The following is a 53,190-nucleotide window of genomic DNA, read 5'->3' as shown; positions in this document are numbered from 1 at the left end:
CCGTCCAGCTCGCCTTCGTCGCCGCGATCCAGGATCTGCCGCCCAGGCAGCGCGCCGCGCTGCTGCTTGCCGACGTCCTGGGATGGTCGGCTGTTGAGACGGCGCGTTTGCTGGGTGGATCGACGGCTTCGATCAACAGTGCGTTGCAGCGGGCCCGTGCAACGCTGGCGGCGCGCTATCCTCAGGGACGGCCGGCCAGCCGATCACGACCCAGCCCCGAAGAAGGCCTGCTGCTCGAACGCTACATGCAGGCCTGGCAGGCCGCCAATCTCGACAGCTTGATCGAGCTGCTGCGTGAGGACGCCATCTATACAATGCCGCCTTGGCGCGAATGGTATCAAGGCCGCGAAGCGATCCGCGGTTTCTTCGAGACCGTCTGGCCGAGGTTTGGCGGCTTCCGCACGCTGGCCACCCGGGCCAATGCCCAGCCGGCGGTCGGGGTTTATTCCCGCAGCCACGATGGCCCTGAATGGCGGGCCCATTCCCTGCACGTGTTCGACGCAGCCGAGGGCGGGATCGCTTCCTTGACGATCTTCATAGGACCGCTCGGGCCATCTCTGTTCCCGGCCTTCGGCCTGCCACCAGCCTAACCTGCCCCTGGGCTAGCCTTATCGGTCGAGTTCCGGGAAATATGGGTCCGAGAAAAACCGCCGGTCGCGCTCGCCTTGCAGGCAGTCGATCGGTGTGTCGATGCGGATCGTCCTCGGATCCACCTTGGGATACTCGATGCCGCTGACCTCGAGGATCAGTTTGCGGCGAGTGGCGGTGGCGAATTCGGAAGCAGCATAGATCGGTAGCACGAACGAGCCAGGCCCGCCGGTGACGCATTCGGCATAATACCGGTCGAGATGGCTGAAGGTGGGTGACGGGCTGATCAGGATCGGCAGCCCGTTGATGACGATGCCCTTCGCCAGCGCCGCATCGCGTGCCGTCGTGACCGGCAAGCCGGTGTTGTTTGGGCCGTCGCCCGAGACGTCGATGACGCGACGTTTGCCGGTGAAGGCCGTGCCGTTGAAAAGCTCGACGCCGAAAGCCACTGCGCCGGAAATCGAGGTGCCGCGAAAGCTTCTGAACGGGCGGGCCGCGATCTTGTCGGCGAAAGCGTTGGCGCTCTCCTTGCTGTCGACGACCTGCCAGGCAATGACCGCATCGTCGCGGATGGTGCCGGCCCATTCGAAATAGGCGATGGCGATGCGGCCGGAGGTGCCGGCACGCACGGCGTTGATGAAGTCGGGATGGCGCAGCGCCGCGACATAGCCGGCGCGCTGCAGGGCAAACTCCCTTTCATCCATCGACTGCGAGATGTCGACGGCCAGCACCAGCTCGACATCGACGGCAAGTGCATTGGCCGGCGCGGCCACGGGTGCCGCCGGGGCGCAGGCAAGGCAGGCGAGCAGGGCGAAAGCGTCAAGCATGGCCGATCGGAACGTTCCCATCTGAACGATCGCGACAGTTTTTCGCCGCGATCGCGGCGAAATAAAGCTTGGTTTCTATTTCTTTCGGCCAGCCGAGGCGATGGCCGGGGGCGGTTCGATGGCCCCTGCCCTGATACGGGCCGGCTTGAGGGCCGGTTGGCCGGCATCCTTGACGATGGTCAACGCCCGCCGGAAGAAGCGGCCATTGTGCTGGCCGCGGCCGATATTGAGGATCGCGGCGTCGGGAATGCGCTTCTCCAGCATCGACAGCACTTGCCTCAGCGTCGGGCCGTCGAACGCGTCCAGCGCCTCGTCGATAATCACCCATTTCGGCCGTCGCAAGGCGAGCCTGGCAAAGGCCAGCAGACGCTGCTCGTCGTCGCTGAGCTCACGCTCCCAGCGCGCCGACCGATCGAGCGAGGACGACAGGCGCTGCAGCCCGACATCGGCCAGCACCTCCGAGATCTCGGCATCGGCCGCCTCCGCCGCGCCGTCTGCATGGTTGAGCACCTCGCGCAGCCTGCCGAGCGGGAAATAGGGGGTGCGCGGAACAAAGATCGGCGCTTCTCCGGCCGGCATGCCGATCCGTCCGCTGCCCCACGGCCACAGACCGGCAATGGCCCGGAAGAACAGCGTCTTGCCGGCGCCCGGATCTCCGGTGATCATGACCCGGTCGCCGGCGCGGATTTCGACATGCGGCTCGGCAAGCTTGGTGCATCCCTCGGGCGAGGCGATCTCGAGTTTCTCGAAGGTCAGGCTGCCGTCCGGGTTTTCGCCGAACGAAATGCGCCTTTCCGTATCGTGCAGCGCGTCGGTGTCGCCAAGCGCGATGCGGAAGTCGGCGACCCGCATCAGCGTGGCGCGCCAATCGGCGATGCCGCCGATATTGTTGATGAACCAGCGCAGCGAGGAATGAACCTGGTTGAAAGCGCCGACTGCCATCATCAAGCCGCCAAAGCTGATATCGCCGGCGAAATAGACCGGTGAGGCGACCAGGATCGGTGCAACGACTGTGATCCAGCCGTAGGTGTCGGTAACCCAGGAAAGATTGATCTGGGCGCTGTAGATGCGCCGCATGGCGCCCAGCACCATGCCGAGATCGAATTCGAGCCGGCGTCTGGCATCGGCCTCGCCATGCGCCAGCGCGATGGCATCGACATTCTCGTTGACGCGAACCACCGAGGAGCGCAGCTCCGCTTCACGCGTATAGCGATCGTTGTTGAAGCGGATCAGCGGCCGCCCGACCAACCAGCTCAACCAGGAGGCGGTGCCGGCATAAAGGATCGCCGCCCAGACCATGTAACCGGGTATGGCCAGCGAATGGCTGCCTATGTGGAAGACGAAGCCGGAAGACAGCGACCACAAGACGCCGACGAATGAGGCAAGCAGGATGCAGGACTGCAGCAGGCCGATGCCGAGGCCGGTGGAAAGATCCGAGAGATGCGCGACATCCTGCTGCAGGCGCTGGTCGGGATTGACGCCGATGGCGCCGGCATGGGCCAGCCGGAAGGCGCGCGCCGGCCGCATCCACTCGCCGATCAGATCGAGCGTCAGCGCCTCGCGCAGCTTCAGGCGGATCATCTGGTCGAGCCAGGTCTGGCCCACGTTAAACAGAAGCAGCCCGCCGGCTATTGCCGCAAAGACCAGAAGCTGATGCAGGAAGGCCTGCATGTCGCGCCGCGCCAGCGCGTCGAAGAACGGTTGGTTCCAGCGGTTGAGCAGAACCTGCCCGACGGAGGTTGCGACAATGACGGCGACGATGCCGATTGCGGCCCAAAACAATTGTTTTCGCACTGGCGAGGTGGTCAGCGCTATCTTGATTGTTGCCAGCTGCTCACGCAGGCTGCTGGCTTCGATCGACGCGGCAAGCTTCTGGGCGCTGGCCTCGACATCCGGATGATCAGCCATGAGTGAATCCTTGCATTCGGAAGCGGTGCTGAAGCCCGGTCATAGAAATCGCCGGTCATAGAACCGATTGCGTATGCCTTCAATCGGGCAGCGAACCCGTCCGCGACAGATAGGTGAGAAAAAGCCTGCGTCGGATCACGAACGCGTCATCTTGGCGGCGCCGGACGTTTGGCCCGCGACAGTCCGGCCAAGCGTCGGCGCGCCATGCGGCGAGAGAACCGGCACGAAGACGCGGCGGGACGCGCGCTGGGCAACCGGCACGCCTTGATAAAGCCGCTTCTGCGCCTCGACGACGATAACGCCCGAAAAGATCGGCCAGAAGCGCCGGCCGGCGCGTTCCAGCACATTGTGAAACTGCATCATGAAACGTCGCGGCGACGGCGGGAAGAACAGCGCATCGGACCATGCCGCCGGCGTGAAATTCGCTTCGCGCAGCAATTCAGTGAGCTGGCCGCGCGAGAACGGCCGGCCATTGCCGAAAGGCGTATGCTCGAAGCGCGCCCAGACGCCGCGCCGGTTGGGCACAACGATGACGACACGGCCGGCCGGCGACAGCACCCGCCAGATCTCGTTCAGCGTCTCGCGCGGGTTCTCGACATGTTCGAGCGAATGGACGAGCAGCATGCGGTCGATGCAGGAATCGACCAGCGGCAGTTCCTCGTCGAACACCAGCGCGGTCGCCGTCGGCCCCGTCGCCGGCCAGACCACCGCGCCCTGTGTTGCCGGCATGAAGGCAAAGACACGCTCGGCATCGCTGCCGAAGCGTTCCAGCCACGGCAAGGTATAGCCGAGACCGACCAGCCGCTCGTTGGGCACTACGGCCCATATCGAGGACAGCGCCATGGTGATCGAGCGTTCGGCCAGGCGGCCGAGCGTGGTCGAATAAAAAGAACGGAGATCGACAATGTCTGAATGCATGCGCGGAACGGTAGCTTCGAAGCAGTCCAAGTTCAACAAAGGCAGATGACATCGGCTGGCAGGCGCCCTATGTCTGCGGCAATAAAGGGAGAGATGCGATGCCGGTCGAGATCGAACAATTCATGTGCCGCAGCGACAATTTCGGCGTGCTGGTGCACGACCCGAAAAGCGGCCAGACGGCGCTCATCGATGCGCCCGAGGAGGCGCCCATCCTGGCGGCGATCAAGCGCACCGGCTGGACCCCGACGATGATCCTGACCACCCACCACCATCTCGACCATGTCGAGGCCAATCTGGCGCTGAAGGAGCGTTTCAAGCTGCGCATTGTCGGTCCGGAAGCCGAAAAGGCAAAGATTCCCGGCATCGACGAAACCGTCGAACAGGGCTCGGTTGTCCGCCTCGGCGACGAGCGGATCGAGGTCATCGCCACGCCCGGCCACACTGCGGGCCATGTCACCTATCATCTGCCGGCGTCGAAAGTGGCATTCGCCGCCGACACGCTGTTTGCGCTCGGCTGCGGGCGGCTGCTCGAATGCAAGCCGCCGGTGATGTACGAATCCCTGAAGAAGCTCGCGGCGCTGCCGGCCGACACGGTCGTCTATTGCGGCCATGAGTATACGCTGGCCAATGCCCGTTTCGCGCTCACCGTCGACCCGACCAATTCGGCGCTGAAAGAGCGTGCCGCCAAGGTCGAGGCGCTGCGCGCCGACGGCAAGCCGACGCTGCCGACGACGATCGGCGAGGAACTGTCGACCAATCCGTTCCTGCGCTGGCACGATCCGGCGATCCGCAGGCATCTCGGCCTGGAGAACGCCTCGGATGCCGAAGTGTTCGCCGAGATCCGCAAGCGCAAGGACAATTTCTGAGCGGCGCCAGGAGCTAGAGTCATGACCAGTTCCGCCGAAATCATCGCTCTGCTCGGCCTGAAGCCGCATCCGGAAGGCGGCTGGTATGCCGAGACCTTTCGCGACGGCGCGGCAGGCACGCGCGGCCATTCGACGGCGATCTATTTCCTCCTCGAGAAGGACCAATTGTCGGCCTGGCACCGGGTCAAGGACGCGGCCGAGGTCTGGCATTTCTATGACGGTGCGCCGCTGGCGCTATCGATACATCGAGAAGGCGGTCCCGGCATCGAGGAGATCCTCGGTACCGGGCTCGCTGCAGGCGAGCGGCCGCAGATCGTCGTGCCGGCAGGCTGGTGGCAGTCGGCACGCAGCCTCGGCGAATGGACCTTGGTCGGCTGCACTGTGGCGCCGGGTTTCGATTTCGCCGCCTTCGAACTTGCCGAACCAGGCTGGCTGCCGGGAACCCCATAGGCACCTAGCCCAGCAGGAAACCCAGCGTGATCGCCAGCTGGCCGACGTAATACAGCGCCCATGCCGCATGGCGCACCCAAATGCGGTGCGGCGAGATGGCGGGCAGCAGGAACTTTTCCGCGGCATGCAGCCCGTCGGACAGGATGAGCAGGACGATGCCGCCAACGACCCCGACGCTGTTCAGGGTGAGCGCCGCAATGCCCATGGCAAGCAGTGCCGCGGCATGCACGCCAATCGGCAAACGCAAGGCGGGGCCGACGCGGCGCCGGAGCGCGAAAACCATCGCCAACACCAACACGGCCATCGCCAGCACGATCGCTGCTCGCCACGGCTCGGCCAAAAGCAGCCCGAGGCCGCCGCCGGCACGCAGGAACAGCACGACGTAAAGCACGTGCGCGGCAAGAAAACTGGTTGCGCCGCCAAGAAATGCCTTCTCGCCGTCGCGCGACAGGAGGGCGTCGCCGACGGCGCTGACGCCGAGTGCGGCGACGAGCAGCCATGGACCGCCCTGCTGCACGACCAGCACCGCAAGCATCGCCACCGCCAACGTCCTTGCCGCCGACCGCGAAAGGCGCGGCGGCATGCCGAGGCTGAACGCGTAAATCACCGCCGCCGCCAGCGAAAACACCAGCGTCGCATTGGCATTGGCATCGATGCCGCCGGGAAACGGCATCAAGCGTTTGCCTCGCTCGTAGCCCTCTTGCGCAGGAACAGCGATTTCGCCGCGAGTGCCGCGCCGCCGGTGATCAGCACGCAGGCGGCGAGGATGCGCCATGACGGCTGGGCGAAGCCGGCGGCGATCAGCACCAGGGTGGACAGCAGCGGCGCGGCATAGCTCGCCGCCCCCAGCACCTGGATGTTGCCGCGCTTGACGCCGATGTCCCAGGCATAGAACGCCGCCCCCACCGGCATCAGACCGAGGCCGAGCACGGCCAGCCACTGGCCGGCGCCGGCGGGCAGCACCGTCTGTTCAAGCAATAGGTGGCAGACCAGCGAAAGGACCGCGGTGGCGGCGCAGAACCAGGTAACGATGCTGGTCGGCACCGACGGGAAGCGCCGCGACAACAGCGAATAGGACGACCACAGCACCGCACAGACGCCGGCCATGGCGTAGCCGAAGGCATAACGCGCGTCGAAGGCAAGCCCGCCACCTTTGGTGACGATCAGGACCGTGCCGGCAAGGCCGAGCAGCGCGCCGGCGACGTGATTCCAGGCCAGCCGCTCGCCCGGCATCAGCGCCGACCCCAGCACGATCAGCAGCGGCCACAGATAGGCGATCAGGCTGGCCTCGACGGCCGGCGCATTGCGCAGCGCGGTGAAGTAGAAGAAGTGGTAGCCGAACAGGCCGGCAATGCCGATCACCCAGACTTTGCGTGGTATTTCGACCTGGCGCGGTATCTTCGCGGCCCCGTCGGCTGCCGGCATGAACAGCCGGGCAAACAGCCCGACGCAAGTGCCGATCGTAAAGGTGATTGCCGAAAGCAGGAACGGCGGCACGGCGCCCGAAGCATCCGTAAGCAGCGCCAGCAGCGCCCACATGGCGACCGCGGAGAAGCCGATCAGTGTTGCGCGCGCCATACCCGTCGCCCCGTGCCCCGTTGGCGGCGCACCATCACGCCTATTCGTTTGCTTCGAACCGCTCCGCGCTGATCGTCAACGGACCGATTTGCGTGCTGACCGTGGCGCGGATCGGCGCATATACGCCGCTTTGGCCGACTGGTGCAAACGTCACCATGATGCGGCTGCGTTTCTTCAGGTAGTTCAGCGCTTTGCGGTTCTTGCGGTAACCGGCCACCGGCTCGAAGCCCAGCCTGCAAGTGACCGTATCGCCCTTGTAGCCGGCCACCGAAATCGACCCTTTGGACTCGTAGGTCAATTTGAGATCGGCCCGCATTTCGCCGTCATAGAGCTTCACCGTGCGCCCGCAGACCTGGTCGAGGCTGTCGGCATGGATGACGGTCGCGGCCATGGGGTCGAGGACCGATACGAGATCGCTGCCGGCCAGCGGTATCCAGTTGTTGGGATTGCGCTTCTTCGGCTCAGGCACGACCTTGGTCGAGGTGACGACGCCGTTGGCAAACCGGATGTCGATCATCGATGCCTTCTTGCCGGAGGTGTAGTCGGCGTGGAACGCTTGCGGCTGCAACCGCTTGCCCGAAATCTTGCCCTTCGACGAGATCGTACCTCGCGTATCGTCGAACAAAGTGGCGAGGCCGGCAGCGGAGACGCTGCCCTCGATCGAATAGGTGTCGCCCTCGTAATGGCTGGAGAATTTCGCTTTGGCCACGGAAAGGCCGAGGAACGATACCGAATACTCGCCCGTGAAGGATTGCGGCTCAGCGGCCGAAACCGTCGTCGACAGCGCGACGGCCATCAGCACGACCAGGGCATGGAGGAAAGAACGAGGCATGGCGGGTCCTTGGTTGTCGACCGGACGGGCGGCTCCGGTCTGGCATGTCCCTGTGCGACCGCTTATAGGCTGAATTCCGGCCTTAATGTGAAAGGCGGCGTCGGCAGGGAACGCTGGGGAGGGTCCAGGGCCAGAAAAAAACCCGCCTCGGCGGGCGGGTCGTCGGTGCGAATCAGCACCATACCTAAATTAGTAGCATAGCTGCCGGCACAAAGCAAGAACAAAATGCGGCCATCGACGAATTTGCGGATCTGCCTCGGCCCGGATGAGGGAAAGGGTTGCGGCTTCACTCCGGCTTGGGCTCCTCGCCCCACGAAAGTGGGGAGAGCGCAACCATCATGCGGTGGGCGAGGAACCCAGGTCTTGAGAGAACTGCGGGACAGCAATATCTCCTCCAGAAGAGGGCGATCAGCAGCTTCACTGACGACACCTACTCCGAAAGTGCGATTCCCCATCCCCGAAGCAACCCCCAAGCTTGACGCCTCGGCGAAATGCAACTATGGAACGCCAACTTTTTCCATGAGGCCGCCTGACCGAAACCGCGCGCCACCCGGCGCGGGTCGAATGTTTGGCCAGGACCGAGAACCGAAGGTTAGTATCATGTCCCGCACTTGCGAACTCACTGCCAAGGCAGTCATGTCCGGCAACAATGTGAGCCACGCCAACAACAAGACCAAGCGTCGCTTCCTGCCCAATCTCGTCAATGTGACGCTGATCTCGGAAGCGCTGAACCAGAATGTGCGCCTGCGCATTTCGGCCAACGCGCTGCGTTCGGTCGAGCATCGCGGCGGTCTCGATGCCTTCCTGGCCAAGGCCGATGCCAAGGAATTGTCGCAGCGCGCCCGCCTGTTGAAGAAGCAGATCGCCAAGAAGCTCGCCGAACAGCCGGCCGCCTGAGTTTTTCGGCGGCAGCCGCCTTCCAGGGCGTGACCCGGGTTCCGGATCGCGTTCCGCTGGTTCCATTACCCAGGATAAAAAAATGATCTTCCTCTCGCGGTACCTGCCCTTCGTGGCGGCCATGGCGCTCGTCGTCGTGGCCTCGAACATCCTCGTGCAGTTCCCGATGCAGGGTGCTATCGGCGGATTGTCGTTGGCCGACATCCTGACCTGGGGCGCCTTCACCTATCCGTTCTCATTCCTGGTCACCGATCTCGCCAATCGCCGTTATGGGCCGGCGGTGGCGCGCAGGATCGTCTTTATCGGCTTCATGACAGCGGTGATCTGCTCGATCGTCATCCCGCCGCTGCTGTTTCGCCACGGCCTGATCGAATTCGAGACCGCCGCCGACCGGCTGGTGCGCATTGCCGCGGCCTCGGGCGCCGCCTTCCTCACCGCGCAGTTGCTCGACGTCACCGTGTTCAACCGGTTGCGCCGGCAGAGTTGGTGGCGCGCGCCGATTGTCGGCACGCTGGTCGGCTCTGTCTTCGACACGGTGGTGTTTTTCACCGTCGCCTTTGCGGCGGCTTTCGCCTTCGCCGGACCGAACGACGGCTTTGCGTTGGAAACCGCGCCGCTGATGGGTGTGTTGCCGGTCGAGACGATGCGCTGGGTATCCTGGGCGCTCGGCGATCTCAGCGTCAAGCTGGTCATAGCGGTGGTGGCGCTGATCCCCTACCGGCTGCTTGCCGCCCGCTGGAGCCAGCCGGCACTGGCAGCATGATCCCGAAAAGTGGGAACCGGTTTTCGGACAAGATCATGCTCAAAGACTATCGAGCATGATCCCCTGGCTTCAACTGGACTCGGCAAAAACGCCTGACGGCGGACAGGAACTCCGCCTGAAGCGGCGCGGCGGCGAATTCTCGATCATGCTTGGCCCGAACGAGCTGATGAACAGCCGGCTCAGCGGTTCCGAAGAGGCGCTTGCGAAACTGTCCTGCCAAAGGATTGCCGGCCGCCGGACCCCAAACATCCTGATCGGCGGCCTCGGCATGGGCTTTACCTTGCGCGCGGCGCTGGCCGAGCTCGGCGACGGTGCGCAGGTCGCCGTTGCCGAACTGGTGCCGGCAGTCGTGATTTGGGCGCGCGGCCCGATGGCCGAGGTTTTCGACGGCTGCCTTGATGACCGGCGCGTCAGCATTCGCGAGGCCGATGTCGGTCAGCTCATCCGTTCGGAAGCATCGACCTGGGACGCGATCCTGCTCGATGTCGACAATGGCCCCGAGGGCATCGTCTACAAGGCCAACGATGCGCTCTACAGCGCAGCCGGCCTGATCAGCGCGAGAGCAGCTCTCAAGCCCGGCGGTGTGCTGGCGGTCTGGTCGCAGGGCCCTGACGCAGGTTTCACCCGAAGGCTCAAGCAGGGCGGCTTCACGGTCGAGGAGGTCAAGGTGCGGGCTCACGGCAAGCGCGGCGCCCGGCACATCGTCTGGCTCGCGACCAAGGGGCAATAGGCCACCTCGCAATCCGGGCGGGCCTTGTGGTCACCGCCCGCCACGCCGACGAACCTCTACTTCGCCTTCTGAAGCTCGGCGGCGAGCGCCTGCAGCAGCCCGCGTGTGCCCTCCTCGCGCCCTTGCGCTGAATCGACGCCATCGAAGAACGCACCCTGTTCGGTATAGGTCAGGCGGGTGCCCTCGCCGGAAGGTGCAAGCTCGACCGTGGTGAGCGACGCCGACAGCGGCTGCGCCCCGACCGCCATCCGGTATGAAAATACGATGCGCCGGTCAGGGACGATGTCCTGGAACTGCGCATCGAGCCTGATCTCCGGGCCGCCCTGGTAGCTGAACCGCGAAACCTCGCCACCGCCGACACGGAAATCGAAGGTGAATTCGGCGATGGTGAACCCGTCGCCTTCGACGCGCCAGCGCCGCACCGTCGCCTTGTCGGCAAAGGCGAAGAAGACGCTCTCGGGCGATTGCGGATAGGTCCGCTCGATCGTGAAGGTCGAATGGATGACGGAGTGCTCGTCGTTAACCGGGGCAATCTGGTTCATTTCTTGTCGTCCTTTTCCTGCTCGTGGAGTGTTGCTTTCGGTTGGTCAGTCTCCGCCAGGATCTGGCCGAGACGGTCGAGCTGGCGTTCGGCGGGCGTACGGCGCGCGGCGATCCAGTCGGCGAGCGGGGCTAGCCCGCCGGGCTCGATCCGGCAGGTGCGCACGCGTCCGACCTTCTCGCTGCGGATCAGCCCGCACGCTTCCAGCGCCTGGAGGTGCTGGAGCACGGCGGCGAAGGTCATGCCGAACGGCTCCGCCAACTGGCTGACGGTGGCCGGCCCGCGGCTCAGCCTTTCCAGGATTGCCCGGCGCGTCGGCTCGGCAAGAGCCCGCAGGATGCTGTCGATCTCGGAATACTTAAGCATGGACTTGAGTATTTCGCCGATGACACCAACTGTCAAGTCACGACTAAAGTATTTTTGCAAATGGTGAGAGCCGGCTGGAAAACCCGCGACGCGGGTCATTGCCAGAGAAAATCGCCAGGGGAAATTGCAAGGGAAATTGCCTGCGCTGCAAAACGGCGCGGAAACGCCAGCGATGCTGTCAGCCAGCAGGCCGGTCGCGCGTCAATCCTCGTGCAGCACAAATTCCAGGTAAAGATTGCGCTGCAGGATCGAGTGGTTGTCATCGGACATCAGCGACACGATCAGCGCGCCATCGTCGCGGGTCCAGACGTCGAGCGCTTCCATGTTGTCGATCTGGTAGCCCATGTCGGCTTCGAGCAGCACCGGCCCGTCGGCGACGGCGCCCTTCTCGACGCCTTCGCCATAGATGCGCCGCAGCCGCATCTTGACGCCGCCGGCCATCGAAAAACTGCGCTCCAGAAGCAACAGGTCGCCGTCCGGCAGGAAGGCGCCGTCGGTGATGTCGAAATCGCCATTGCGCTTGACGGTGAAGACGCCCTTGTGCGGCCCTTCGATGATCGCGGCAAAGATGTTGCCGGCCTTGTCGAGGCTCTTTTCCGACACCACGACCAGTCCGCCCGCGTGCTGCCCGTTGGGACTGGCGCGGGTGACGGTCTCAAAGCCGCGATTGCGGCGAAGTTCCCAGGCTGGGATCAGGAAGTCCAATTGCCTGAACGGCACCTTCATGCCGTCCGGATCGATCTTGAACTCTGCGATACGGTGATCGCCCTCGAAACCGACCGTGGCAATACCGTCCTTGACCGCGAGGCCTTCGGCATCGACCGCCCATTTCTCGTCGATCGACTGGCCGGCCGCATCGACCATCTGCTGCATGCGAAAATTCTGGATGCCGGAAGGCCGCTTCTCGGCATCGTGGACGAGGGTGCCGAAGAACCAGAAGCCGGTGTCGGCAACGCCGATGAAATCGCTGCCGGGCTTGAGGAACCGAAGCGCCGAGAGCGCGCCGAAATCGCGCGTCGACGAGGTCATTTCGAGCCCGCCGACGAATTCGAGCGGCCCGAACTGTTTGTCCGGCCGGCCGATATGGAATTCGCTGATCGGCCGTGCCGAGATTTCGGCCGGCTCGACCGAGGCCAGGCCGGCAGCGATAGCCGGCGCCAAACTGATGCCTAACAACGCACTGGCGGCCAAAAGCTTCTGCCAAAAGCCGCCGCGGGAAAAAATCATCCGGCGCGCCGCATGCCGCCGCGCCGCGTGTCCCGCACGGTTTCCTCGGCGAACAGCGAGGCCAGCTGCTCGGTCATGGCGCCGGCCAGTTCTTCGGCATCGACGATGGTGACGGCGCGGCGATAGTAGCGGGTGACGTCGTGGCCGATGCCGATGGCCAAAAGCTCGACAGGCGAGCGCGTCTCGATGAGCTCGATGATGGCGCGCAGATGCCGCTCGAGATAATTGCCCGGATTGACCGACAGCGTCGAATCGTCGACCGGCGCCCCGTCCGAGATCATCATCAGGATCTTGCGCTGCTCCGGCCGCGCGATCAGCCGGTTGTGCGCCCACAGCAGCGCCTCGCCGTCGATGTTTTCCTTGAGCAGGCCCTCGCGCATCATCAGCCCGAGATTGCGGCGCGCCCGCCGCCACGGGTGGTCGGCGGATTTGTAGATGATGTGGCGCAGATCGTTGAGCCGGCCGGGGTTCGGCGGTTTGCCTTCCTTCAGCCATTTCTCGCGCGCCTGCCCGCCCTTCCAGGCGCGGGTGGTGAAGCCGAGGATTTCGACCGAGACGCCGCAGCGTTCCAGCGTGCGCGCCAGGATGTCGGCGCAGGTCGCGGCGACCGTGATCGGCCGGCCGCGCATCGAACCCGAATTGTCGAGCACCAGCGACACCACCGTGTCGCGGAATTTGGTATCGCGCTCCTGCTTGAAGGACAGAGGCTGCATCGGGTCGATGACGACGCGCACCAGCCGTGCCGGATCGAGATAGCCTTCTTCGAGGTCGAAATCCCAGGAGCGGTTCTGCTGCGCCATCAGGCGGCGCTGCAGCCGGTTGGCCAGCCGCCCGACGACGCCGGAAAGGTTGGCGAGCTGCTTGTCGAGGAAGGCGCGCAGTCGGTCGAGCTCCTCCTCCTCGCACAGTTCCTCCGCACCAACGGTCTCGTCGAAGGCCGTGGTGAAGACCTTGTAGTCGATCTCTTTCGGCAGATTGGTGAAGGGATTGTCGTTGCGGCGCGCCTCGCCGGGCGTCTCCGCATCGGCGTCGTCATCGTCGGAGAGATCCTCGGCGGTGGCGTCGGAGGCTTCCGTCTCGGCCGATTGCTCGTCGTCCGACGATGCCTCGGTATCCTCGGACTGCGACTGCTCGGAGCCCGAATCGTCTTCGCCGCCCTCCTCGCTCTGCTCCTCGCCTTGCGGCTGGTTTTCGTCGTTGTCCTCGGAGTCTTCCGTCTCCTGGTCGTCGCCGAGCTCCTCCGCCATTTCCATGGAGGCGAGCATCTCGCGCACGACGCGGGCGAACGCCTGCTGGTCGTCGAGCTTTGCCGACAGCCCGTCCAGATCGGCACTGGCTTTTTCCTCGACCCAGGGGCGCCAGAGATCGACCAGCCGTTCGCCGCTCTTCGGCACAGTGCGGCCGGTCAGCTTTTCGCGCACCATCAGCGCCAGCGCCTCCTCGATCGGCGCGTCGGCCTTGTCCTTGACGTCGGCGAGGTTGGCCCTGGCGTATTTGTCCTCGAGCATCGAGCCGATATTGTCGGCAACGCCCTGCATGGCGCGGCTGCCGATCGCCTCGACCCGGGCCTGCTCGACCGCGTCGTAGATGGCGCGGGCCTGTTTGCCTTCCGGCGCCAGCCTGGTGTGGATGCGCGTATCATGGCAGGCGCGCTTCAGCGCCATGGAATCGCCGAGCCCGCGGGTAATGGCGATATCCGCCTTCGATGCCTTCTTCGGCAGTTCGGGCAGCCGGGCGCGACTGCCGGCCAGCGCCGGCCGGTCCTTGGCGAAACCGACCTCGAGATCCTTGTCGCCGGCGATGGCGCGCATGCAGACGGTAACCGCGCGCTTGAAGCTGTCGGCCTCAGCGCCGGTCTTGGATTTGTTTCGTGTGTTGTCGCCCGGACCCGCCATCGAGACTCTGCTTAGCCCAGCACCACATTCGCCGCCGATTCCGGCAAATCTTCGCCGAAGGCGCGCTGGTAGAACTCGGCGACCAGCGAGCGTTCCAGCTCGTCGCATTTATTGAGGAAGGTCAGCCGGAACGCCATGCCGATATTGCCGAAGATTTCGGCATTCTCGGCCCAGGTGATAACCGTGCGCGGGCTCATAACCGTCGACAAATCGCCGTTGATGAAGGCCGAGCGCGTCATGTCGGCGACACGAACCATCTTGTTGACGATCTCCTTGCCCTTGCCGTCGCGATAATGCTTGGCCTTGGCCAGCACGATGTTCACTTCATTGTCGTGCGGCAAATAGTTCAGCGTAGTGACGATCGACCAGCGGTCCATCTGCGCCTGGTTGATCTGCTGGGTGCCGTGGTAGAGGCCTGTGGTGTCGCCGAGCCCGACCGTATTCGCGGTCGAAAACAGCCGGAAGGCCGGATGCGGGCGGATAACCCGGCTCTGGTCGAGCAGCGTCAGCCGGCCCGACGATTCCAGCACGCGCTGGATGACGAACATCACGTCCGGGCGGCCGGCATCGTACTCGTCGAAGCACAGCGCGACATTGTGCTGATAGGCCCAGGGCAGGATGCCGTCGCGGAATTCGGTGATCTGCAGCCCTTCCTTGACGACGATGGCATCCTTGCCGACGAGATCGATACGGCTGACATGGCTGTCGAGGTTGACACGCACGCAAGGCCAGTTGAGGCGGGCGGCGACCTGCTCGATATGCGTCGACTTGCCGGTGCCGTGATAGCCCGACACCATGACGCGGCGGTTATAGGCAAAGCCGGCGAGGATCGCCATCGTCGTGTTCTTGTCGAACAGGTAGTCCGGATCGATGTCGGGCACATGCTCGCTCGTCACCGAATAGGCCGGCACCACCATCTTGGAGTCGAAGCCGAATGTCTCCTTCACCGACACCGTGGTGTCGGGCAGGTTGGCGATGTCGCGATCGACCTTGTTCATCTCTATCACGTCTCCACAAGCGAAACGCCGCGTTTCGCTGGCAATCGATTTTGTTCGGGGGCGGTCTTAGAGCCTTTTCCAACCCTATGAAAGTTGGAAAGCGACACGAACCGTAAGGTCGCTCAGCACAAACCTGCCTGCTTGAGCACGCGATACGCCTGGAGCACATCGCGGAACCGGTCTTCCGAACCTCTGTCGCCGCCATTCGCATCCGGATGGTGGCGTTTCACAAGTTCCTTATAGCGCGCCTTGATATCCTTGCCACTTGCCTTTGTATCAAGGCCAAGCGTTTCCAGTGCCTTGGCCTCAAGCGGCTTGGCCTTGCGCTCGCGTGCTTCGCGCGGGTCCTTCGGGCCTTTGAACAGGTCGAAGGGATCGCGCATGCGATTGTAGTAGCCGGCACGGCCGGAACGCGCCTGGGCGAAGTCGGGCGAGGAGCGTGTCGAGGCGCCGTTGACGCCCATTTTCCAGGTCGGCCGGTGGCCGGTCATGGCTTCCTTCTGGAAGCGCGCGATCTCGGTATCCGGAACGCCCGAGAAATAATTGAAGCCCTTGTTGTACTCGCGCACATGGTCGAAGCAGAACTGGAAATACTCGCCTTCCTTCATCCGCCCGACCGGCGCGCGGTGGGTACCGGCCTCCTTGCAGCCATCCCATTGGCAGATCGGCGAACGCGACTTCAGCTCCGCGTCCTTCTCCGGGCGGATGCGAATCTTCTCGAAATATTTTGGGTACGGCTTCATCTCACCCATTTATGGGCCGTTCGCGGATGCGAAACAAGAATTGACATTTTCGCGATGATCGCCCTAACCGCTGAATCGCGGCATAAAACCGGCGAATGGCGAATTTTGTGCGATGACATAGATGTGGTGAAGGGAAGCGACGATGTCCATACAGGCAACGATGGAAGATAAGCTGAAAAAGGCGTTTTCGCCGGAACGGCTGGACGTCATCAACGAAAGCCATCTCCATGCCGGTCATCATCACGCGGATTCCGGCCATCACGCTGCCTTCGACGGCGCCGGCGAGACGCATTTCCGCATCCGCATCGTCGCGCCAGCCTTTGCCGGCATGAGCCGCGTCGAGCGTCACCGCGCCGTCAACGATCTGCTGGCCGAGGAGTTGAAGTCCGGCGTGCATGCCCTGGCGATCGAGCCGGCGGCGCCCGGCGAAAAGACCCGCTGGTAGATCAGCCGACGCTCGACCTCAAGAAGGCCATCACCGCTGTGGTCAATGCATCGCCTTCGGTGCCGAAGTCGCGATTGATCGACATGTGCGAATAGGCGCTGCCGTCGAACAGCGTGACCCTGGTTCCGGTGGCGCGCAGACGCCCGGCGAAGGCCTCCGCGTCCGCCGCGCGGGCTTTCGCCCGTGAATGGGCGATGAAGGTCGGCGGGTGCTTGCGGCCTTCCACATAGGTGACAGGCGACAGCGCGCGCCACTGCGCCGGATCGGGAAAGGCGCGGGCATAGACCCCTGCCATGCCGCCGCTCCTGGCCAATGCCTCCAGGTCGTAAGCCCTGGTGTCGTCGAGGACCAGCGCCGCGACCCCGGGCAGGCCGCCGCGCAGGCCGGTCAATGCGACGAGATGGCAGCCGGCCGAATGGCCCATCGCGACGATCCGGTCCGGATCGCCGCCATGCCTGGCGATGTTGGCGCGGACGTAGCGATAGGCCAGTTCGACATCCGCCGCCTGGGTGGCGACGTCGGCCTCGGGCAGCATCCGGTAGTCGATCGAGACGAAGCAGAAGCCATTGTCGAGCAGGAATTGCGGCTTGGCATTGACGTTGCCGCGACTGCCGACCCGCCAGGCGCCGCCATGGACGAAGAAGACGACCGGCAGGCCGCTTGCGCCGTCGCGGGAATAGATGTCGAGCTTGGCCGGCCCATAGTCGAAGGTTTCGGGCGACGGCGAACGCAGCCGCAATGCCGCCGCCTGCCCCGGCAACAGCGCCGCCATCGACACCAGAAGCAGGCTTCGCCGATCGATTGTCATAGACTCCTGACCGCCCACAGGTGCCGCAAGATGCGCGCTGTCATTCGCCAAGCATTACCGGCTTGATCCTCAGCCGCGCGATTCGGTTCTTGTCGCGCTTCATGACGACGAAGCGCTTGCCGTGAAACGTAAAGGCCTGCTTTTCGTCCGGGATCGACTGCGCCTCGTGGATAACGAGGCCGGCAATGGTGGTGGCTTCCTCGTCCGGCAGGTGCCAGTCGAGCGCCCGGTTCAGGTCGCGGATCGGCACCGTGCCGTCGACGACGACGGAGCCGTCGGCCTCCTGCTTGACACCCTGGATGTCGATATCGTGCTCGTCGGCGATCTCGCCGACGATCTCCTCGATGATGTCCTCCAGCGTCACCAGCCCTTCGACCTCGCCATATTCGTCGACGACGATGGCGAAATGCGCCTTGCGGCGCAGGAAGGCGTTGAGCTGCTCCTGCAGCGTCGTGGTGTCGGGCACGAACCACGGTTTAGATGCGATCTTCATCACGTCGATCCGGGAGAAATCGTTGCCGACCTCGTTCAGCGCGCGCAGCAGATCCTTCGCGTGCAGCACGCCAACAATGTTGTCGAGCGAACCCTTCCACAACGGCATGCGGGTGTGCGGGCTCTGCAGGATCTCGCGAACCACCGCTTCGGGCGGGTCATCGGCATTGACCGAGCGCATATTGGTGCGGTGGACCATGACGTCCGACACTTCGAGCTCCTCGAGGTCGAACAGGCCGCCGATGCGGGCGCGGTCCTCGCGCACCACCTGGCCGTCGCGGCGGAAATCGTCGACGGCGCCGCGCAGTTCCTCGCGCGCCGAGCGCTGCGGCTCGATGCGCTGCAGCTCATAGCCGAAGGCGGCGAGCAGGTGCCGGCGCAGGACGAAGCCCAGCAGGCCTAGGCCGGCGAGCACTGCAGCCGCGATCCAGCCGGCCTGACTCATCCCGGGCGGCTTTCCTGCCGACCCGGATGGTTCTCCCTGAGGAACGCCAGCACTTCCGAGGCCGGCACATCCCTGGCGATGAAGGCCTGTCCGACGCCGCGCGTCAGGATGAAGGTCAGCGCGCCGCGCGACACCTTCTTGTCCTGGGTGATGAAGGAGAACAGCTGCTCGGCGTCGGGCAATTCGCCCGGAATGTCGGCCATGCGCCAGGGTAGGCCGACGGCGCGAAGATGCGCCTCGACGCGCGCCGCATCGTCGGGGCTCGCCAAATTGAGCCTTGAGGAAAAGCGGTGCGCCAGCGCCATGCCGATGGCGACGCCTTCGCCATGCACGAGCCGTGCGCCGTCATAGCCGGTCGCCGCCTCCAGTGCATGGCCGAAGGTGTGGCCGAGATTGAGCAGGGCGCGGTCGCCGGTCTCGAACTCGTCGCGGGCAACGACGTCGGCCTTGGCACGACAGGCCTCGGCGATGGCCGCAGCCCGCTCCGGCCCGCCGGCAAACACTTGGCGCCAGTTTTCTTCCAGCCAGGCGAAGAACTCCGGCCGGTCGATCAGCCCGTATTTGGCCAGTTCGGCATAGCCGGCGCGAAACTCGCGGATCGGCAGCGTGTCGAGCACTTCGGTATCGGCCAGCACCAGCTTGGGCTGGTGGAACACCCCGACGAGGTTCTTGCCGCGCTTGCTGTTGATGCCGGTCTTGCCGCCGACGGAGGAATCGACCTGCGCCAGCAGCGAGGTCGGAACCTGCACGAAATTCATGCCGCGCCGCGCGATGCCGGCGGCAAAGCCGGCCAGGTCGCCGATGACGCCGCCGCCGAGCGCGATGACGACGTCGCCGCGCTCCAGCTTGGCGGCCAACACGCCATCGACCACCTCTTCGAGATGCGCAAAGCTCTTGGTCTTTTCGCCTGGCGGCAACGTGATGACGGCATGTTGGATGCCACCGCTTGCCAGGCCGGCCGCAAGCGTCGCGAGATGCGCGGCCGCGACGTTTTCGTCGGTGACGACCGCCGCCCGCGTCCCCGGCAGACGGCGCGAAATCTCGGCGCCGGCTCGTGACAGCAGGCCGGGACCGATCAAAATATCGTAGGCACGCTCGCCAAGCCCGACTTCGACAGAGACCGTTGCATCAGCGCTCACGACCGCACCTCGTCAATGTCGGCAATGCCGAGATGGCCGCGCAGCGCGTCCACCACTTCGGCGGCAATGATCTCCTTGCGGTCGTCGCGGGTCGGCACGATGACATCGGCCGCGGCATAAACCGGGTAGCGTTCCGCCATCAGCCGTTCCAGCACGGCGCGTGGATCGGCGCTTTTCAGCAGCGGCCGGTTCTGTTTCTTGGAAACGCGCTCCATCAACAGGTCGATCTCGGCTTTCAGCCAAACCGAAACGCCATGGCTGGCGATCGCCTCGCGCGTCTGCGCGTTCATGAAGGCGCCGCCGCCGGTCGACAGCACCTGCGGCCCGTGCTCCAGCACACGCAGGATGACGCGCTGCTCCAGTGCTCGGAACTCCGCCTCGCCATAGCGCTCGAACAGGTCCGGGACGCTCATGCGCGAAACAGTTTCGATCTCCTGGTCGCTGTCGATGAAGGGTAGTGCCAGCATCGCCGCCACCTTGCGGCCGATCGCCGTCTTGCCGGCGCCCATCAGCCCGACAAAGACGATGGAACGGCCGCCCAGCCGGCCGAGCAGCGCGGCATGGCTCTCGCCCGGAGGATTTGCTGGTAGCGCGTTCATGCTTCTAGGGCCTCTTTGGCGGCGTATCGACATCAAAAGCCTGTTTGCGTCAAGCGCGGCGCAACCGGGACTATGGGCTTCACCCTTGAATTGGCCGGATTGGCGTCTCATAAGGGCACAGGGTTGGAAATGCAGAATAAGACGACGGGCGAAAATTAATGCCAACACTGTTTCGCTTTGTCGTGACGCTCGCGATTCTGGCCGGCATTGTCTATGGCGCGATGTTCGCCCTGGTCATGTTCGTCGAGCCGAGAAAGGCGGAAATGAGCGTGCGTATCCCTCCGGAAAAGCTCAATCCCAAAAAATGAACAGCGCCGCCCGCATCGAAGCCTTCCTGGAGATGATGAGCGCCGAGCGCGGCGCGGCCGAAAACACGCTTTCCTCCTACCGCCGCGACCTCGAAGACGCTTCCGCCGGGATCGGCGGTGGGCTTGCCGCTGCCACCAGCGCCGACATCCGTGCCTATCTCGACGACATCGCCGCGCGCGGCTTTGCCGCCAGCTCGCAGGCGCGCAAATTGTCGGCGATCCGGCAGTTCTTCCAGTTCCTCTACGCCGAAGGCCTGCGCGGTGACGATCCGACCGGCACGCTGGACAGTCCGAAGAAAGGCCGGCCGCTGCCTAAGACGATGAGCGAGGCCGATACCGGCCGGCTGCTCGACCGCGCGGCGCAGGAGGCGATGGACCCCTCCATGCATGACGGCGACAGGCTGGCGGCGCTGCGCCTGCACGCGCTGGTCGAGGTGCTCTACGCCACCGGCTTGCGCGTTTCGGAGCTGGTCGGCCTTCCCGTGACGGTGGCACAGCGCGACGACCGCTTCTTCATGGTCCGCGGCAAGGGCAACAAGGAGCGCATGGTGCCGCTGTCGGCCAAGGCGCGCACCGCGATGCGGACATGGCTTGCCGCACGGGGGGCGGTGCCGGCTCTTGCCGACAGCCCGTTCCTGTTTCCGGCTGCCTCCGACAGCGGCTATCTCTCGAGACAGGTCTTTGCCCGCGAGCTGAAAGGGCTTGGCGCTCGGGCCGGCATTGCCGCGGCGAAGATATCGCCGCATGTGCTGCGCCATGCTTTCGCCAGCCATCTCTTGCAGAACGGCGCTGATCTCAGGGCCGTGCAGCAGTTGCTCGGCCATGCCGATATTTCAACGACGCAGATCTACACGCATGTGCTGGAGGAGCGGCTGGTGCGTCTGGTCAACGATCATCATCCGCTTGCCGACTAGGCGTCATGTCGCTATGTGAGAACGACGTTCCACCGCGCCCAGCCTGCATTTTCAGGCTTGCGTCAGTCATTGCCTTCCGACTTGCCGGTCCGCCCAAGAATGTACAATTACCTCGATTTCGAAAAGCCTGTGCAGGATCTCGAAGGCAAGATCCTTGAGCTGAAGAAGCTTGCCGAGAACGGCGAGGCGGTCGATGTCGGCGATGAGATCGCCCGTCTCGAGAAGCGCTCGCGCGATGCGCTGCGCGACGCCTACAAGGCGCTGTCGCCGTGGCAGAAGGTGCAGGTGGCGCGCCATCCGGACAGGCCGCATTGCATCGACTACATCAAGGGCCTGCTTACCGATTTCACGCCGCTCGCCGGCGACCGCAATTTCGGCGAGGACCAGGCGATCGTCGGCGGCTTCGCCCGCTTCCGCGGCGAGCCGGTGGCGATCATCGGCCAGGAGAAGGGTTCCGACACGGCAAGCCGGCTGAAGCATAATTTCGGCTCGGTGCGGCCGGAGGGCTACCGCAAGGCGGTGCGGCTGATGGAACTCGCCGACCGCTTCCAGATCCCGCTGCTGACGCTGGTCGACACGGCCGGCGCCTATCCCGGCGTCAACGCCGAAGAGCGCGGCCAGGCGGAAGCCATCGCCCGCTCGACTTCGGCCTGCCTTGGCCTGAAGGTGCCGTCGATCTCGGTGGTGATCGGCGAAGGCGGCTCGGGCGGCGCGATAGCAATCGCCACCGCCAACCGCGTCTACATGCTCGAACACGCCATCTATTCGGTGATCTCGCCGGAGGGCGCAGCCTCGATTCTGTGGCGCGACACCACGCGGTCCAAGGACGCGGCGACCAACATGAAGATCACGGCGCAGGACCTGCTGGAGCTGAAGATCATCGACGCCATCATTGCCGAGCCGCTCGGCGGTGCCCATCGCGCCCCCGAAACGGTGATTGCCGCCACCGGCGACCTCATCGCCAGGACGATGAATGAATTCTCCGGCGCCAACACCGACTTCCGCGAGCATCGCCGCGAGAAATACCTGGCGATGGGCCGCAATCTGTAACATCCGGCAGGCACGCGACCCGAAATGTGGCGGCGTGAACCAGTTTCGCCACAAAAATGCCGCCGCATTCGGCTCAGTGAGCTTAACGCAAGGGGACGCGCCGCTTGATTGCGGTAAGGAATTTTCAAGGTTAACAGGCTTAAGGTCCGTCAGCGGTCGGTTTAGCAGCTGCGGCATCCGCGGCGCAGAGATGAAGACGATAGCCATATCCATGTTTGCCAAGCTTGCCCGCACCGGAGTTCTGATCGCTGCGATCGGCGTCGCCGGCTGCAATGACGCTTCGATGAAGGATTTTGCGCCGCAAGCCAACAAACCGCTGCCGGACAAGATCCTGGCCGAGATGAAAGCCAAGGGCATGGTCCGCACCTCTTCGGTGATGGCCCGCATCTTCAAGGAAGAAGGCAAGCTCGAAATCTGGAAGGCCAAGACCAACGGCCGCTACGACCTGGTCGCCAGCTACGACATCTGCAAATGGTCAGGCAAGCTCGGGCCAAAATTCACCGAAGGCGACCGCCAGGCGCCGGAAGGCTTTTACACGGTCCGCCCGGCACAGATGAACCCGCGGTCGAATTACCACCTGTCTTTCAACATCGGCTACCCGAACGCCTATGACCGCGCTAATGGCCGCACGGGTTCCAACCTGATGGTCCATGGCGCCTGCTCGTCGTCCGGCTGCTATTCGATGACCGACGCGCAGATCGAGCAGATTTACGCTTTCGGCCGCGACGCCTTCCAGGGCGGCCAGACCGAGTTCCAGATCCAGGCTTTTCCGTTCCGCATGACCGCCGCCAACATGGCGCGCTATCGCAACGACCCGAACTACGAATTCTGGAAGATGCTGAAGGTCGGCTACGACAATTTCGAGGTCACCAAGGTGCCGCCGAAAGTCGACGTCTGCGAGAAGCGCTACGTCTTCAACCAGGTTGCGGCCGACGGCTCGACCTTCAATCCGACCGGCGCTTGCCCTGCGACCACCCAGCCCGATTCGCTGAAGAGCGCCATCAACGCCTATCAAAGCACCTATGAGGCGGCCTTCAACGGCGCCGTCAAGGCCAGCGTGCCGGCACCCAAGCCGACCATCGCCGGGATCAAGGAAGCCAGCATCGTTTCCGACTGGTCGAAGCGGCGTGCCCGCGGCGAACGCGTTCCGATCGAGCCGCCCTCGCTCAACCCGGACGGCACGGTGGCCGAAACGGCGCGCATGGGCCGCATCGATTCGCCGGCGGGCCGCAAGATGGCGGCCCTCGACGCCGAAAAGGCTGCCAAGCAGAAGGCCGAGGAACAGCGGCTTGCCGCGATAGAAGCGGCGAAGGCAGCGAAAGCGGCAGCCAAGGCACAGGCCTTGGCCGAGAAGGAAGCTGCCAAAGCCCAGGCGCTCGCCGAAAAGGAAGCTGCCAAGACCGCCGCAGAGATGCCTGTCGCCACTGCCACCGTAGCGCCATCGGACGCCGCCCCGGCAGTCGAAACGCAGGCTGCGGACGCCGAAAGCACGGCGACAAGGTTGAAGAAAAAGCTGCTCGGCATGTTTGGCGGCTGAACTTCATGCTTGAACAAGAAGATGGGGGCCAAGAAGAGAGGCCCTCAACCAGCCCCGCCGCCGTCTACGACCTCAAAGGCCTGAACTGCCCGTTGCCCGTGCTCAAGGCAAAAAAGCGCCTGGCCACAATGCAGCCGGGCAGCCGCCTGTGGCTCGAAACCACCGACCCCCTCGCCGTCATCGACATTCCCGCCTTCTGCGCCGAGAGCGGCCATCGGCTGGTCGAGACAACGGCGATGTCAGCCGGCCACCGCTTCCTGGTCGAGCGCGGCTGAGCGCGTGATCTCCCCCCTCGAGGGGGAGATGTCGCCGAAGGCGACAGAGGGGGTTGCCTCGGCTGGCGCGACGCCATGTACGACCAAAGAGAAAGTTGGCGCTTCACGCGCGGCAACCCCCTCTGGCCTGCCGGCCATCTCCCCCTCGAGGGGGGAGATCAGCCGCTTCACCGCCCGGCGATGGCCAGCGGATTGCTCTCCAGTGCCGCCCGGTCCGGCGTGTCGATCGACGGCTGGTTGGTGAAGGCGGCGAACAGCCGGCGGACATAGTCTTCCGGCATGTCGAGCGTGATCAGCACCAGCCTGGTGCCGCGCTGGCTGTCCGGCCAGGCCGGCAGTTGCACCGGCGGATGCAGGATCTTCTGCACGCCATGGATAACCAGCGGCCGCGACGGGTCTTCTGCAAGCTCGATGACGCCCTTCATCCGCAACAGGCGCTCGCCATGCGCCGAGCGCAGCAGATCGAGGAACATCTCGATTGCCGAAAACGGCACCGGCCCGTCGTGAACCAACGAATGCGAACGCACGCGGGAATCGTGCCTATGGCCATGACCATGATCATGGTGATGGTGATCGCCACCGTCATGCCCGTCGTCATGATGCCCGTCGTCATCATGCCCGCTGTGGTCATGCCGGCTATGGTCATGGTCGTCGCCGGCTTCTTCGCCCAGCCAACGCTGCACATCGACCGATTTGGTGGCCGGATTGTAGAGGCCGCAATCGAACAGAGTCGCGGCGCTTGCCTGACTCGCGTCGAGCACCACGGCGCCCGGGTTGAGCTGCCTGAGCCGCGCCCGCAACGCCTCGACATCGCCTGCATCCGTGGCCAGGTCGGCCTTGCTGAGCACGATACGGTCGGCGACCGCCACCTGCTTCACCGCCTCGACATGGGCATCGAGCGCCGCATTGCCGTTGACGGCGTCGACCAGGGTGATGACGCCGTCGAGCCGGAAGGCCTGGACCAGGGCCGGATGCGCCATGATCGACTGCAGCACGGGGGCGGGATCGGCGAGCCCGGTGGTCTCGACGACGACGCGGGCAAGCCGGTCGATGCGGCCGGTCTGCAGGCGGTCGACGAGGTCAGCCAGCGTGTCGACCAGCTCGCCCCGCACCGTGCAGCAGAGACAGCCGTCGGAGAGCTGGATGATGCCGTCGGAGGCCTGCTCGACCAGGAGATGGTCGATCGCCACCTCGCCGAACTCGTTGATGATGACGGCGGTGTCGGCGAGCGCGGGATCCCGCAGCAGCCGGTTGAGCAGCGTCGTCTTGCCGGCACCGAGAAAGCCGGTGAGCACCGAAACGGGGATCGGGAAGCCGGCCATGCGGCTAGTTCAGCGCCTTGGCCGGCTGCTGGACCTGCGCGGCGGTGGCGGATCCGGCCACAACTGGCTCGGCGCCGGCCGGCGGCGCCCGGTCCGGCCGCCATGTCGGCAGCGGCACGTCGGCATATTCCTGCCCGGAGGCGTCGAGCATCGCCTTCGGCTTCGGTCCCGTGGCGCCGCCAAGGCCGACGGCGATCAGCGTCGGTACATGGTCGAGCTTTTCCTGATAGGGCGATTTCGGCACGTCCTTGCCCTTGTCGCCGACGGCGGGTGCGGTTTCCGACTGCTCATCGACCGGCTTCTTCTTGCAGATTTCGTCATTCATGTCGTTGGCCGACATGGTGTCGCCATAGGCGGGCAGCGCCGCTACCGTCAGCCAGCTCGGCGCCGGCGTTGCAAAGCCCTGGTCGAGCAATTTTGCCGCCGCCTCGGCGCGGGTGACGGCCGATTGCTCGCCGAGCACCACGGCGACCAGGGTGCGGCCGTTGCGGGTCGCCGAGCCGACCATGTTGAACCCGGACGAGCAGACGAAACCCGTCTTCATGCCGTCGGCACCCGGATAGCGGCCGATCAGCAGGTTGTAGTTGGAGATCGCCTTCTTGCCGACGGCAAGGCCTTCGATCGAGAACCAGGGGGCATATTGCGGAAATTCCTTGCGAATCGCCATCACCAGCAAAGCGAGATCGCGCGCTGTCGTATACTGGTCCGGCGAATAGAGCCCGTTCGGATTGACGAAATGGGACCCGCTCATGCCGAGCCTCTGCGCTTCGGCGTTCATGCGTTCGGCGAAAGCCGCTTGCGAACCGCCGATATTCTCGCCGACCGCCATGGCGATATCGTTGGCCGATTTGACCAGCATCATCTTCAGCGCATTGTCCAACCGCATCACCGAGCCCGGCTTGAAGCCCATCTTGCTCGGCGGCTCGCCGGCGGAATGTTTCGTCACCTTGATCGGCGAATCGAGCTGGACCTCACCCGCGGCAATCGCACGAAACGCCACATAGGCGGTCATCAGCTTTGTCAGCGAAGCCGGGTACCAGCGCCTGAACGCCTCCTGGTGCTGCAGGATCTTGCCGCTGTTCAGGTCGAACAGGATTGTCGGATTGGCCAAGGCAGGCCCGGCCAGCGACGCAAGCGCCACCGTGCCCGCCACCAACAGTTTGAGGAAATGCCTGTAGCGCATCATGAAAACCGAAATAGCCTCTTGCCGCAGTCCCACCTGGCTCCGTAAGATTTCGTTACACGATCGCCAGGATAATGGTCCGGCCCTCTGTTCCCGGACCACAGTCGCGGTGCTATTTACTCTATGTGACGTCAACATGGCAAAGTGCTGCCGATCACAATGTGGAAGCAGCAGCACAATGCAAAGCAGCGTGCATGGTTGCAAGGCAACAGGCACAATTGCAAAGCAGCAGGCCAAGACCGCCTGCTCCAACAGCGAAATGGAACCATCATGCCGATCCTGAACCGAGCCGCCGAAATGCAGGACGAGGTGGCCGGCTGGCGCCGCCATTTGCACCAGACGCCGGAGCTGAATTTCGACGTCTTCAAGACCGCCACTTTCGTCACCGAGAAGCTGAAGGCTTTCGGCTGCGACGACATCGTGACGGGTTTGGGCAAGACCGGCGTCGTCGGCATCATCCGCGGCCGCCACGGCGAAGGCTCGACCATCGGCCTGCGCGCCGACATGGATGCCCTGCCGCTCAACGAGATCACCGGCAAATCCTATGCCTCGACCGTCCCCGGCAAGATGCACGCCTGCGGTCATGACGGCCACACCGCGATGCTGTTGGGTGCCGCCAAATACCTCGCCGAAACGCGCAATTTCGCCGGCTCCGTCGCGGTCATCTTCCAGCCGGCCGAAGAGGGCGGCGGCGGCGGCAACGAGATGGTCAAGGACGGTATGATGGAGCGCTTCGGTATCTCCAAGGTTTTCGGCATGCACAACATGCCGGGCCTGCCGGTCGGCCAGTTCGCCATCAGGCCGGGCCCGATCATGGCGGCGACCGCCGAATTCACCATCACCGTCAAGGGCCGGGGCGGCCACGCGGCGATGCCGCACGGCACCATCGATCCGATCGTCATCACCAGCCAACTCGTCGGCGCATTGCAGACGATCGCCTCGCGCAGCACCGATCCGGTCGAGGCGGTGGTCGTCTCGGTGACGAAATTCCACGCCGGCGATGCCTATAACGTCATTCCCGAGACCGCCGAGATCGCCGGCACCGTACGCACGCTGAAGAAGGAGGTCGCCAAGAAGGCCGAAGAGCGCATCCGCGCGCTTTGCCAAGGCCTGGGCGCTGCCTTCGGCGCGACAATCGAGGTTGATTACAATGCCAATTACCCGGTCACCTTCAACCATCCGGAAGAGACGGTCTTTGCCAGCGACATCGCGGCCGACGTCGCCGGCGACAGCTATGTGCACCGCGCGATCCAGCCGGTGATGGGCGGCGAGGATTTCTCCTACATGCTTGAAGCGCGGCCGGGCGCCTTCATCTTCATCGGCAATGGCGATACCGCCGGCCTGCACAACCCAGCCTACGACTTCAACGACGAGGTCATCCCGCACGGCATGAGCTATTGGGTGAAGCTGGCGGAAACAGCGCTGGCGGCGTAGCCGTTCGGCATTGGCTTACGGCCCGCTCTTCGGATCCTCGACCTCCAGCGCTTCCATGACCGGCGCCAGCTCGTTGTCGTCGGCGGGTTGCGGTTCTTCGCCTGTCCTCGCCTTCTTCAGGGCTGCCTCGATCGCCTCCTGGATATTGCCGAGTTCGTCTTCGCGAACCTCGTGGCCATAGCCGGCAGCGTCGGCGTCCTGCTCGAATTGCTGCGCCAGAACGGCGACGCTCACCTCGCTCTCGGCAGGCAAATTGCCGACATTCTCCTGCAGCCACGTTTGAAAGAACTCTTTGGTGGCGCTCATGCGGTGTCTCCTTCGGGACACTAAAGCGCGCCGGCGTCCCGAAAGTTCCGCTATCCCGACCTCTTTGGGGCCTGCTCCCACATTCGGCCAGGCGGCGTTGGCGCCGCCTGGCTCGGCTGCTTACTGGCTGACAGCAGTCGTCGGTTCGCACGACACGTTCGGGTTCATATCCGCGAACGCGCCGGTCGGGTTGCCCTTCCAGGCCCAGACATGCAGCTCATAGAACGGACCGAGGCCATAGCGATTGGGCGCGCTGTTGAAGTTGAACAGATGCCCATCGAGCGAGGCCGGGCCTTTCGAGGTGATGTATTCGACCGCGATCAGTTTTAGCGTGCCGTCGGCCATCGGCTCGTACATCACCGCTTCCGGCTTGGCGACATCGACAGCGTCGTCCTTGAGGTAGCCGGGATTGACGTAGTGGATGCCCATGGCGCCGCCGGTGATGCCGCTGGCGCAGGGGATCGGCGCATAGCCCTCGGCGGTCGCCGCCGCCACATTCTCGAAGCGGCTGTTGGCGGCGCGTACCTTGTCGGCCAGCGGATTGGGACCGGACGCGGGCGCTGCCTGATGCGCCTGCGCCAACGCAGTGCAGGCCGACAGCAGCGCCGCGGCAGCGAGAAGTCTATTGCGAAAGTTGATTGTCATAGTCATTCCATTCTTCTTGAAAAGCACAGCCCGGCTGGCCGCCGGAGGTAAGGAGGTCCGGCAGGTGGGCGCTGTGGCTGTTGTTGCTGGGAGATCCCTATCCCGATGCGACGAATGCAGGGGAAGATCATCCCTTCGGCAGATACGGGATCGTCCCAGCCAGATCGGAGTTGTCGATCAGCTGGAAACGGCTGTCGCTGCCGCCCTGACGGGCCGAAACGAACGGTGCGTAGGCAGGATCGTCGGTGAAGGCGCGCGCCGCTGCCTCGGTCGGGAACGCCATCAAGGCAATCAGCGTCGTGTCGAGCGGCTTGCCTTCGAGTGTCTTCACATTGCCGCTGCGCGACAGATATCTGCCGCCGTGCTTGTGAACGAGGTCGTGGACCGACGCGGCATAGGCCGGCATCCACTTCGGGTCCCTCACCTTGATGTCTGCGATAACGTAAGCGGTCATGGGTCATGTCTCCTGGTCGTGCACAGGGGTATCCCGTGCAGCGGCAGAGGGGTCGCACGGCAAGGGTCGCGCCAGCCAGTCCGCGATCTGTACTGGTGTGGTACAGTTTCTGTACTCGCCGCGTCGCTGGGAAAGGCCTATGGTTCCGGCGGAGTTTGAGGGGAAGGCAACATCGTGACCCAGTCCGGATACAAACAGTTCTGCCCGTTATCGATGGCCGCGGAGGTGCTGTGCACCCGCTGGACCATGGTTCTGCTTCGCGAATTGGTGGCGGGCTCGACCCGTTTCAACGATCTGCGCCGCGGCGTCCCCAAAATGTCGCCGACCCTTCTGTCGCAACGCCTCAAGGAGCTCGAGCTGGCCGGGATCGTCGAGCGCAAGGAGGTGCGCGGCGAGAAAGGCATCTTCGAATACCGGATGACCGAGGCAGGCAAGGATCTGCGTTCCGTTGTCGAGGCGATGGGCTTTTGGGGGCAGAAATGGGTCGAGTCGCGGTTGTCGCTGAAGAACCTCGATCCGTCGCTGCTGATGTGGGACATGCGGCGCAACCTCAATGCGTCGCCGCTGCCCGATGGCCGCACGGTGATACAATTTCTGTACCAGGAGCTCCCCGCCTCGAAACGGTCGTGGTGGCTGATCGTCGAGAAGCACGGCGAGGTCGACCTCTGCTGGTACGACCCGGGCTTCGATGTCGATCTCTACGTCTCGACCGACCTGCACACCATGACCGAAATCTGGATGGGACTGATCACCGTCGAGAAGGCCGGGCCGAAAGTCATCTTGACTGGCGACCAGGATATCGCGCGCAAAATGCAGACCTGGCTCGGCCTGAGTCCGTTCGCGGTGGAGCCGAAGCGAGCGGCCTAACTGCCTCTTGGCGAAACGATCCGAAGCGGTTATGTGTCGGGCCGCGTGGTCCCGTAGCTCAGTAGGATAGAGCGGCAGATTCCTAATCTGTAGGTCACAGGTTCGATTCCTGTCGGGATCACCAAAGTTTTCAATAACTTAGTGAATTGGTGCCGTACTTTTTTGCCAATTGGTACGGCACCTCGTCTATGGCACGAGCGGCGAGGGTTATTGGACCTCTGAGAAAGTTGATTGGATTGTCTACTGTTCGCACGAAGGGACGATCACGCTTGGCGGGTCAATAACAGCAATCGCCCCATCAAAACTCCCTTGCGGCTGATTGGAGTTAACGTCCGCTCCGGGTTGGGAGTTGAATGGCAGCTATCCTTGAACCAGCTCCTTTGACCGGACGGTCTGAAACCGGCCCAAATCGCCGATGCAGAAATTGCAGGGTGAACGATCATCCCTTGTCCGCTGGCTGACCGCTTGTCGTCAAAGGGATGCGGGCGATGACCTTGATCTCGAAATCGAAACCCGCGAGCCAATTGACGCCCACTGCCGTCCAGTTCGGGTAGGGAGGTGCGCCGATCTCTTCCGCGCGGACAGCCAGCACCGTTTCGATCTGTTCGTCCGGGTTGGTGTGGAAGGTGGTGACGTCGACAACGTCATCGAAGCTACACCCGGCGGCGGCCAAGACCTCACGCATATTGGCGAAGGCCCGCCGAACCTGATCCTCGAATACGGGCTCAGGCGAGCCGTCCTCACGGCTCCCGACCTGACCCGACACGAAGAGAAGATCGCCAGAGCGAATGGCCGCGGAATATCGATGAATATCGTATAACGCGTGGCGTTTGGCCGGGAAAATGGCGTCACGTGCAGGCATTTCGTATTACTTTCTGTCTTAATAACGGCGCCGGGCCGGAGCCTGGGGCATCAACGGGCGGAGCTGCATGCCGGTGGCCTGCGGCTCTGGATCGGCGGCACAGGTTGGGTCACAGCCGCGCCAGCTCCTCGTCGGTGAAATCCGCCGCAACCGCGATGTCCTTCTGCCGGTCGAGCTCCTCGATGCGCCCGCCGAGTGCCTTGCGGATGCCGGCATAGGCCTCGGCACCAAGCACCAGCCGTTTCGGGAGTGGACCATCCTGATCGGCAAGCCGGATCATTGCGTCCGTCATGCGGTCGGGGTCGCCCTTGATCACCCATGAGACACCCAGCGCCTCGCGGATCTGACCGGCGGGTGTTCCCTCATAGGCCGCGAGCGGCTTGGTCCGCGCGAGATTGCCGCCGAACCCGGTCCGCGCCGGCCCAGGTTCCACAAGGCTGAATTCGATGCCGAAGGGAGCAGCCTCCTGCGCCACGGACTCGACGAATCCCTCGATACCCCACTTGGTCGCGTGATAGAGGCTGAAAGCCGGATAGGCGATCTGGCCTCCCTCGCTCGATACCTGTAAAATCCGGCCGCCACCCTGGCTGCGCAGATGCGGCACCGCCGCCCGGATGAGTGCGATCGAGCCGATGAGATTGGTGTCGATGATGTCCCGGACCTGCACATCGCCAGCCTCTTCAGCCGCGCCGAGGAGGCCATAGCCAGCATTGCTGACGACGAGGTCGATCCGAGCGGATGCCGCGAAGGCGCGGTCGACCGCGGCGCGGACCGAGCTCTGGTCCTTGAGGTCCATTGCGACGATGCGGAGCCGTTCGGGGTAACTTGCACGCAGGTCGGGAAGTGCGTCCTCGCTGCGGCTGGCACCGACGACGCGGTCTCCCCTGATCAGGGCCTTCTCCGCCAGCAGCCGGCCTAGACCAGAAGACACACCCGTTATGAGCCAGGTCTTTTCCATTTCTCATTTCTCCAATTGATCCAGGCGGGAGATAGGGCAGTCGCATTGCGCGCATTAGCCGTTGAAATCGGCATGGGATAATGCAAAATCCCCATCAATGCCCCGCCCGTCGCTCAACGATCTCACCGCCTTCGTCACCGTTGCCACACATCGCAGCTTCCGCCGCGCAGCGGACGAGATCGGCACGGCACCTTCCACATTGAGCCATGCGATGCGTGCGCTCGAGGAACGCATGGGCGTGCGACTTCTGAACCGCACCACACGCAGCGTCTCGCCGACAGAAGCCGGGTTCCGGTTGCTCGACCGTCTTCAGCCGGCGCTCGCCTCGCTGGACGAGGCGCTCGACAGCGTCGCGGGGTTCCGGGGCAATGTCGCGGGCACGGTCCGCATCAACGCACCGCGATTGGTGGCCGGGCTTCTCGTTCGCCGGGTCCTTCCGCAGGTGGCGGAGCGCCATCCGGACGTGACCGTGGACATCGTCGTCGAGGGGCAGCTCATCGATATCGTGTCCAGCGGGTTCGATGCCGGCGTACGCCTCATCACATCAATTCCCAAAGACATGATCGCCGTGCCGTTTGCACGCGCGTTGACGTTCATCTGTATCGCGTCGCCCGCCTATCTCGATCGCTTCGGGGAGCCGGGAACGCCCGAGGAATTGCAACGCCACCATTGCATCGGCCACCGTATGCCCAGCGGCAAGCTCTATCGATGGGAGTTCGAACGCGCAGGCCAGGAACTGGTGATCGGGGCAAACGGCCCCATCGTCCTTGATGACGAGGAACTGATGGTCGAAGCTGCAATAGGGGGTCTGGGCATCGCCTATGTGGCGGATTGGGCCGCCGAAGCGGCGTTGTCCGATGGCCGGCTGCGCAAGGTCCTGACCGCGTGGACGCCAGCACCGGAAGAAGTTGCGGTCTACTACCCCGGACATCGAGCCGTACCGCCCGCACTGCGAGCTTTTCTCGACGTAGTCAAAGACCTGCGGAAGAAAGAACCTTAACTGGATCACAAACGACGCCCTCGCGCGGAACAGCCGCTCTGCGGACAAAGCTAACCTCGCCACCGGTTCCTTGGCCATACGCGTCTGAAGTTAGTCCGTGTGTCTGAGCTGGGCTGTGTGGGCGCCTACCCACTGTGTAAGACATGGCGCAGGAAAAGGACGCCTTTGACGCTAACTCCTTGGCCGATAATCAGGCGGTGACTGGCTGCATCAGTTCGAAGATGTTGCCCCAAGGATCGGAGAAGAACGCGATGCGGCTGCTGATCGCCGGAACATCGAATGGCTCATGCACGATTTTCACGCTACGGCGCTTCAACTCGGCAACGGCCTTGTCGACGTCGTCCAGGCGAAGGCAAAGGTGATGCCACCCCGACAGGCCGAGGCTGGCGCCAAGATCCGCGTATACGGGGCGCTCGGCAGCGCCGGGGCCTGCCAGAAGTTCAAGGCGGAAGCCGTCATCCACTGCCGGCGAAAGAAAGACGAAGGTCATATCGTCGCCAGACGGTACGGTATCCACGACGCTGAAATCCAGCTTTTCGGTGTACCACGAGATCGCGGCATCGCGGTCAGGCGCTCGGAGCAAAGAAGGGTCGCATCAGGTCATAGCGCGAACGGCAGGTTTCGAAACGCGCCATGAGGGTCAGCAAATGGCGCTCCTGTCCTGCTGGTGCAAGCGTTTCCCCACCCCGCACCGTACTGCGGTCGGATTCAGGCATCTTGCCGGAACTCACGATAATCGTCATCCTTGCCGGCCCGACGGCCAGCGTACCGACCGGTCGTCACGGAGCCCGCCCTTGCAAGAAGACGATGACGGAAACGCATTCCAACAGGCGATCCTCGCTTCGGTGGTTCGCTCATCGCTCGACTGCGTGATCGTCACGGACGAAGCCGGATTGGTTGTGGAATTCAACGCGGCGGCCGAGGCGACCTTCGGCTATTCGCGCGCTGAAGCGGTCGGCAGACAGATCTCGGAGCTCATCGTCCCGCCGCATCTGCGCAAGGCGCACGCAAACGGGCTTGCCGCCTATCTTGCGGGTGGCGCCCCGCGGTTGCTCGGGCGTCGCACAGAGCAGACTGCCATGCGAGCGAACGGCACCGAGTTTCCGGTGGAACTCACGATCACCGAAGCCCGGAGCGGCAAACGTCGTTTCTTCACGGCGAGCTTGCGCGACCTGTCGCAGCGCCACGCTGCCGACGCAGCTCTGCGAGCCAGCGAAGCCCGCTTGGCGGCATTCATGAAGCATGCTCCCGTAGGCATGTACCTGAAGGATACCGACGGACGCTATCTGGTCGCCAATCCGGAAATGGGAAAGGTCTTCGGCCGGCCAGCCGAGAGCGCGATCGGACTAAGCGCGGCCGACATTTTCGGGCCGCAGGAGGCCGCGATGATCGCGGAAAACGATCGCCGCGTGCTGGAATCGGGACAGGCGATTGCAATCGAGGAATTTCTAAGCAACGCGGTCGATTATGCCTGGAGCCTTGTCGTTCGCTTTCCCGTGCTGTGGGCCGATCAGCAACAGGCGCGCATCGGCGGCTTCGATATCGACATCACCGAGCAGAAGCGCGCGGCCGAGCGCCTGCAGCAAAGCGAGCGGCGCTTCCGAGACCTCACTCACCACCATCCGGTTCCGGTCGTGTTCATAGACTCGCGAACGAGGCACCTGATTACCGCAAATCCCGCCTTCCGCGAGATCATGGGTATAGGCCCGCGTGACGAGGACCGCTTCCGCCAGCACCGCTGGTTCGCCACACGGGAAGACTATCGGCGCATCAGGGCCCTGTCACGTCAGCAGCCGCGCGCCGACGGCGTGGAGGCTCAACTTCGGCGGCTGGACGGCTCCGTGTTTCCCGTGTCGCTGAGTTGGCGCCACATCGAGATGGACGACCGACCGGTGATCGTCGGCAGCATTCTTGATCTCACCGCAACCAAGGCGGCTGAAGCCGAACTGGCGCGGTCGCGCGAGGCATTGGCGCAGAGTGAGCGGCTCAACGCACTTGGTTCGCTGCTTGCCGGCGTTTCGCACGAACTCAACAACCCCTTGGCGGTCGTCGTCGCGCAGGCCCAGTTGCTGGAAGAATTTCTAGCCGGAACCGCCCATGCACAGCGGGCCGGCAAGATCAGACTCGCCGCCGAGCGCTGCGCGCGCATCGTGAAGACTTTCCTGGCAATGGCGCGACAACGCCAGCCGGAGCGCCGCAGTACCGACGTCAACGATCTGATCCGCGCAGTTCTTGACATCGCCGGCTACGGTTTGCGCACGGCAGGCATCGAGGTGCAATGCCGGCTCGCCGAGGGCCTGCCGCCTTTGGAAGTCGACCCTGACCAGATGCATCAGGTGTTCTACAACCTGATCGTCAACGCGCAACACGCCCTGCAGGAGATACCGGCACCGCGGCGGATCGAGATCGAAACGTCGCTTGAAGGCAATGACCTCCAGATCGTGATCGCCGACAATGGCCCCGGTGTGCCCGCCGAGATCCGGAACCGCATTTTCGATCCGTTTTTTACCACCAAGGCTCAGGGCGCGGGCACCGGGATCGGGCTCGCTTTCTCGCTCGGCGTGGTGCAGTCGCACAATGGGCGGCTGACCCTGCTTGACCGTGCGGACGGCGCGCATTTCCGGTTGCTTTTGCCGGTGGAGGCCTGCACTTCGTCAGATTCAGTCGAAGGTGTTGCGGCTCACTCGGTCGCGGACATCGGCTGTACCGCCCTTGTGGTCGATGACGAACGGGAGGTTGGAGAAACGGTGGCAGAACTACTAGAGGCTGAAGGTTTTGCCGTCAGGATCGTCGAGGACGGTGCCGGCGCCAAGGCAGCGCTGATGAGTGCTGTTTTCGATGTGATCTTTTGCGATCTGCGGATGCCGAACATCGACGGCCCCGCCTTGTTCGACTGGGCCTGTCAGGCAACCCCGGGCATAGCGGAGCGATTCGTTTTCGTTACCGGCGACACGCTCGGCGGCGCTGCGGCGCGCTTCCTTGAACGGGCCGGTCGACCAGTTGTCGAGAAGCCATTTTCGCGCGACTCTATCCGCCGGGCACTAAGCTCGTTGGCAGACGTTCCGCGCTAGCCAACGACCTCAGCACCTCTAAGCGCGAACGTCTGGTGTGATGCCCGATGCGCGTTCGTAGGCATCTCGCTGTTACATCGCGGTGACAAAAACACCGCCACGGTGGCGTCAATCGGTTACCAAGGGCAGTAAATATCTCCGGCCTTCTGGGAGGAGTGGCGTGTCAGCGTCCCAGAGGCTGCGTGGGCGTATCGCCGGTTGGCTGTTAGCGCGGCGACTGGATCGCTCCACGCCTCGCAAGCGGGATAGCGAAATCTCGTGAAGGCAAAGTCGAGCTGCGTTTTCCGTTCTGTATCGGCGACCGGCGGCGACTGGGAGAGACGGATACCATGCACATGGGGCGTCTGGAAGGTGCCAGGACATGGACGCGGGGCGGCCCGCGCGCAGGCGCTTGGTCGAGCGGTGCAATGACCACGCAGCGCCACCTCGCAGCGATCATGGTTTGCGACGTGGTCGGCTATTCGCGCCTGACGGAGCGCGACGAGCGCGGCACGCTCGAGCGGCTGAAGGTCTACCGCAAGGACCTGCTCGAACCGCTGGTCTCTGAGCACCAGGGTCGGATCGTCAAGCTCACCGGCGACGGCATGCTGTGTGAATTCGCGAGCGTCGTCAACGCGGTGGCCTCGGCGATGGCGATCCAGCAGGCCCTGGCAGAACACGAGGCGGAGATGCCCGAGGAAGAGCGGATTCGCTTTCGCATCGGCGTCAATCTCGGCGACGTGGTCTGCGAGGAGGACGGCGACCTCTACGGCGACGGGGTCAATATCGCAGCCCGCCTCGACGGCATCGCCGACCCCGGCACCGTGGTCGTCTCAGGCACCGCCTACGACCACCTTCAGGGCAAGCTCGACTGCAGCTTCACGCCGCTCGGCAACCTGCGCCTCAAGAACATCGAGCGGCCTGTGCGCGCCTACCGCGTCGAGACCGACGCCGGCGCCTCGGTGGCTGCATCGCCTCCGCTGCCCGCGAAACCCTCGATCGCGGTTCTGCCTTTTACCAACATGAGCGGCGATCCCGACCAGGAATACTTCGCCGACGGGCTGGTGGAGGACATCATCACGGGATTGAGCCGGGTGAACTCCTTCTTCGTGATCGCCCGCAACTCGTCGTTCACCTACAAGGGCCGGGCGGTGGACCTGCGCCAGGTCGGGCGCGAGCTGGGCGTCCGCTACGTACTCGAAGGCAGCATCCGCAGAGCAGGATCGCGGGTGCGCATCAGTGGGCAGTTGGTGGACGCGATCAGCGGACACCATGTCTGGGCCGACCGCTTCGAGGGCGACGTGAGCGACATCTTCGACCTGCAGGACAAGGTTACCGAGAGCGTCGTCGGCGCTGTCGAACCGAGCATCCGGCTGCAGGAGATCAAGCAGGCGCGCATGAAGCCGACCGACTACATCGGTGCCTACGACCTCTACCTTCGTGCGCTGCCGCGCTTCTACAGCATGACGCGCGAAGGCTTCGCCGACGTGCGCCGGCTCACCAACGAGGCGCTCAGCATCGACCCAGACTTCACCCTGGCGAAGGCACTCGGTGCCTATATCCGCAGCCTGTCGGTGAGTCAGTGCTGGCACGAGCCCGACGATATCCGCGTCGCCGTGCGCATGGCCCGCGAGGTGCTGGCGGACGCGCGAGACGACCCGACAAGCTTGCGTTTCGCCGCGCAGGTGATCGCCTACAGCGCCAAGGATTACGAGACGGCGCTGGACACGATCGAACGGTCCCTGCTCCTCAACCCCAATTCGGCGCAGGGCCATACGGGCAGCGGCTGGGTGAACGCCCATTCCGGCCACCCCCTCGTCGCGATCGAGCACTTCCACAGGGCAATGCGGCTGAGCCCGGTCGACCCCGAGAAGGGCATCGCGCTCTCCGGCATCGGGATGAGCTACCTGATGCTCGAACGCTACGAGGAAGCGCTGGCTTGGGGAGAACGAGCGCTGCGCGAGATGCCGAATTACGGCTCCTCGCACCGGGTGGTGATCATGGCGCTGGTCAAACTCAACCGGCTGGACGAAGCGCAGGCGGCGGCGCGGCGGCTGATGGAGGCGTTCCCGACCTACACGCTCGGCCTGCAGAAGCAGATCAACCCGTGGCGGGACAAGGTGTTCGCCGAGCACTACGTCGAAGCGTTGGGTATTGCCGGCGTGCCGGAGTGATCGTCGCGGTTGCAAAGATGCCCGCTCCTGCGCGTCACGTCCGGCCAGGCGACGCGCCCCTTGATCCCGCGTCGCTTCAGGAAGGATAGTTCTCTGGCCGGCTTGTCGAGGACCGAGCGTGTAGAGCAGCTGTGAACAGCCGGCGAGCTCTCGTGGCACTTTCGTAGGATGGCGTTTCGTGGTGACCCCAAAATTGACCTTGGCGGAAATTCGAACCAAGATTACCGTCGCGGTGCGTCCGTCAGGCGGACGCGGGTAACGCCGGAAAGCATTTTCGTCGCCGCCTATCTGTTGGTGTAGATCGGCCCCGCGTTGTCACGCCGGCAAAGACGATGGGCCGAGGCTTGTCATCATTTGGAAGTTCTTCGATGCACAGCGAAATCGCTTGCAGTTCTGCGAAGCGATTCGCAATTATCGCCGCAATCCACGTCCCACCTGGAGGCTCCCATGGCCGAGGTCCTGCTGTTCCACCACGCACAAGGGTTGACTCCCGGCGTGCGCGCGTTCGCTGACGACCTGCGGGCAGCCGGGCACACCGTGCATACGCCGGACCTGTTCGACGGACGCACATTCCAGAGTATTGACGAGGGTCTCGCCTACATCGGTGAGATCGGGTTCGACGACATGCGGGAGCACGGCGTCCGCGTCGCCGGCGAACTGACGCCCGAGCTCGTTTACGCCGGATTCTCGTTCGGGGTACTGCCGGCGCAGAAGCTCACACAGACACGACCCGGTGCCTGCGGAGCCCTGCTCTTCCACTCCTGTCTGCCGATTAGCGGCGAGTGGGCGTTCGGACCCTGGCCGGACGGCGTCCCGGTCCAGATCCACGGTATGGATAACGACCCGATCTTCATCGGCGAGGGCGACATCGACGCCGCTCGCGAGATCGTGGAGAAGGTCGAGGACGCGGAGCTGTTCCTCTATCCCGGCGACCAGCACTACTTCGCCGACAGCTCGCTGCCGTCGTACGACGCTGCTGCCAGCGCACTGCTCACGCGGCGCGTGCTCGAGTTCCTGGACCGTGTCTGACCATGTCGGCGAGGGCCTTATTGAGGAGTATTGGCAGTTCTCGTCAAATCTCCATAGGGTCGAGTTCGCGATCACCACCCGCGCGTTCGTTCCCTGGAGGGCTTCCGGACGCCGGCCCCGGCGCACGGCACCTCTCACAGAGGGCCGGCATCTCCTCCACAAGATCTGCCAAGGCATTTCCTCGAACAAGTGGCTGCTTTGGGGTCTCGGTGCTGGTTGCCGTGAATGTCAGCTATCAGGCAGCATAATATGCTGATGAAGGTACAAATTCCTAATCTGTAGGTCACAGGTTCGATCCCTGTCGGGATCACCACGTGTTCAAGAGGTTACCTGACGGTTGCGTCGGTGCTCGGCTGTGAACGCGTGCGAGGAAGTCGCAACGCAAGCGCCTCATCGAAATGGGTTTCCAGTAGCCAGTGGGCGGCGCCATCGAGGAGATGGAGCTCTGCTTGCGGCAAGTCGCGCTTGTAGGCGCGGGCCGATGCGGCCGGCATGTAGCCATCCTCAGGACCCCAGACGATCAGTGTCGGTGGTTGCCGTTCGCGCAGATAAGCCTGGTATTTCGGGAACCAGTTAAGATTCGCCTCCAGCTTCTCCATCAGGCCGACCGCGAGCCGCCGACGGGGCGGCGTGTCCATCAGAGGCCAATGGAGTTTCCACAGATCCGGTGGCACGCGCTCGGCCACGACCTCGCCAACCTCACCGATGAACTCGTGCCGGAAGCCCTCCTCGCTCACCGCTTCTTCCAGCGGGCGATGCTTGTCGGGCGTCTTGTCGTTCCAATACGCCTTGATGGCTGCGTATTTCGGGCCAAGCACGTCTTCGTAGATGTCGCCGTTCTGGATGATAAGCGCGGCAACGCGCTCCGGATAGGCGATGGCGTGGCGCAATCCGATCTGCGAGCCGTAATCGTGCAGCCAGAGCGCATAGTGGGACAGGCCGAGCGTGTCCGCGAAAGCCGCCAAAAACCCGGCATAGGTCTCGAAATCGTAGCCGAATGCAGCCATGTCGGGCGTAGCGCTATAGCCGAAGCCAGGAAAGTCCGGGGCGAACGTGTGCCAGTGATCAGCCAGTCCGGGCATCAGCCTTCGAAACTGATAGGAGGAACAGGGATAGCCGTGCGGCAGCAGAAGCACGGGAGCGTCGGCCGGCCCTTCCTCGCGAAAGAAGACAGTAATTCCGTCAACTCTGATTTGGCGGTGTCGCAACTTTGCCTCCTCGATTGAAAGGCTCCGAAAATGACTGGTAACCTCCCGCATCCCGTTGTGAGCGCCTGGACCCGAAACTCATGATCGGGTCGAGGGTTCCCGGTCGCGGCCGGTGGAAGCGACCAAGGAACCCCGCCGCCGATCAGATCGTTTGGCGATATCTGGCCAGATCAACCTGAGGCAGATATGCCGCATGCTCGCAATCGCATGGAGCCGAACATCGGCAAAGTCTGCCGTGGATTCGGGGCTTGGCGCAATGCTGCGTGACGTCGATTATGTCCTGCAAAAACTCGACTGGATGCGCGCCGAAGGCATCTGGCCCAACGGCTTGCGATATCTGTGGACCGATGCATTCGGGGTCGTGCTCTACGTCTCGCTTTATGCGGAACTTGGCGAAGAGCGCTGGCTGGACGAGGCCGAGCGGCTGGTGGTGGATGTCGAGCGTGTGCTCGGCCGCCGGCGCGGATTGAGGATCGGCGAAGCGGCCGATCGCGACGGCCAGTATTTCCACTATCTGGCGATGTGGCTGTTTGCCCTGGCGCGTCTCGGCGATCTGAAGCCGGAATACCGCGAACGCGGCATTGCGCTGGCGCGGGACATTCACCCGGCGTTTGTGGTCCCCGGCCGCGGCGTGATCTGGAAGATGCAGGAGGATTTGAGCGGTCCTTACCCCGGCTACGGCCTCGGCAGCATGGATGCCTATGACGGCTACGTCTCTTATCGCATGCTCGACGAAGAGGAACTGGCGCCCGAGATCGCGCAGATGCGTGACCTGATGGAGCGCGATTGGCGCACACTCGACGTCGACCAGGACCTCGGCCTCGGCATGATGCTGTGGCTCGCCCATTTCTTTCCCGACGAGCCGTGGGCCGAGGCCCAGACGAGGCGTTCGCTACGAACCCTGGAAACGATGTGGGTCGACCCGCCCGGTTATTTCAGCCGCGCGCCATGGCTGCGCGATACCAAGTTCGCCTTCACCAATTACGGCGTATCGCTCGGCCTGCAAGCCGCCGGCATCTGGCCGGGGCGTGTCGATAGGCTGAATGCCTTCTTCGAGGACTGGCGCTCCGGCGACGAATACGACCGCGAGGCGATCACCTGGGTGATGGCCTGCACCTCGCGCCTTCCCGGTGCTTTTCTGACCCGGGGTGGCGGGACAATGACTGAAAGAAGCAACCAAGCTCGGGAACGTTCCCCTGCTGGCGCGGTTGTCGATGGAAGTGCATCGAGACGCAAGGAGCGCGGTTGAAATGGCCATTCTCTTGGGAAAACCGGGAAGCTGTTGGGCAGCGGCAGCCAGATCCACGAACTATCCCCAGCTCGAAGGTTCGATCCGTGCGGACGCCGTTGTCGTGGGTGCTGGAATTGTCGGGCTGACGACGGCGCTTCGCCTTTGCGAGGCAGGCCGGTCGGTGGTCGTCGTTGAAGGCCTGCGCACGGGCGGCCAGGTGACCGGCCGCTCGACGGCCAAGATCACCACGCAGCATGCACTGATCTATCGTCATCTCATCGACACTGTCGGCCGGGAGTTGGCCCAGGTCTACGCCGATGCGAATTCCGCCGGCGCCCGACAGATCCGCGATTGGGTTCGCGAGTACGCCATCGCCTGCGATCTCGAGAGCAAGGACGCCTACACCTACACCTGCGATGAAAGCCGGCGCGCGGAGGTCGCGGCCGAGGCGGAGGCCGCCCGCCAGGTCGGGCTGGAGGCCGAGATCCTCGACCACGCGCCGCTGCCTTTCGAAACGGCCGCCGCGCTACGGTTTTCTGACCAGGCGCAGTTCAATCCGGCGATGTATCTGGTTGGCCTGGCGGAAGCGGTGACGGCCCATGGTGGTCGGATCTTCGAAAACAGCCGCGCCACGTCGATCGACGAGGCAAGCCGCTGGCGCATCGTCACCGATGGCGGCGCCGTTGATGCCGGGCATGTCGTCGTCGCCACCAACATGACGGTGAAGAGCCCCATCGGCATGGCGAACCGGACGCAACCGCGCTGCCACACCGCCATGGCCTTTCGGATCGACGATCCCCTCACTGTCGACGGCATGTTCATCGGCATCGACGATCCGACGCATTCCATCCGCACGGGCCACGATGCCGAAGGGCCGCTGCTGGTCGCGCTCGGCCCCAAGTTCAACACCGGCTGGGACGGCGACGTGGCCAAACGGTTTGTCGAACTGGAAAAATGGGCAAGAAAGAACCTTTCGGTCGGCGACGTCGCGTGGCGCTGGTGCAATGAGGATTATGATACGGCCGACAGGATTCCATATGCCGGCGAGCCCGATCCCGCCAAGGCAGCCGGCTTCCACATTGCCACCGGCTTCAACGCCTGGGGCATCACCAACGGGACGGCCGTGGGCACGATGATCGCCGACCTGATCTGCGGCCGCCCGAGCCCATGGCAAAAACTCTACGATCCGGCCCGGGCCTATCCTGAGGACTTCCACAAGAACGGCCGCAGTCAATCGATCGTCTCGAGCACCCACGACATTGCGCCTGGTATGGGGGGCGTGATCGTCAGGGGAGACGAAAAGATTGCGGCGTGGAGAGACACCGAAGGTGCACTCCAGGCGGTTTCGGCGACTTGCACCCACAAGGGCTGCACCGTAACCTGGAACACTGCGGACCACACCTGGGATTGTCCCTGCCACGGCTCGATCTTCGCGGCCGATGGTTCGGTCATCCACGGCCCTGCCCGAAAACCGCTTGCCCAGATTACGTTGTGAAGGCGGCGACCGACGCCGCCCGCGTCACGCCGGCCGTTCGTAGGTTCCGACCAACTCCGTCTCCTCCAATGCGTGTTTCTGGGCTTGCTTCCAGACCTGATGCACGCCCGCCTGTCCCGGTACGCTGAGGCTCGGCACATCAAGCGCGGCCAGCCGGAAATGGTAATGATGGACGCCATGGCCTACGGGCGGCTGCGGGCCATCGTAATAGGCATTGCCGAAATCGTTGGTGCCTTGCCTGAGTGCCGACGGACCGGGCTTGCCGTCTGCTGCCTCGGCGAGTTCACCGGCATCGGGTGGGATGTTGAATACCGCCCAATGCCCGAAAGTCCCGCTTGGCGCATCGGGATCCAGCACGACAAGAACAAGGCTCTTGGCACCATCCGGAACACCGGACCACTTCAGTGGCGGCGAGACGTTCTGGCCGTCACGCGTATACCTTTCGGGAATTTTTCCGCCTGCCGGGAACGCCGGGCTGATAAGGGTGAGTGGCATTGCTGTTTCCCCAAGAAGATTGCGACCAAGAAACCCGCGCCGGCGCCGTTCACGCCGCTTGCTGAGCTTCGGCGACGCGTCTGATCTCTCCTGGCAGGGATTCCCAGACCTTGTGCATCTGTCCTTCTCCGACATGATGGGCAAGCACCTTGGACACGGCCCTGAATGCATCCTTGGAATCGACCGGACGGGTGAATTCAAGCTCCGCCTTGATCTTGGCCAGAAACTCGTCGAGCGACCGCACCTTCTCGGGAGCCTTGGAAGGCTGATATTGGTCATAGAAGGCGCCACGCACCAGAATCGGCAGCTGCGAGCCGAGGTGGGCTGCAAGATCCGGCTGCATACGGTCGCGCAGGGCGTGCAGCACCGCTCCGAGAACGTGCCAGGCGACCTGCCGATCCGGTCCGATCTCGTCCATGATCTCGTCGAGCCAGATGTTCGTGGTCTGCAGTGTCTTGTCGAATACGTCGAGTCCGGTGGCGTTCATCGAATCCTCCTTCCGTTCAAATCCGATTACGGCGGATGTGACCAAACAGTCCTACCTGCCGGTTGTTCCCCGATGCGCATTCCGCGGTTTTTCGGACCGCCTTTCCCGGCCGGCGTGCGGAACATCCTCATGGGCGGACGAGTTTTATTTGCTGTCGCCGATCAGCCATCCCACGGGATGTAGCCGCAGGTTGGTTAAAGCACATCCACCGGGAAAACAGATGCACGCGGATTGAAGGTCATGGCCGTCATATTTTCAGATCGCCGCGAGGCCGGGCGGCAACTCGCCGGGGAGCTCGTTCGCTTTGCCGGCCGCGACGACGTGATCGTATTGGCGCTGCCCCGAGGCGGCGTGCCGGTCGGCTACGAGGTCGCGCAGGCACTCAAGGCACCGCTCGACGTCTTCGTCGTGCGCAAGCTCGGCGTCCCCGGCCACGAGGAACTGGCCATGGGGGCGATCGCGCCCTCCGGCGTACGTGTCCTGAACGACGAAATCGTCAGCGGTCTCGCGATCCCGCCATATGTCATCGACGCGGTCGCTGCAAAGGAGGAAAAAGAGCTTCTGCGCCGCGAGCACCTCTATAGGGCCGGGCGACCCCCACCGCAGTTGAATGGACGGACCATTATCCTCGTGGATGACGGGCTTGCGACCGGATCGACCATGCGGGCCGGAATCAAGGCGCTGCGAAAAAACCACGCCGCCCGTATCGTCGCGGCCGTTCCCGTCGGTAGCCCCGACACTTGCGACGCGATGCGGGCGGACGCCGACGAGGTCGTTTGCGCGACGACACCAGAGCCGTTGCTCGGTGTCGGGCGCTGGTACGTGGATTTCTCGCAGACGAGCGATGAAGAGGTCCGCGCGCTGGTCGCCAGGTCCGTGCCCAAGCCTGCAGCTTCCGACAAGCCTGCCGCTTCCGAAGAGGAGTTGGCTGGGCACGCGGGCGCGGGTCCGGCGCGCGGCACTAGATCGCCATAGCGGAGGTGGATATGGACCGGCATAGCGAGCACGTCGTTCATGTTCCCGCGGGGCCTGTCACGCTTGAGGGCAATCTTTCGTTGCCCCCGGATGCTCGCGGCCTCGTGCTCTTCGCCCATGGCAGCGGAAGCAGCCGCCACAGCCCGCGCAACCGCTACGTGGCCGCAAGGCTGAACGAGGCGAACCTCGCCACCTTCCTCGTCGACCTGTTGACGGCCGAAGAGGAGCGGATCGACCAGGTCACGGCCGAGTTGCGCTTCAATATCGGACTGCTCGCCGATCGGCTGGTCGGCGTCACGGATTGGCTCGGCGCCTCGCCGGACACGTCGGGGTTGCGTCTTGGCTATTTCGGCGCGAGCACGGGCGCCGGTGCCGCCCTGGTGGCGGCGGCCGAGCGGCCCGACCAGGCCGCGGCGGTGGTTTCGCGTGGTGGCCGGCCCGATCTCGCAGCGCTCGCCCTGCCGCGCGTCCGGGCGCCGACCTTGCTCGTCGTCGGAGGCGCGGACACGCAAGTGATCGCACTCAACCGCTCGGCGCTGGTGGCGCTCCGCGGCGAGAAGGAGCTCGCCATCGTCCCTGGCGCGACACATCTGTTCGAGGAGCCCGGCGCCCTGGACGAAGTCGCGGATCTCGCTACTCAATGGTTCTTGCGCCATCTGATTTCGGACGGATCGGCGTCGACGTCTTGACAGCCGGGGCTTGGATCACCAGTCCCGGGATCATTTGCGTCCTCAACGCGTTATGATCCTCATAAGATCGTGCGCCGCTGCAACCTGAATGGCTGTCGCAACCCATATGTGGGAGAAAGACAATGCCGGAGAAGAAAACCATCGAGAAGGCCCGAAAGGATAAGCGCGAGGGCAAATCGCCGAGCACCCAGGCCGGCGAGTTCGTGCACGAGGAGATCGATAAAATCCGCCGCGGCGAGCACGGCGCGCGCTCGACCCAGCAGGCTATCGCCATCGGGCTTTCCGAGGCGAGACGCGCAGGCGTAGACCTGCCCCCGCCCAAAAAGGGCAAGGTGAAGGAGAGCACGCGCAAGAGCGCCGAATACGCCTATGAGGCCGGCCAGGGCGAACGCACGCCGAAACGCCGCCCGCGGGTCTCGAAAGCCGTCTCCAAGGTGCTCGAGCATGAGCCGAAGAGCACGGCGTCGCACGAGGCGCTCTCGCAGCAGGCCAAGCGTGCGGCCTCACGCCGGACGGCTGAGGAGCGCTCGGCCGCCGCAAAGAAGGCCGCCGAGACGAAAGGCGCCAGCGGAAGGAAGGCGGCGGCGCAGAAGGCCGCCAGAACGCGGGCACAGCACGCATAGTTCAAGACGGCAGTTCGCCTCCTGGAAACCCGATATGGCCCAAACGACCTGCGAGAACGCCAGTCATAAACGCTTATCCCCGCCAGACCCCTTCCCGGCGCAGATCGTCCATCGTGCGCGAAATGCCTTGGCGCAGGATCGACACCATGTCGTCGATCCGCTCGCGCGTGATGATCAGCGGCGGGACATGACGCATATGACGGATATCGCATATATTGATCAGCGGCCTGACCAGCAGGCCGAGCTCGTGGCAATGGGCGTCAATCCCGCTCGGCAGCTCGATCCGCCTCGCTCATGACCCCGAGGCTCTGCTGTCGATGGCCGACTGAATAATTTTTCGGGCAGCAATGCGGCCGGCGACGATGGCGCCCTCGACATAGCCTGGAAATGACGGCGACAGCTCCGACGAGGCGAAATGAATCGGCGACGCGCCGGCGCGGATAATGCGTTCGGCATCAGTTGCCGTCACATCCACGATCAGATCGCTGTAACCGCCGCCGCTCCAGCGATCCCCAGTCCAATCGCGATAACTGAGATCGATAATGCCGGCCGCCTCGATACCGAGCGCCTGTTCCAGCTTTGACGTCACCTTTGCGCGTAACGCCGCGTCGTCCAAATCCCGCCAGCGCTGCGCCAGCGGCCCGCCGATGAAGACGACAAGTGCTGCATGATCCTCGTCCCTGCTGGCATCGCAGGCAAAAAGCCCGTGCGGGTCGCGCCACATCACCATGCCGCTCAAGCCCCTGTCGCGCCAGAAAGCCGTGGGATAGCGCACCAGCATCTTGATCACCGCGCCGCTTTGCCAGACGCCGAGGGCCCTCTTCAGCACAGCCGGCAGCGGCGGCACGAAATCTACTCTCGAGGCCATCATCGGCGGTACGGCGACCAGTACCGCTCGTGCCTCGATCGCGCCGGCAGGCGAAACGACGCGAACCCCTCCCGGCCCGTGCTCAATGGCCTCGACAGCTGTATTCAGCCACAGTCGATCGCCGAGATCCCGCGCAAGATCATCCGCCAGCGAATGCATGGTTTCGCCCACGAAATACTGCAGCTCCGACACCTCGTTGGTGATGCGGCGATCATTGTCGATCAAGTACCACAGCGGCAGCCTTTCCATTGCCAGGCACCACAGGCCCTCGATCATCGACCGAAAGGCGGCCTTCGCATCGTCGGGATCGGCCTGGCGATCGAGCCATGCCGCGACCGTCAAGCCGGCAATGGTCGGGTCGTTCGGTGCGATCGCGTTCATCCGCTCGCGCATTCGCATCGCGGTGCCGTAAGTGCGCCCGGCTTGCGCCTCGCCCATTCGCGGCTGCGTGACGAATTCGCCTGCGATATGGGTCTCGACCAATGTCTTGCCGCGCGCTTGCACCAGCGCCATCAATTCCGGCATGTCTTCGCACAGGAACTGGCCGCCGCTGTCGATCCGCTCGCCGAGCCCGTTCTGCACGGCTTCGACGCGGCCGCCGACACGGTCGCGGGCTTCGAGCAGCACGACATCGATGCCGGCGTGGTTCAATTCACGCGCGGCCGACAGGCCGGTGAAGCCGGCGCCGACGATGGCTACATCGGCTCGTTCGATCTTGAACTTCATTAGCCGGCCTTGATCTTCTCGAATGTCAGGGGCCGGATCATTGTCTTCATTGCTGGTCCACCCTCTTTTTGATGGTTCACGCCGGCCTGGCACCGCGGGCTGCGGAGTTCGGATAGTGCTTGGGGAATGCCGCAGACAGGAACTCGTTCGCAGCCTGCAGCGCCGTCTCGCGTGTGGCGTCCTCGATGCCCATCATCAAATGCAGCCACAGACCATCCAGCATGGCGCTGAGCGCCAGCGCCATGACTTGCGGCTCATAGGCATAGAAGCCGTTCTGCTTGAGCGCCGCGCAAAGGTCGATGAAGATGTTCTGGTAGACGGCATCGCGTGCGCTGCTCAGCGCCTGATATTTCGGTCGCGATTTGGCCTCGCCCCAGAAGGCACACCAGGCAGCCAGCTTACGCTTGTTGCATATCGAGCGGTCGAAATCGGCCGCCACCAATGCCTGCAGCTGGCGGGCGGGATCATCGCCGGCCCTTTGCAAGGCGCTGCGCCAATGCGCCGAATACTCGTCATGCATGTATTGCAAAGTGGCGACGAGCAGCTTCTCCTTGCTCTCGAAATGGAAATTGACGATGCCGCGCGACAGGCCGGCGCCGTCGGCGACGTCGGCCATAGTCGTTTCCGAATAGCCGCGCTTGGCCAATGAATCGATAGTCGCTTCGATCAGTTGAACCTGCCTTGTCTGCTTCGACGCTTTGCGGCCGCGCTTATCGGAATCGCTTTTTCGCGCCGGTTCGAGGAGGGCTTCGCGCGCCTCTGTTGTCTCCATCGGGTAACGGTCTCCAGCATCGCCGGCTAGCCGACCGGCTTCGGCCGCGAAGATCAGTGGGACGGTGTTTGGCACTGTCAAGCACCTTCTGCATGGCTGCCCATATTCGAATGTTCTCGTCGAGACTGCACCCTTATAGAAAACGACGTCGAAGGCGCCGTCGGCGAAAGGCAACGATCCCGGCACGCGGACCAGATCAGCACCGCCGAGTCCGCCTGTAGCGGATCTTGGGTCGAGATCTACGCCAGGCGCGAGCTGCAATATCAAAAGCTGCTGAAGCGTGCCAAACTGGTGCCGCGGCTGGTCATCAAGCTCGGCCGCCGCACTGCCAATCGCCTGCGGATTTCTGAATATGGCCGACGACATCGACAGTCCCGAAATCGACGCCGAAGCCGCCGAACAGTGGCAGCTGGTCAACACGCCGCTCGGCGAAAAATGGTCGGGCCGCACCCGCTATGCCGCGGCCATGTTCTTCTACAAGCGCGGCGAGATGAGCGCTGAAACGCTGGAGGTCTACCGCATTTGTGCGAGGCTGGATTCGACCGATCCGCTGCCGATCATCCGCGACCGCGGCATTGGCCAGGACTGGCTTAAACGCATGGGTTTCGAATAGTCCGCCTCCAACCTGTGTTCCGGACAAGCCGGCATCACCCGCTTAGCCGATGGTCTTCTCCAAGATGCCGAGCCAGTTGCGATAGGCGATCTTCTCGATCAGCGCGCGCCCGAAGCCGCGCGCCGCGAAAGCGTCGAGCAATCTTGGCAGGCCGGCAACGTCGCCTATCACGGCCGGGATCATAGCGCCGTCGAAATCCGAGCCCAGGCCGACGCCGTCTTCGCCCAGCGCCTGCAGCAGTGAATCGACATGGCGCACCATGATGTCGAGGCTGGTGTCGGCGTTCATCCTGCCGTCCTCACGCAGGAACCCGGTGGCGAAGTTCAGCCCGACCATGCCGCCGGAGTCGCGGATCGCGCCGAGCTGCCATTCGGTGAGGTTGCGCGAATGGCCGCAGATCGCGTGCACGTTTGAATGGGTCGCGACCAGCGGTGCGTCACTGATCTCGACGACGTCGCGGAAACCTTTTTCGTTGAGATGCGAAAGATCGATCATGATCTTCAGCTGGTTGCACGCTTTCACCAGCGCCTTACCGGCATCGGTCAGCCCCGGCCCTGTATCGGGCGACGAGGGGAAGCGGAACGGCACGCCGTGGCCGAAGGCATTGGGACGGCTCCAGACGATGCCGAGCGAGCGGAGGCCGGCTGCGTGGAGAACGTCGAGCAGGGTGAGCTCAGGGTCGATCGCCTCGACCCCTTCGATATGAAACACCGCCGCAATCGAGCCTTGCGCCATCGCCTTTCTCACATCGCCGGCGCTGCGGCAGACGGTAAGCGCCGAAGCCCGCTCCAGCCTGAACAGGATCGAGGCCATCGCTACGGTGGAGTTGAGCGCATCGGCGCGCGGAACCTCGGGCGGCAAGGGCTCGCTGTCGCTCGGCGCCAGCGGCACCGCACCGCGTTTGGATTTCTCGGCAGGCGGCGGGAAGATCGCGAACATGCCGCCGGCAAATCCGCCTTTCTTCGCGCGCGGCAGGTCGATATGGCCACCCGGCGTCCCCTCGACGAACAGCTTTTCGACGTCCGCATCCTTCGACTGGTAGAGCCTGAGCAGCGTGTCGTTGTGGCCGTCGAAGACGGGAACGAGATCGGATTCGGTCATGGGGGGCCATTCGGTTGAAGTGGTCGGGCCGCAGAAGGCGAGCCGGTTGTTGCCAATACTTAGGTAAGACGGGCGCTCTGCGCAAATCCCGCATGTTTGCCTTGTGTTTGTACGCCGCCAATGGTCGAAGGGGCACGCGGTAAAGCCGCGCACCCTTTCTCCTGTCATTCATCGAGGGGCTGTCTCTTACCGCTTCAGCACGTCCGCCCATTCCGGATGGCGGCGGAACTGAGCATTGGCGAACGGGCAAAGCGGGATGATCGTCTTGCCCGCCGCACGCGCATCCTCGACGGCACGGGTGACCAGGCGAAGTCCCGCGCCCTGCCCGCGAAATGCATCCGGCACTTCTGTATGGTCGATGATGATCTGGTGCTCGCCGATCTTGGTGAAGGTCATCTCCGCCTCGGCGCCGTCCGGCCCACGCAGGAAGTAGCGGCCCTTCGAGCCGCGGTCCTCCAGTTCAATTTCCGGCAATAGGTCAGACATGGCTTGCGGTCCTTTCATCCGACGCCACGGCGAACAGCTGCCGCGCCGCCTCGATCTCGCCCGGCCGCACCTCATGGCCGCCGTCATGCCACTCGACTGTGACATCGGCGCCATCGGCGCGCAAATAGGCTTCGAGCCGCGCCGTCAAATTAGGCGGACAGATCGGGTCTCGCCTGCCGGCGGTGACCAGGATGCGGCTGCCGCCAAGGCTGCCCTTGACCTCCGGCTCGAACGGGATCAGCGGATGCATCAGCACCGTTGCGTCGAACAGCGACGGCTCGGCAAACAGCACCGAGGCCAGGATGTTGGCGCCGTTGGAATAACCCAGGCCTAGCACCGACGATGGCTTTGCCGCCTCGACATGCGCCTTGACGAAGCCGGCCATCTTGTCCGTCGCTCGCGTGAGGTCGCCCATGTCGTAAACGCCCTCGCCGGTACGACGAAAAAAGCGTGCGGCGCCTTGTTCCGAGACATCGCCCCGCGGGGCAACGATCGTTGCTTGCGGCGCAAGATCGCGCCCAAGCGACAGAAGCTGATCCTCGTCGCCGCCAGTGCCATGGAAGACGAAGAGCAACGGTCCGCCCGGCGAACCGGGCAGCACCTTGTGAATATACGAATCCTTGCTCATAACCTTGCCCTCAGTCTTCCAGTTTCTGCAGATGCTGCTCGAGATAGGGCCGCAAATGCTGGTGTTGCGACGGCAGTTTCAGCGCCTCGCCGAGATGGGCGGTATCCTCGTCGCGGTCGAAGCCCGGCTCGTTGGTGGCGACTTCGAACAGCACGCCGCCCGGTGTGCGGAAGTAGATCGCCCAGAAATAATCGCGGTCGATCACTGGCGTCACCTGATAACCTGTATCGAGCAGCGCCTTGCGCACTTCGAGCTGCTTGGCGCGGTTCTCGACGGCGAAAGCGACATGGTGGACCGAGCCGGCGCCGAGATTGGCGAAGCCGGCCCCTGGCAGCGATTCGATATCGACCACATCGGCGCCGTTGCCGTTCTTCACCGCCAGCCGCCTGACGTTGCCGGATTTGTCGACCTCCTCATAACCCATGAATTTCAGCAGCTCTTCGGTGGCGCCGCCATCTTTCAGCCTGAGCGACACCGAGTGGAAGCCGCGGATCGCCTCGTCGGTGGGGATGCCACCCTTGGCCCATGGCGCACGGCTGTCCGCTCTGTCCTCGACCAGCGCAAACCCGTCGCCGTCGGGACCGGCAAACGCAAGACGCTTCTCGCCGAACGTCTCCTCGCGTGACAGCCCGGTGACACCTTGCTCGGCAAACCGTTTCTCCCAATAGCCGAGCGTGCCCTCGGGCACCGAATAAGCGGTGGTGCCGACTCCGCCGACTCCATGGCGCCCTTTGCCGATGTTCGGGAACGGAAAGTAGGTCATCACCGAGCCGGGCGTGCCGACCTCGTCGCCGTAATAGAGGTGGTAGACGTCGGGTGCGTCGAAATTGACGGTTTTCTTGACCCGCCGCAGGCCGAGCGTCCCTGTGAAGAATTCATTGTTCTGACGCGCATCGCTGGCCATCGAGGTGACGTGATGCAGGCCTTTGACCTGGTCGAGCATATCTGTGGCTCCCTTCCTTGTGCCGGTGCGGCCCTTGCCGCTGTCCACGCAAATATGAGCATCCGCCTCCTGGCCGCAAAGGCGGCAAACACAGAATGGACTGTGCTGTTAAAGTGAACGACGAAGCAGGTCTTGTTCACCATTCGGCAAACTGGACCGGCTTGCATACTCGCCGAAATTGCGCTCCATGAGCGACGCATGTAGCCAGCATGAGGATACAGCGGTTGAGTGGAAAACGCCCCAACATTCTCCTGATCACCTGCGACCAGTGGCGCGGCGACTGCCTGTCAGCTGCTGGCCACAAGGTGGTAAGGACGCCCAATGCCGACGCGCTGGCTGCCGAGGGCGTTTTGTTCCGGAAGCACTATGGCGGCGCCGCACCTTGCTCGCCGGCGCGCGCCTGCCTCTACACCGGCCTCTATCAGAT

Annotated in this window: 60 protein-coding genes, 1 tRNA gene and 1 pseudogene (2 of these 62 running past the window's edge); 26 read left to right on the top strand and 36 right to left on the bottom strand. The window is 63.8% G+C overall.

The genetic code is table 11. The features are described 5' to 3' along the window. Positions 1-590: the 3' portion of an RNA polymerase subunit sigma-70 gene (locus NKJ17_RS05515; RefSeq protein ID WP_352687377.1), read on the top strand. Its footprint begins 436 nt before the window's first position; the window shows 590 of its 1,026 coding nt (coding positions 437-1,026); its start codon lies beyond the left edge, outside the window; it ends in the stop codon at positions 588-590. 18 nt (positions 591-608) lie between these two features. On the opposite strand, the gene NKJ17_RS05510 is transcribed toward NKJ17_RS05515, so the two are convergent. From NKJ17_RS05510 to NKJ17_RS05500, 3 genes are all read right to left on the bottom strand, one after another. Beyond that, positions 609-1,415, bottom strand: a complete 807-nt coding sequence (locus NKJ17_RS05510; protein WP_352687375.1) for a DUF1194 domain-containing protein — start codon at positions 1,413-1,415, stop codon at positions 609-611. 75 nt (positions 1,416-1,490) lie between these two features. Then, entirely contained in the window at positions 1,491-3,323 is a 1,833-nt protein-coding gene (locus NKJ17_RS05505; RefSeq protein WP_352687374.1) for an ABC transporter ATP-binding protein/permease, read from the bottom strand. A 135-nt stretch (positions 3,324-3,458) separates the two neighbouring features. Next, on the bottom strand, positions 3,459-4,241 hold the full coding sequence (locus NKJ17_RS05500; protein ID WP_352687372.1) for a class I SAM-dependent methyltransferase: 783 nt from the start codon (positions 4,239-4,241) through the stop codon (positions 3,459-3,461). Between the two features lie 98 nt (positions 4,242-4,339). Here NKJ17_RS05500 and gloB point away from each other — a divergent pair, with 98 nt between their 5' ends. Next, entirely contained in the window at positions 4,340-5,107 is a 768-nt protein-coding gene (gene gloB / locus NKJ17_RS05495) for a hydroxyacylglutathione hydrolase (RefSeq protein WP_352687370.1), read from the top strand. Between the two features lie 21 nt (positions 5,108-5,128). After that, entirely contained in the window at positions 5,129-5,557 is a 429-nt protein-coding gene (locus NKJ17_RS05490; protein WP_352687368.1) for a cupin domain-containing protein, read from the top strand. A gap of 4 nt (positions 5,558-5,561) precedes the next feature. Here the strand turns inward: NKJ17_RS05490 and NKJ17_RS05485 are convergent, their stop codons facing one another. The 4 genes from NKJ17_RS05485 to NKJ17_RS05470 form a co-directional block, all read right to left on the bottom strand. After that, the gene (locus NKJ17_RS05485; RefSeq protein ID WP_352687366.1) at positions 5,562-6,230 is read right to left on the bottom strand and encodes a lysoplasmalogenase family protein; all 669 of its coding nucleotides are present in this window, start codon (positions 6,228-6,230) and stop codon (positions 5,562-5,564) included. Continuing rightward, on the bottom strand, positions 6,230-7,135 hold the full coding sequence (gene yddG, locus NKJ17_RS05480) for an aromatic amino acid exporter YddG (RefSeq protein WP_352687364.1): 906 nt from the start codon (positions 7,133-7,135) through the stop codon (positions 6,230-6,232). The genes NKJ17_RS05485 and yddG overlap by 1 nt, the downstream gene beginning before the upstream one ends. 40 nt (positions 7,136-7,175) lie before the next feature. Beyond that, complete coding sequence (locus tag NKJ17_RS05475) at positions 7,176-7,967, bottom strand: DUF3108 domain-containing protein (protein ID WP_352649297.1); 792 nt, start codon at positions 7,965-7,967, stop codon at positions 7,176-7,178. 62 nt (positions 7,968-8,029) lie between these two features. Beyond that, positions 8,030-8,257 (bottom strand): hypothetical protein, encoded by a 228-nt coding sequence (locus NKJ17_RS05470; RefSeq protein WP_352687362.1) that lies wholly within the window; start codon positions 8,255-8,257, stop codon positions 8,030-8,032. 310 nt (positions 8,258-8,567) lie between these two features. On the opposite strand from NKJ17_RS05470, the gene rpmB reads away from it, so the two are divergent. The 3 genes from rpmB to NKJ17_RS05455 all read left to right on the top strand — a co-directional run bounded on the left by rpmB (position 8,568) and on the right by NKJ17_RS05455 (position 10,357). Then, on the top strand, positions 8,568-8,864 hold the full coding sequence (gene rpmB / locus NKJ17_RS05465; RefSeq protein WP_006328411.1) for a 50S ribosomal protein L28: 297 nt from the start codon (positions 8,568-8,570) through the stop codon (positions 8,862-8,864). 82 nt (positions 8,865-8,946) lie between these two features. Continuing rightward, a complete protein-coding gene (locus NKJ17_RS05460) occupies positions 8,947-9,627 on the top strand; it encodes a queuosine precursor transporter (RefSeq protein ID WP_254816630.1) in 681 nt (226 codons plus the stop codon). Positions 9,628-9,682: 55 nt separating this feature from the next. Next, on the top strand, positions 9,683-10,357 hold the full coding sequence (locus NKJ17_RS05455) for a polyamine aminopropyltransferase (RefSeq protein WP_352687360.1): 675 nt from the start codon (positions 9,683-9,685) through the stop codon (positions 10,355-10,357). 56 nt (positions 10,358-10,413) lie between these two features. On the opposite strand, the gene NKJ17_RS05450 is transcribed toward NKJ17_RS05455, so the two are convergent. From NKJ17_RS05450 to NKJ17_RS05425, 6 genes are all read right to left on the bottom strand, one after another. Beyond that, complete coding sequence (locus tag NKJ17_RS05450) at positions 10,414-10,899, bottom strand: SRPBCC family protein (RefSeq protein ID WP_352687358.1); 486 nt, start codon at positions 10,897-10,899, stop codon at positions 10,414-10,416. Further along, positions 10,896-11,264, bottom strand: coding sequence for an ArsR/SmtB family transcription factor (locus NKJ17_RS05445; RefSeq protein WP_352687410.1), 369 nt, complete (start codon positions 11,262-11,264; stop codon positions 10,896-10,898). Before NKJ17_RS05445 ends, NKJ17_RS05450 begins: the two co-directional genes overlap by 4 nt. Positions 11,265-11,465: 201 nt before the next feature. Then, positions 11,466-12,491 (bottom strand): esterase-like activity of phytase family protein, encoded by a 1,026-nt coding sequence (locus tag NKJ17_RS05440; RefSeq protein WP_352687356.1) that lies wholly within the window; start codon positions 12,489-12,491, stop codon positions 11,466-11,468. Then, positions 12,488-14,386, bottom strand: a complete 1,899-nt coding sequence (gene cobT, locus NKJ17_RS05435) for a cobaltochelatase subunit CobT (RefSeq protein ID WP_352505070.1) — start codon at positions 14,384-14,386, stop codon at positions 12,488-12,490. The genes NKJ17_RS05440 and cobT overlap by 4 nt, the downstream gene beginning before the upstream one ends. 11 nt (positions 14,387-14,397) lie before the next feature. Beyond that, complete coding sequence (gene cobS, locus NKJ17_RS05430; protein WP_352505069.1) at positions 14,398-15,384, bottom strand: cobaltochelatase subunit CobS; 987 nt, start codon at positions 15,382-15,384, stop codon at positions 14,398-14,400. A gap of 122 nt (positions 15,385-15,506) precedes the next feature. Further along, on the bottom strand, positions 15,507-16,136 hold the full coding sequence (locus NKJ17_RS05425) for a J domain-containing protein (protein WP_254816626.1): 630 nt from the start codon (positions 16,134-16,136) through the stop codon (positions 15,507-15,509). A gap of 133 nt (positions 16,137-16,269) precedes the next feature. Between NKJ17_RS05425 and NKJ17_RS05420 the strand changes: the two genes are divergently transcribed. Further along, a complete protein-coding gene (locus NKJ17_RS05420; protein WP_352687354.1) occupies positions 16,270-16,572 on the top strand; it encodes a BolA family protein in 303 nt (100 codons plus the stop codon). A gap of 1 nt (position 16,573) precedes the next feature. Here NKJ17_RS05420 and NKJ17_RS05415 read toward each other — a convergent pair whose 3' ends face one another. From NKJ17_RS05415 to NKJ17_RS05400, 4 genes are read right to left on the bottom strand one after another with little or no spacing between them, the layout of a single operon-like run. After that, positions 16,574-17,380, bottom strand: coding sequence for an alpha/beta hydrolase (locus NKJ17_RS05415; protein ID WP_352505068.1), 807 nt, complete (start codon positions 17,378-17,380; stop codon positions 16,574-16,576). A 40-nt stretch (positions 17,381-17,420) separates the two neighbouring features. Beyond that, a complete protein-coding gene (locus NKJ17_RS05410; protein WP_352505067.1) occupies positions 17,421-18,317 on the bottom strand; it encodes an HlyC/CorC family transporter in 897 nt (298 codons plus the stop codon). After that, a complete protein-coding gene (gene aroB, locus NKJ17_RS05405) occupies positions 18,314-19,456 on the bottom strand; it encodes a 3-dehydroquinate synthase (protein ID WP_352476243.1) in 1,143 nt (380 codons plus the stop codon). The genes NKJ17_RS05410 and aroB overlap by 4 nt, the downstream gene beginning before the upstream one ends. Continuing rightward, on the bottom strand, positions 19,453-20,055 hold the full coding sequence (locus tag NKJ17_RS05400; RefSeq protein ID WP_352505066.1) for a shikimate kinase: 603 nt from the start codon (positions 20,053-20,055) through the stop codon (positions 19,453-19,455). The genes aroB and NKJ17_RS05400 overlap by 4 nt, the downstream gene beginning before the upstream one ends. Positions 20,056-20,213: 158 nt before the next feature. Here NKJ17_RS05400 and NKJ17_RS05395 point away from each other — a divergent pair, with 158 nt between their 5' ends. The 5 genes from NKJ17_RS05395 (at position 20,214) to NKJ17_RS05375 (ending at position 24,139) form a co-directional block, all read left to right on the top strand. Beyond that, positions 20,214-20,363, top strand: a complete 150-nt coding sequence (locus tag NKJ17_RS05395; protein WP_023677884.1) for a hypothetical protein — start codon at positions 20,214-20,216, stop codon at positions 20,361-20,363. Continuing rightward, entirely contained in the window at positions 20,360-21,277 is a 918-nt protein-coding gene (locus NKJ17_RS05390) for a site-specific tyrosine recombinase XerD (RefSeq protein WP_352505065.1), read from the top strand. Before NKJ17_RS05395 ends, NKJ17_RS05390 begins: the two co-directional genes overlap by 4 nt. Positions 21,278-21,376: 99 nt before the next feature. Further along, positions 21,377-22,327 (top strand): acetyl-CoA carboxylase carboxyltransferase subunit alpha, encoded by a 951-nt coding sequence (locus NKJ17_RS05385; RefSeq protein ID WP_352505064.1) that lies wholly within the window; start codon positions 21,377-21,379, stop codon positions 22,325-22,327. A gap of 211 nt (positions 22,328-22,538) precedes the next feature. Then, positions 22,539-23,864, top strand: a complete 1,326-nt coding sequence (locus tag NKJ17_RS05380; protein WP_352505155.1) for a L,D-transpeptidase family protein — start codon at positions 22,539-22,541, stop codon at positions 23,862-23,864. 5 nt (positions 23,865-23,869) lie between these two features. After that, positions 23,870-24,139 (top strand): sulfurtransferase TusA family protein, encoded by a 270-nt coding sequence (locus tag NKJ17_RS05375; RefSeq protein WP_352505063.1) that lies wholly within the window; start codon positions 23,870-23,872, stop codon positions 24,137-24,139. Between the two features lie 167 nt (positions 24,140-24,306). Here NKJ17_RS05375 and NKJ17_RS05370 read toward each other — a convergent pair whose 3' ends face one another. Both NKJ17_RS05370 and NKJ17_RS05365 read right to left on the bottom strand, forming a co-directional pair. Continuing rightward, a complete protein-coding gene (locus NKJ17_RS05370; protein WP_352505062.1) occupies positions 24,307-25,461 on the bottom strand; it encodes a CobW family GTP-binding protein in 1,155 nt (384 codons plus the stop codon). A 4-nt stretch (positions 25,462-25,465) separates the two neighbouring features. Then, the gene (locus tag NKJ17_RS05365) at positions 25,466-26,644 is read right to left on the bottom strand and encodes a D-alanyl-D-alanine carboxypeptidase family protein (RefSeq protein WP_352505154.1); all 1,179 of its coding nucleotides are present in this window, start codon (positions 26,642-26,644) and stop codon (positions 25,466-25,468) included. A 270-nt stretch (positions 26,645-26,914) separates the two neighbouring features. On the opposite strand from NKJ17_RS05365, the gene NKJ17_RS05360 reads away from it, so the two are divergent. Further along, positions 26,915-28,078 carry a M20 aminoacylase family protein gene (locus NKJ17_RS05360; RefSeq protein ID WP_352505061.1) on the top strand — a complete coding sequence of 388 codons (1,164 nt, stop codon included), beginning with the start codon at positions 26,915-26,917 and terminating at the stop codon, positions 28,076-28,078. Positions 28,079-28,093: 15 nt separating this feature from the next. Here the strand turns inward: NKJ17_RS05360 and NKJ17_RS05355 are convergent, their stop codons facing one another. From NKJ17_RS05355 to NKJ17_RS05345, 3 genes are all read right to left on the bottom strand, one after another. Next, complete coding sequence (locus tag NKJ17_RS05355; protein WP_352505060.1) at positions 28,094-28,384, bottom strand: hypothetical protein; 291 nt, start codon at positions 28,382-28,384, stop codon at positions 28,094-28,096. A 120-nt stretch (positions 28,385-28,504) separates the two neighbouring features. Beyond that, the gene (locus NKJ17_RS05350) at positions 28,505-29,035 is read right to left on the bottom strand and encodes a hypothetical protein (protein WP_352574899.1); all 531 of its coding nucleotides are present in this window, start codon (positions 29,033-29,035) and stop codon (positions 28,505-28,507) included. A 121-nt stretch (positions 29,036-29,156) separates the two neighbouring features. Further along, positions 29,157-29,483, bottom strand: coding sequence for a DUF1330 domain-containing protein (locus NKJ17_RS05345; protein ID WP_023677873.1), 327 nt, complete (start codon positions 29,481-29,483; stop codon positions 29,157-29,159). Between the two features lie 174 nt (positions 29,484-29,657). Here NKJ17_RS05345 and NKJ17_RS05340 point away from each other — a divergent pair, with 174 nt between their 5' ends. Next, on the top strand, positions 29,658-30,350 hold the full coding sequence (locus NKJ17_RS05340; protein ID WP_352505059.1) for a winged helix-turn-helix transcriptional regulator: 693 nt from the start codon (positions 29,658-29,660) through the stop codon (positions 30,348-30,350). 47 nt (positions 30,351-30,397) lie between these two features. Further along, positions 30,398-30,474, top strand: a tRNA-Arg gene (locus tag NKJ17_RS05335). A 315-nt stretch (positions 30,475-30,789) separates the two neighbouring features. Here NKJ17_RS05335 and NKJ17_RS05330 read toward each other — a convergent pair. Continuing rightward, a complete protein-coding gene (locus NKJ17_RS05330; RefSeq protein ID WP_352687352.1) occupies positions 30,790-31,212 on the bottom strand; it encodes a RidA family protein in 423 nt (140 codons plus the stop codon). A gap of 109 nt (positions 31,213-31,321) precedes the next feature. Further along, a complete protein-coding gene (locus NKJ17_RS05325) occupies positions 31,322-32,170 on the bottom strand; it encodes an SDR family oxidoreductase (RefSeq protein WP_352649277.1) in 849 nt (282 codons plus the stop codon). A 97-nt stretch (positions 32,171-32,267) separates the two neighbouring features. Here NKJ17_RS05325 and NKJ17_RS05320 point away from each other — a divergent pair, with 97 nt between their 5' ends. Further along, complete coding sequence (locus NKJ17_RS05320; protein WP_352687351.1) at positions 32,268-33,170, top strand: LysR family transcriptional regulator; 903 nt, start codon at positions 32,268-32,270, stop codon at positions 33,168-33,170. Positions 33,171-33,360: 190 nt separating this feature from the next. On the opposite strand, the gene NKJ17_RS05315 is transcribed toward NKJ17_RS05320, so the two are convergent. Further along, positions 33,361-33,753, bottom strand: coding sequence for a VOC family protein (locus NKJ17_RS05315; RefSeq protein ID WP_352687349.1), 393 nt, complete (start codon positions 33,751-33,753; stop codon positions 33,361-33,363). Continuing rightward, positions 33,737-33,913: a hypothetical protein gene (locus NKJ17_RS05310; RefSeq protein WP_352687347.1), complete on the bottom strand. Its 177-nt coding sequence runs from the start codon at positions 33,911-33,913 to the stop codon at positions 33,737-33,739. The genes NKJ17_RS05315 and NKJ17_RS05310 overlap by 17 nt, the downstream gene beginning before the upstream one ends. A gap of 51 nt (positions 33,914-33,964) precedes the next feature. On the opposite strand from NKJ17_RS05310, the gene NKJ17_RS05305 reads away from it, so the two are divergent. The 3 genes from NKJ17_RS05305 (at position 33,965) to NKJ17_RS05295 (ending at position 39,423) form a co-directional block, all read left to right on the top strand. Then, on the top strand, positions 33,965-36,241 hold the full coding sequence (locus tag NKJ17_RS05305) for a hybrid sensor histidine kinase/response regulator (RefSeq protein WP_352687345.1): 2,277 nt from the start codon (positions 33,965-33,967) through the stop codon (positions 36,239-36,241). Between the two features lie 407 nt (positions 36,242-36,648). Beyond that, positions 36,649-38,394: an adenylate/guanylate cyclase domain-containing protein gene (locus tag NKJ17_RS05300; RefSeq protein ID WP_352687343.1), complete on the top strand. Its 1,746-nt coding sequence runs from the start codon at positions 36,649-36,651 to the stop codon at positions 38,392-38,394. Positions 38,395-38,841: 447 nt separating this feature from the next. Continuing rightward, entirely contained in the window at positions 38,842-39,423 is a 582-nt protein-coding gene (locus NKJ17_RS05295) for a dienelactone hydrolase family protein (protein WP_352687341.1), read from the top strand. A gap of 326 nt (positions 39,424-39,749) precedes the next feature. On the opposite strand, the gene NKJ17_RS05290 is transcribed toward NKJ17_RS05295, so the two are convergent. After that, positions 39,750-40,682 (bottom strand): alpha/beta fold hydrolase, encoded by a 933-nt coding sequence (locus NKJ17_RS05290; RefSeq protein ID WP_352687339.1) that lies wholly within the window; start codon positions 40,680-40,682, stop codon positions 39,750-39,752. Positions 40,683-40,887: 205 nt separating this feature from the next. On the opposite strand from NKJ17_RS05290, the gene NKJ17_RS05285 reads away from it, so the two are divergent. Further along, on the top strand, positions 40,888-41,880 hold the full coding sequence (locus NKJ17_RS05285; RefSeq protein ID WP_352505046.1) for a hypothetical protein: 993 nt from the start codon (positions 40,888-40,890) through the stop codon (positions 41,878-41,880). Position 41,881: 1 nt separating this feature from the next. After that, positions 41,882-43,357, top strand: a complete 1,476-nt coding sequence (locus NKJ17_RS05280; RefSeq protein ID WP_352687337.1) for an FAD-dependent oxidoreductase — start codon at positions 41,882-41,884, stop codon at positions 43,355-43,357. Between the two features lie 24 nt (positions 43,358-43,381). Here the strand turns inward: NKJ17_RS05280 and NKJ17_RS05275 are convergent, their stop codons facing one another. Both NKJ17_RS05275 and NKJ17_RS05270 read right to left on the bottom strand, forming a co-directional pair. Then, positions 43,382-43,852, bottom strand: a complete 471-nt coding sequence (locus NKJ17_RS05275; protein ID WP_352505044.1) for a YbhB/YbcL family Raf kinase inhibitor-like protein — start codon at positions 43,850-43,852, stop codon at positions 43,382-43,384. Positions 43,853-43,901: 49 nt separating this feature from the next. Next, entirely contained in the window at positions 43,902-44,339 is a 438-nt protein-coding gene (locus NKJ17_RS05270; RefSeq protein WP_352505043.1) for a DUF2267 domain-containing protein, read from the bottom strand. 240 nt (positions 44,340-44,579) lie between these two features. On the opposite strand from NKJ17_RS05270, the gene NKJ17_RS05265 reads away from it, so the two are divergent. The 3 genes from NKJ17_RS05265 to NKJ17_RS05255 all read left to right on the top strand — a co-directional run bounded on the left by NKJ17_RS05265 (position 44,580) and on the right by NKJ17_RS05255 (position 46,626). Then, positions 44,580-45,314, top strand: coding sequence for a phosphoribosyltransferase (locus tag NKJ17_RS05265; protein WP_352505042.1), 735 nt, complete (start codon positions 44,580-44,582; stop codon positions 45,312-45,314). 11 nt (positions 45,315-45,325) lie between these two features. Then, positions 45,326-46,003 (top strand): dienelactone hydrolase family protein, encoded by a 678-nt coding sequence (locus NKJ17_RS05260; protein ID WP_352505041.1) that lies wholly within the window; start codon positions 45,326-45,328, stop codon positions 46,001-46,003. 122 nt (positions 46,004-46,125) lie between these two features. Further along, positions 46,126-46,626 carry a DUF6496 domain-containing protein gene (locus NKJ17_RS05255; protein ID WP_352505040.1) on the top strand — a complete coding sequence of 167 codons (501 nt, stop codon included), beginning with the start codon at positions 46,126-46,128 and terminating at the stop codon, positions 46,624-46,626. A 73-nt stretch (positions 46,627-46,699) separates the two neighbouring features. On the opposite strand, the pseudogene NKJ17_RS05250 reads toward NKJ17_RS05255, so the two are convergent. The 3 genes and pseudogenes from NKJ17_RS05250 to betI all read right to left on the bottom strand — a co-directional run. Beyond that, a pseudogene (locus NKJ17_RS05250) lies at positions 46,700-46,891 on the bottom strand (aspartate aminotransferase family protein); the annotation flags it as partial. A 27-nt stretch (positions 46,892-46,918) separates the two neighbouring features. Beyond that, positions 46,919-48,220, bottom strand: a complete 1,302-nt coding sequence (locus NKJ17_RS05245; RefSeq protein ID WP_352505039.1) for a flavin monoamine oxidase family protein — start codon at positions 48,218-48,220, stop codon at positions 46,919-46,921. 76 nt (positions 48,221-48,296) lie between these two features. Further along, on the bottom strand, positions 48,297-48,992 hold the full coding sequence (gene betI, locus NKJ17_RS05240; RefSeq protein WP_352687408.1) for a transcriptional regulator BetI: 696 nt from the start codon (positions 48,990-48,992) through the stop codon (positions 48,297-48,299). A 352-nt stretch (positions 48,993-49,344) separates the two neighbouring features. Between betI and NKJ17_RS05235 the strand changes: the two genes are divergently transcribed. Then, positions 49,345-49,605 (top strand): hypothetical protein, encoded by a 261-nt coding sequence (locus NKJ17_RS05235; RefSeq protein WP_352505038.1) that lies wholly within the window; start codon positions 49,345-49,347, stop codon positions 49,603-49,605. Between the two features lie 42 nt (positions 49,606-49,647). Here NKJ17_RS05235 and NKJ17_RS05230 read toward each other — a convergent pair whose 3' ends face one another. The 4 genes from NKJ17_RS05230 to NKJ17_RS05215 all read right to left on the bottom strand — a co-directional run bounded on the left by NKJ17_RS05230 (position 49,648) and on the right by NKJ17_RS05215 (position 52,763). Further along, a complete protein-coding gene (locus tag NKJ17_RS05230) occupies positions 49,648-50,706 on the bottom strand; it encodes a dipeptidase (RefSeq protein ID WP_352476217.1) in 1,059 nt (352 codons plus the stop codon). Positions 50,707-50,892: 186 nt separating this feature from the next. Then, complete coding sequence (locus tag NKJ17_RS05225) at positions 50,893-51,192, bottom strand: GNAT family N-acetyltransferase (protein ID WP_352687334.1); 300 nt, start codon at positions 51,190-51,192, stop codon at positions 50,893-50,895. Further along, positions 51,185-51,820: an alpha/beta hydrolase gene (locus tag NKJ17_RS05220; RefSeq protein ID WP_352505036.1), complete on the bottom strand. Its 636-nt coding sequence runs from the start codon at positions 51,818-51,820 to the stop codon at positions 51,185-51,187. The genes NKJ17_RS05225 and NKJ17_RS05220 overlap by 8 nt, the downstream gene beginning before the upstream one ends. A gap of 10 nt (positions 51,821-51,830) precedes the next feature. Continuing rightward, positions 51,831-52,763 carry a VOC family protein gene (locus tag NKJ17_RS05215; RefSeq protein WP_352687332.1) on the bottom strand — a complete coding sequence of 311 codons (933 nt, stop codon included), beginning with the start codon at positions 52,761-52,763 and terminating at the stop codon, positions 51,831-51,833. Positions 52,764-52,987: 224 nt separating this feature from the next. Here NKJ17_RS05215 and NKJ17_RS05210 point away from each other — a divergent pair, with 224 nt between their 5' ends. Further along, a protein-coding gene (locus NKJ17_RS05210) for an alkaline phosphatase family protein (RefSeq protein ID WP_352687330.1) crosses the window boundary here: on the top strand, positions 52,988-53,190 show its 5' end (the start). The gene runs 1,375 nt beyond the window's last position; 203 of the gene's 1,578 nt are visible here — the first part of the coding sequence; it begins with the start codon at positions 52,988-52,990; its stop codon lies off the right edge, out of view.

Source organism: Mesorhizobium sp. M0208, assembly GCF_040322015.1.
Classification (GTDB): Bacteria; Pseudomonadota; Alphaproteobacteria; order Rhizobiales; family Rhizobiaceae; genus Mesorhizobium.
This window is presented reverse-complemented; position numbering and strand designations above follow the sequence as displayed.

Bases quoted from the DNA above. Each gene is read 5' to 3' on its own strand.
- NKJ17_RS05385 (WP_352505064.1), top strand. From the start codon at position 21,377: ATGTACAATTACCTCGATTTCGAAAAGCCTGTGCAGGATCTCGAAGGC.
- NKJ17_RS05310 (WP_352687347.1), bottom strand. From the start codon at position 33,913: ATGACGATTATCGTGAGTTCCGGCAAGATGCCTGAATCCGACCGCAGT.
- NKJ17_RS05440 (WP_352687356.1), bottom strand. From the start codon at position 12,491: ATGATTTTTTCCCGCGGCGGCTTTTGGCAGAAGCTTTTGGCCGCCAGT.
- NKJ17_RS05375 (WP_352505063.1), top strand. From the start codon at position 23,870: ATGCTTGAACAAGAAGATGGGGGCCAAGAAGAGAGGCCCTCAACCAGC.
- NKJ17_RS05485 (WP_352687366.1), bottom strand. From the start codon at position 6,230: ATGCCGTTTCCCGGCGGCATCGATGCCAATGCCAATGCGACGCTGGTG.
- NKJ17_RS05490 (WP_352687368.1), top strand. From the start codon at position 5,129: ATGACCAGTTCCGCCGAAATCATCGCTCTGCTCGGCCTGAAGCCGCAT.
- NKJ17_RS05330 (WP_352687352.1), bottom strand. From the start codon at position 31,212: ATGCCTGCACGTGACGCCATTTTCCCGGCCAAACGCCACGCGTTATAC.
- NKJ17_RS05255 (WP_352505040.1), top strand. From the start codon at position 46,126: ATGCCGGAGAAGAAAACCATCGAGAAGGCCCGAAAGGATAAGCGCGAG.
- NKJ17_RS05285 (WP_352505046.1), top strand. From the start codon at position 40,888: ATGCTGCGTGACGTCGATTATGTCCTGCAAAAACTCGACTGGATGCGC.
- NKJ17_RS05235 (WP_352505038.1), top strand. From the start codon at position 49,345: ATGGCCGACGACATCGACAGTCCCGAAATCGACGCCGAAGCCGCCGAA.
- NKJ17_RS05415 (WP_352505068.1), bottom strand. From the start codon at position 17,380: ATGACAATCGATCGGCGAAGCCTGCTTCTGGTGTCGATGGCGGCGCTG.
- cobS (WP_352505069.1), bottom strand. From the start codon at position 15,384: ATGAACAAGGTCGATCGCGACATCGCCAACCTGCCCGACACCACGGTG.
- NKJ17_RS05325 (WP_352649277.1), bottom strand. From the start codon at position 32,170: ATGGAAAAGACCTGGCTCATAACGGGTGTGTCTTCTGGTCTAGGCCGG.
- NKJ17_RS05230 (WP_352476217.1), bottom strand. From the start codon at position 50,706: ATGACCGAATCCGATCTCGTTCCCGTCTTCGACGGCCACAACGACACG.
- NKJ17_RS05320 (WP_352687351.1), top strand. From the start codon at position 32,268: ATGCCCCGCCCGTCGCTCAACGATCTCACCGCCTTCGTCACCGTTGCC.
- NKJ17_RS05300 (WP_352687343.1), top strand. From the start codon at position 36,649: ATGACCACGCAGCGCCACCTCGCAGCGATCATGGTTTGCGACGTGGTC.
- NKJ17_RS05345 (WP_023677873.1), bottom strand. From the start codon at position 29,483: ATGACCGCTTACGTTATCGCAGACATCAAGGTGAGGGACCCGAAGTGG.
- NKJ17_RS05290 (WP_352687339.1), bottom strand. From the start codon at position 40,682: ATGCGGGAGGTTACCAGTCATTTTCGGAGCCTTTCAATCGAGGAGGCA.
- NKJ17_RS05390 (WP_352505065.1), top strand. From the start codon at position 20,360: ATGAACAGCGCCGCCCGCATCGAAGCCTTCCTGGAGATGATGAGCGCC.
- NKJ17_RS05260 (WP_352505041.1), top strand. From the start codon at position 45,326: ATGGACCGGCATAGCGAGCACGTCGTTCATGTTCCCGCGGGGCCTGTC.
- NKJ17_RS05295 (WP_352687341.1), top strand. From the start codon at position 38,842: ATGGCCGAGGTCCTGCTGTTCCACCACGCACAAGGGTTGACTCCCGGC.
- NKJ17_RS05425 (WP_254816626.1), bottom strand. From the start codon at position 16,136: ATGGGTGAGATGAAGCCGTACCCAAAATATTTCGAGAAGATTCGCATC.
- NKJ17_RS05450 (WP_352687358.1), bottom strand. From the start codon at position 10,899: ATGAACCAGATTGCCCCGGTTAACGACGAGCACTCCGTCATCCATTCG.
- rpmB (WP_006328411.1), top strand. From the start codon at position 8,568: ATGTCCCGCACTTGCGAACTCACTGCCAAGGCAGTCATGTCCGGCAAC.
- NKJ17_RS05380 (WP_352505155.1), top strand. From the start codon at position 22,539: ATGTTTGCCAAGCTTGCCCGCACCGGAGTTCTGATCGCTGCGATCGGC.
- yddG (WP_352687364.1), bottom strand. From the start codon at position 7,135: ATGGCGCGCGCAACACTGATCGGCTTCTCCGCGGTCGCCATGTGGGCG.
- NKJ17_RS05370 (WP_352505062.1), bottom strand. From the start codon at position 25,461: ATGGCCGGCTTCCCGATCCCCGTTTCGGTGCTCACCGGCTTTCTCGGT.
- NKJ17_RS05510 (WP_352687375.1), bottom strand. From the start codon at position 1,415: ATGCTTGACGCTTTCGCCCTGCTCGCCTGCCTTGCCTGCGCCCCGGCG.
- NKJ17_RS05410 (WP_352505067.1), bottom strand. From the start codon at position 18,317: ATGAGTCAGGCCGGCTGGATCGCGGCTGCAGTGCTCGCCGGCCTAGGC.
- NKJ17_RS05455 (WP_352687360.1), top strand. From the start codon at position 9,683: ATGATCCCCTGGCTTCAACTGGACTCGGCAAAAACGCCTGACGGCGGA.
- NKJ17_RS05225 (WP_352687334.1), bottom strand. From the start codon at position 51,192: ATGTCTGACCTATTGCCGGAAATTGAACTGGAGGACCGCGGCTCGAAG.
- cobT (WP_352505070.1), bottom strand. From the start codon at position 14,386: ATGGCGGGTCCGGGCGACAACACACGAAACAAATCCAAGACCGGCGCT.
- NKJ17_RS05350 (WP_352574899.1), bottom strand. From the start codon at position 29,035: ATGACTATGACAATCAACTTTCGCAATAGACTTCTCGCTGCCGCGGCG.
- NKJ17_RS05280 (WP_352687337.1), top strand. From the start codon at position 41,882: ATGGCCATTCTCTTGGGAAAACCGGGAAGCTGTTGGGCAGCGGCAGCC.
- NKJ17_RS05505 (WP_352687374.1), bottom strand. From the start codon at position 3,323: ATGGCTGATCATCCGGATGTCGAGGCCAGCGCCCAGAAGCTTGCCGCG.
- NKJ17_RS05220 (WP_352505036.1), bottom strand. From the start codon at position 51,820: ATGAGCAAGGATTCGTATATTCACAAGGTGCTGCCCGGTTCGCCGGGC.
- NKJ17_RS05270 (WP_352505043.1), bottom strand. From the start codon at position 44,339: ATGAACGCCACCGGACTCGACGTATTCGACAAGACACTGCAGACCACG.
- NKJ17_RS05245 (WP_352505039.1), bottom strand. From the start codon at position 48,220: ATGAAGTTCAAGATCGAACGAGCCGATGTAGCCATCGTCGGCGCCGGC.
- NKJ17_RS05460 (WP_254816630.1), top strand. From the start codon at position 8,947: ATGATCTTCCTCTCGCGGTACCTGCCCTTCGTGGCGGCCATGGCGCTC.
- NKJ17_RS05360 (WP_352505061.1), top strand. From the start codon at position 26,915: ATGCCGATCCTGAACCGAGCCGCCGAAATGCAGGACGAGGTGGCCGGC.
- NKJ17_RS05420 (WP_352687354.1), top strand. From the start codon at position 16,270: ATGTCCATACAGGCAACGATGGAAGATAAGCTGAAAAAGGCGTTTTCG.
- NKJ17_RS05355 (WP_352505060.1), bottom strand. From the start codon at position 28,384: ATGAGCGCCACCAAAGAGTTCTTTCAAACGTGGCTGCAGGAGAATGTC.
- NKJ17_RS05395 (WP_023677884.1), top strand. From the start codon at position 20,214: ATGCCAACACTGTTTCGCTTTGTCGTGACGCTCGCGATTCTGGCCGGC.
- NKJ17_RS05275 (WP_352505044.1), bottom strand. From the start codon at position 43,852: ATGCCACTCACCCTTATCAGCCCGGCGTTCCCGGCAGGCGGAAAAATT.
- NKJ17_RS05400 (WP_352505066.1), bottom strand. From the start codon at position 20,055: ATGAACGCGCTACCAGCAAATCCTCCGGGCGAGAGCCATGCCGCGCTG.
- betI (WP_352687408.1), bottom strand. From the start codon at position 48,992: ATGGAGACAACAGAGGCGCGCGAAGCCCTCCTCGAACCGGCGCGAAAA.
- NKJ17_RS05500 (WP_352687372.1), bottom strand. From the start codon at position 4,241: ATGCATTCAGACATTGTCGATCTCCGTTCTTTTTATTCGACCACGCTC.
- NKJ17_RS05365 (WP_352505154.1), bottom strand. From the start codon at position 26,644: ATGCGCTACAGGCATTTCCTCAAACTGTTGGTGGCGGGCACGGTGGCG.
- NKJ17_RS05215 (WP_352687332.1), bottom strand. From the start codon at position 52,763: ATGCTCGACCAGGTCAAAGGCCTGCATCACGTCACCTCGATGGCCAGC.
- gloB (WP_352687370.1), top strand. From the start codon at position 4,340: ATGCCGGTCGAGATCGAACAATTCATGTGCCGCAGCGACAATTTCGGC.
- NKJ17_RS05445 (WP_352687410.1), bottom strand. From the start codon at position 11,264: ATGCTTAAGTATTCCGAGATCGACAGCATCCTGCGGGCTCTTGCCGAG.
- NKJ17_RS05475 (WP_352649297.1), bottom strand. From the start codon at position 7,967: ATGCCTCGTTCTTTCCTCCATGCCCTGGTCGTGCTGATGGCCGTCGCG.
- NKJ17_RS05265 (WP_352505042.1), top strand. From the start codon at position 44,580: ATGGCCGTCATATTTTCAGATCGCCGCGAGGCCGGGCGGCAACTCGCC.